General features: G+C 63.8%; 42 protein-coding genes. 15 read left to right on the top strand and 27 right to left on the bottom strand.

The genetic code is table 11. The features are described 5' to 3' along the window. Window positions 1–567: 567 nt before the first annotated feature. The 5 genes from G3574_RS07780 to G3574_RS07800 all read right to left on the bottom strand — a co-directional run bounded on the left by G3574_RS07780 (window position 568) and on the right by G3574_RS07800 (window position 8221). Window positions 568–1296 (bottom strand): sterol desaturase family protein, encoded by a 729-nt coding sequence (locus G3574_RS07780; protein ID WP_163961726.1) that lies wholly within the window; start codon window positions 1294–1296, stop codon window positions 568–570. Window positions 1297–1611: 315 nt separating this feature from the next. Continuing rightward, the gene (gene hmpA / locus G3574_RS07785; protein WP_163961728.1) at window positions 1612–2826 is read right to left on the bottom strand and encodes an NO-inducible flavohemoprotein; all 1215 of its coding nucleotides are present in this window, start codon (window positions 2824–2826) and stop codon (window positions 1612–1614) included. A 247-nt stretch (window positions 2827–3073) separates the two neighbouring features. Beyond that, window positions 3074–5815, bottom strand: coding sequence for an EAL domain-containing protein (locus G3574_RS07790; RefSeq protein WP_163961730.1), 2742 nt, complete (start codon window positions 5813–5815; stop codon window positions 3074–3076). A gap of 353 nt (window positions 5816–6168) precedes the next feature. After that, the gene (locus G3574_RS07795; RefSeq protein WP_163961799.1) at window positions 6169–7224 is read right to left on the bottom strand and encodes an NAD(P)-dependent alcohol dehydrogenase; all 1056 of its coding nucleotides are present in this window, start codon (window positions 7222–7224) and stop codon (window positions 6169–6171) included. Between the two features lie 190 nt (window positions 7225–7414). Next, a complete protein-coding gene (locus G3574_RS07800; protein ID WP_163961732.1) occupies window positions 7415–8221 on the bottom strand; it encodes a helix-turn-helix transcriptional regulator in 807 nt (268 codons plus the stop codon). A 124-nt stretch (window positions 8222–8345) separates the two neighbouring features. Here G3574_RS07800 and G3574_RS07805 point away from each other — a divergent pair, with 124 nt between their 5' ends. Together G3574_RS07805 and G3574_RS07810 are read left to right on the top strand one after the other, a co-directional pair. Continuing rightward, on the top strand, window positions 8346–9110 hold the full coding sequence (locus G3574_RS07805) for a class I SAM-dependent methyltransferase (RefSeq protein WP_163961734.1): 765 nt from the start codon (window positions 8346–8348) through the stop codon (window positions 9108–9110). An 84-nt stretch (window positions 9111–9194) separates the two neighbouring features. Beyond that, the gene (locus G3574_RS07810; protein WP_163961736.1) at window positions 9195–10547 is read left to right on the top strand and encodes an MFS transporter; all 1353 of its coding nucleotides are present in this window, start codon (window positions 9195–9197) and stop codon (window positions 10545–10547) included. Window positions 10548–10580: 33 nt separating this feature from the next. Here the strand turns inward: G3574_RS07810 and G3574_RS07815 are convergent, their stop codons facing one another. Both G3574_RS07815 and G3574_RS07820 read right to left on the bottom strand, forming a co-directional pair. Beyond that, window positions 10581–11075 (bottom strand): TspO/MBR family protein, encoded by a 495-nt coding sequence (locus G3574_RS07815; RefSeq protein ID WP_163961738.1) that lies wholly within the window; start codon window positions 11073–11075, stop codon window positions 10581–10583. A gap of 34 nt (window positions 11076–11109) precedes the next feature. Next, on the bottom strand, window positions 11110–12084 hold the full coding sequence (locus G3574_RS07820) for a MerR family transcriptional regulator (protein WP_163961740.1): 975 nt from the start codon (window positions 12082–12084) through the stop codon (window positions 11110–11112). Window positions 12085–12262: 178 nt separating this feature from the next. On the opposite strand from G3574_RS07820, the gene G3574_RS07825 reads away from it, so the two are divergent. Next, window positions 12263–12718, top strand: coding sequence for a fasciclin domain-containing protein (locus G3574_RS07825; protein ID WP_163961742.1), 456 nt, complete (start codon window positions 12263–12265; stop codon window positions 12716–12718). Between the two features lie 138 nt (window positions 12719–12856). Further along, window positions 12857–13849 (top strand): fasciclin domain-containing protein, encoded by a 993-nt coding sequence (locus tag G3574_RS07830; protein WP_163961744.1) that lies wholly within the window; start codon window positions 12857–12859, stop codon window positions 13847–13849. A gap of 72 nt (window positions 13850–13921) precedes the next feature. Here the strand turns inward: G3574_RS07830 and G3574_RS07835 are convergent, their stop codons facing one another. Then, window positions 13922–16645 carry a hybrid sensor histidine kinase/response regulator gene (locus tag G3574_RS07835; RefSeq protein ID WP_163961746.1) on the bottom strand — a complete coding sequence of 908 codons (2724 nt, stop codon included), beginning with the start codon at window positions 16643–16645 and terminating at the stop codon, window positions 13922–13924. Between the two features lie 273 nt (window positions 16646–16918). On the opposite strand from G3574_RS07835, the gene G3574_RS07840 reads away from it, so the two are divergent. Further along, window positions 16919–17605: a type 1 glutamine amidotransferase domain-containing protein gene (locus G3574_RS07840; RefSeq protein WP_163961748.1), complete on the top strand. Its 687-nt coding sequence runs from the start codon at window positions 16919–16921 to the stop codon at window positions 17603–17605. Here G3574_RS07840 and G3574_RS07845 read toward each other — a convergent pair whose 3' ends face one another. The 5 genes from G3574_RS07845 to G3574_RS07865 form a co-directional block, all read right to left on the bottom strand. Further along, window positions 17606–18058 (bottom strand): cupin domain-containing protein, encoded by a 453-nt coding sequence (locus G3574_RS07845; RefSeq protein ID WP_163961750.1) that lies wholly within the window; start codon window positions 18056–18058, stop codon window positions 17606–17608. 176 nt (window positions 18059–18234) lie between these two features. After that, window positions 18235–19032, bottom strand: coding sequence for a sulfite exporter TauE/SafE family protein (locus tag G3574_RS07850; RefSeq protein ID WP_163961752.1), 798 nt, complete (start codon window positions 19030–19032; stop codon window positions 18235–18237). A gap of 13 nt (window positions 19033–19045) precedes the next feature. After that, window positions 19046–19483: a YeeE/YedE family protein gene (locus G3574_RS07855; protein WP_163961754.1), complete on the bottom strand. Its 438-nt coding sequence runs from the start codon at window positions 19481–19483 to the stop codon at window positions 19046–19048. A gap of 10 nt (window positions 19484–19493) precedes the next feature. Continuing rightward, window positions 19494–19925, bottom strand: a complete 432-nt coding sequence (locus G3574_RS07860; RefSeq protein WP_163961756.1) for a YeeE/YedE family protein — start codon at window positions 19923–19925, stop codon at window positions 19494–19496. Between the two features lie 9 nt (window positions 19926–19934). Next, window positions 19935–20252 carry an ArsR/SmtB family transcription factor gene (locus G3574_RS07865; protein WP_163961759.1) on the bottom strand — a complete coding sequence of 106 codons (318 nt, stop codon included), beginning with the start codon at window positions 20250–20252 and terminating at the stop codon, window positions 19935–19937. A 115-nt stretch (window positions 20253–20367) separates the two neighbouring features. On the opposite strand from G3574_RS07865, the gene G3574_RS07870 reads away from it, so the two are divergent. Continuing rightward, window positions 20368–21117: an MBL fold metallo-hydrolase gene (locus G3574_RS07870; protein WP_163961760.1), complete on the top strand. Its 750-nt coding sequence runs from the start codon at window positions 20368–20370 to the stop codon at window positions 21115–21117. An 87-nt stretch (window positions 21118–21204) separates the two neighbouring features. On the opposite strand, the gene G3574_RS07875 is transcribed toward G3574_RS07870, so the two are convergent. From G3574_RS07875 to G3574_RS07890, 4 genes are all read right to left on the bottom strand, one after another. Next, on the bottom strand, window positions 21205–21969 hold the full coding sequence (locus tag G3574_RS07875) for a molybdopterin-binding protein (protein ID WP_205609699.1): 765 nt from the start codon (window positions 21967–21969) through the stop codon (window positions 21205–21207). Window positions 21970–21977: 8 nt separating this feature from the next. Further along, entirely contained in the window at window positions 21978–22892 is a 915-nt protein-coding gene (locus tag G3574_RS07880; RefSeq protein ID WP_163961764.1) for a cytochrome b/b6 domain-containing protein, read from the bottom strand. 37 nt (window positions 22893–22929) lie between these two features. Beyond that, window positions 22930–23199 carry a hypothetical protein gene (locus G3574_RS07885; protein WP_163961766.1) on the bottom strand — a complete coding sequence of 90 codons (270 nt, stop codon included), beginning with the start codon at window positions 23197–23199 and terminating at the stop codon, window positions 22930–22932. A 117-nt stretch (window positions 23200–23316) separates the two neighbouring features. Then, complete coding sequence (locus G3574_RS07890; RefSeq protein WP_163961768.1) at window positions 23317–24099, bottom strand: DUF1223 domain-containing protein; 783 nt, start codon at window positions 24097–24099, stop codon at window positions 23317–23319. A 90-nt stretch (window positions 24100–24189) separates the two neighbouring features. Here G3574_RS07890 and G3574_RS07895 point away from each other — a divergent pair, with 90 nt between their 5' ends. Beyond that, the gene (locus G3574_RS07895; protein WP_163961770.1) at window positions 24190–24780 is read left to right on the top strand and encodes a sigma-70 family RNA polymerase sigma factor; all 591 of its coding nucleotides are present in this window, start codon (window positions 24190–24192) and stop codon (window positions 24778–24780) included. Further along, window positions 24780–25421: a DUF1109 domain-containing protein gene (locus G3574_RS07900; RefSeq protein WP_163961773.1), complete on the top strand. Its 642-nt coding sequence runs from the start codon at window positions 24780–24782 to the stop codon at window positions 25419–25421. The genes G3574_RS07895 and G3574_RS07900 overlap by 1 nt, the downstream gene beginning before the upstream one ends. 16 nt (window positions 25422–25437) lie before the next feature. Here G3574_RS07900 and G3574_RS07905 read toward each other — a convergent pair whose 3' ends face one another. From G3574_RS07905 to G3574_RS07915, 3 genes are all read right to left on the bottom strand, one after another. Continuing rightward, the gene (locus G3574_RS07905; protein ID WP_163961775.1) at window positions 25438–25746 is read right to left on the bottom strand and encodes a hypothetical protein; all 309 of its coding nucleotides are present in this window, start codon (window positions 25744–25746) and stop codon (window positions 25438–25440) included. A 199-nt stretch (window positions 25747–25945) separates the two neighbouring features. Beyond that, window positions 25946–27031 (bottom strand): extracellular catalytic domain type 2 short-chain-length polyhydroxyalkanoate depolymerase, encoded by a 1086-nt coding sequence (locus G3574_RS07910; protein WP_163961777.1) that lies wholly within the window; start codon window positions 27029–27031, stop codon window positions 25946–25948. Window positions 27032–27252: 221 nt separating this feature from the next. Next, entirely contained in the window at window positions 27253–27627 is a 375-nt protein-coding gene (locus G3574_RS07915) for an HPF/RaiA family ribosome-associated protein (protein ID WP_235953162.1), read from the bottom strand. Window positions 27628–28215: 588 nt separating this feature from the next. Here G3574_RS07915 and G3574_RS07920 point away from each other — a divergent pair. Then, on the top strand, window positions 28216–29970 hold the full coding sequence (locus G3574_RS07920) for an autotransporter assembly complex protein TamA (RefSeq protein WP_163961780.1): 1755 nt from the start codon (window positions 28216–28218) through the stop codon (window positions 29968–29970). 8 nt (window positions 29971–29978) lie between these two features. Continuing rightward, window positions 29979–33914, top strand: a complete 3936-nt coding sequence (locus tag G3574_RS07925) for a translocation/assembly module TamB domain-containing protein (RefSeq protein ID WP_163961782.1) — start codon at window positions 29979–29981, stop codon at window positions 33912–33914. Window positions 33915–33925: 11 nt separating this feature from the next. Here G3574_RS07925 and G3574_RS07930 read toward each other — a convergent pair whose 3' ends face one another. Further along, window positions 33926–34483, bottom strand: a complete 558-nt coding sequence (locus G3574_RS07930) for a MarR family winged helix-turn-helix transcriptional regulator (RefSeq protein ID WP_163961784.1) — start codon at window positions 34481–34483, stop codon at window positions 33926–33928. Between the two features lies 1 nt (window position 34484). After that, window positions 34485–36449, bottom strand: a complete 1965-nt coding sequence (locus G3574_RS07935; RefSeq protein WP_205609700.1) for a glycoside hydrolase family 15 protein — start codon at window positions 36447–36449, stop codon at window positions 34485–34487. 198 nt (window positions 36450–36647) lie between these two features. Between G3574_RS07935 and G3574_RS07940 the strand changes: the two genes are divergently transcribed. Next, window positions 36648–37136, top strand: coding sequence for a hypothetical protein (locus G3574_RS07940; RefSeq protein ID WP_163961785.1), 489 nt, complete (start codon window positions 36648–36650; stop codon window positions 37134–37136). A gap of 37 nt (window positions 37137–37173) precedes the next feature. Then, window positions 37174–37929: a ZIP family metal transporter gene (locus G3574_RS07945; protein ID WP_163961787.1), complete on the top strand. Its 756-nt coding sequence runs from the start codon at window positions 37174–37176 to the stop codon at window positions 37927–37929. A gap of 27 nt (window positions 37930–37956) precedes the next feature. Here G3574_RS07945 and G3574_RS07950 read toward each other — a convergent pair whose 3' ends face one another. The 5 genes from G3574_RS07950 to G3574_RS07970 are packed head-to-tail and all read right to left on the bottom strand — an operon-like array spanning window position 37957 to window position 43825. Beyond that, on the bottom strand, window positions 37957–38283 hold the full coding sequence (locus G3574_RS07950; RefSeq protein WP_163961789.1) for a hypothetical protein: 327 nt from the start codon (window positions 38281–38283) through the stop codon (window positions 37957–37959). 13 nt (window positions 38284–38296) lie between these two features. Next, window positions 38297–39382: an NrfD/PsrC family molybdoenzyme membrane anchor subunit gene (gene nrfD, locus G3574_RS07955; protein ID WP_163961791.1), complete on the bottom strand. Its 1086-nt coding sequence runs from the start codon at window positions 39380–39382 to the stop codon at window positions 38297–38299. Window positions 39383–39418: 36 nt separating this feature from the next. Continuing rightward, window positions 39419–40333: a 4Fe-4S dicluster domain-containing protein gene (locus G3574_RS07960; RefSeq protein WP_205609701.1), complete on the bottom strand. Its 915-nt coding sequence runs from the start codon at window positions 40331–40333 to the stop codon at window positions 39419–39421. Further along, window positions 40330–43533 (bottom strand): formate dehydrogenase, encoded by a 3204-nt coding sequence (fdh, locus tag G3574_RS07965; RefSeq protein WP_163961793.1) that lies wholly within the window; start codon window positions 43531–43533, stop codon window positions 40330–40332. The genes G3574_RS07960 and fdh overlap by 4 nt, the downstream gene beginning before the upstream one ends. Window positions 43534–43588: 55 nt before the next feature. Then, a complete protein-coding gene (locus tag G3574_RS07970) occupies window positions 43589–43825 on the bottom strand; it encodes a hypothetical protein (protein ID WP_163961795.1) in 237 nt (78 codons plus the stop codon). A gap of 298 nt (window positions 43826–44123) precedes the next feature. Between G3574_RS07970 and coxB the strand changes: the two genes are divergently transcribed. From coxB to G3574_RS07985, 3 genes are read left to right on the top strand one after another with little or no spacing between them, the layout of a single operon-like run. Beyond that, entirely contained in the window at window positions 44124–45161 is a 1038-nt protein-coding gene (coxB, locus tag G3574_RS07975; protein ID WP_205609704.1) for a cytochrome c oxidase subunit II, read from the top strand. Between the two features lie 18 nt (window positions 45162–45179). Continuing rightward, window positions 45180–47144, top strand: a complete 1965-nt coding sequence (gene ctaD, locus G3574_RS07980; protein ID WP_205609705.1) for a cytochrome c oxidase subunit I — start codon at window positions 45180–45182, stop codon at window positions 47142–47144. Next, window positions 47137–47742 carry a cytochrome c oxidase subunit 3 gene (locus G3574_RS07985; RefSeq protein ID WP_163961797.1) on the top strand — a complete coding sequence of 202 codons (606 nt, stop codon included), beginning with the start codon at window positions 47137–47139 and terminating at the stop codon, window positions 47740–47742. Before ctaD ends, G3574_RS07985 begins: the two co-directional genes overlap by 8 nt. Window positions 47743–47833 lie beyond the last annotated feature (91 nt).

The following is a 47833-nucleotide window of genomic DNA, read 5'->3' on the forward strand; positions in this document are numbered from 1 at the left end:
CTGGCTTGATGGTATGAATAAAATTCAACCCCTAGCTCGTGGAACACAAGGCGATTGACGCTCAGTCCTTGAATTGTACTCGGAAGAGCATTGCTAATTTGGATCTGCAACACAGCAAAGCCTGTAATGGGAGCGAAAATTTCTTTACGTCATTTGGATATTGATTAGCTAGATCATGGAATTCGTACTTGTATAGTCAGCCTCCAATCGTCTGCTTCTGGCCGGTTTCCGCCTGTCAATCATATTTCCTGAACGTCTGAAAGCGGCGCCAAAGCGGTCATCCGCAGAAACGTCATAGTGGGAGCTTAATTGTGATGTTTTGTGAGCTTAACTATGACGGTGTGCACTGCCATCCATGCGCAATCACGCATGGATGGTTTTTAATGTCCCCTAATTCGTAAGTAACGGCTTCTCGATCTGTTCGGGTCATAGCCGCTTTACGACTCAAAAGTGACGGTCGATATTCTCCGGCGCGGAAGTTTGCATCGCCACTCAGATGGGGCTTTCTCGTCTCCTTGCCCCAATGACGATCCCAATCCCGATTGGATAGTGTTGCTGATACCGTTGTTACCTGCCGACAGTTTCATGCGTGTCCTGCCAGCGCAGCATATCCGTCAGCCGCTCTTCGCGCTCGGGATCGAATCCGCAACGATCTTGGAACATCTCCGGATTCTCGTAGGTGCCGAACAGCCAATCCCACCATACGATGTCGCCATAATTGTTGCGATGGCGTCCATACTGGTGGTGCACGCGGTGCATTTCCGGTCGCTGGAAGAACCAGCCGACCCAGCGCGGCGTCCGCACGCTAGTGTGGTAAAAGAATTCGCCGAGCGCCGTACACAGCGTGTATACGCTTCCCGCTTCCGGCGACAAGCCGAGTAACGTGTAAACCAGGAGGCTGCCGATGATCGAATTCACGACCATCTCAATCGGATGCTTGTAGAACGAGGTGATCACTTCGATGCGCTGCGGGCTATGGTGGATTTGGTGGAATACCCGCCACAGGAAATCCGATTCGTGCCTGGCCCGGTGCCACCAATAGAACACGAAGGTCGCAATAAAGTAGGCTGCGAGCCCTCCTGTCGCCGGTCCCAGGTGACGCGACAGGTGCAGCAGGGAGGCCGACGACAGCCAGCGTTCCCAGGTCCATCCTGCCAACAAGACGACAACTAACTGGATGGCATTAATTGCAATAACTCGCACGGGCCAGGTACGTACTTGCGGCAGTCCCCATCCGGGAACGATCCGCTCCAGTAGGAAGCAGACCGCGAAAACGGCAAAGATCGTTGTCAGCATGGCTTCTCCGTTGCTAAATGATTGGAGAACCCATCATGCGACCATGCCCTCAATGCCGCCAGCAACGATGTCGGCGGGTTTTGAAGACGCGCCCACCGGTAGTGGATTTCGCTACTTCATGGTCAACGCGATCTCAGCGTTACGCCGGTTCTGAGTGGCGGGCAGCGATATGGCAGCAGCCGGATCTTGCCTAGTGAGCAGCGACAGACTCTTGCCGACCCCAAGCTGCCAACACCCTTTCTTGCGGGGAGTAATAAAGGGTGTTGTCGTCAGCGCTTACATCTCAGGGAGTAGAGGTCCGCTGGTTACGGCCGATTACTCGGCAAACAGGTCCGGCCCGAAGACTTCATAGTGGACCCGTGGCTCTTTGATTCCCTTGGCAAGCAGCGCATCATGCTGCATGCGCATGAATGGAATTGGACCGCAGATATAGTAGTCCGCTTCAGGCAACAGCGCCTTTCCCTCAATTAGTTTGAGATCCACCAGGCCAGAGTAATCGTAATCTCTCCCTTGTTGGTCTTCCGGCAAGGGCTCATTGTAGAAAATGAGGGTTTTGAAATGAGGATGCTGTCGTGCGGTCTCGCGCAGATGGTCCTTCATGGCATGGACCGCGCTGTTTCGGGCTCCATGCACAAAAACCACGTCCCGACCCGGTGACTGCAGTATCCGGTTCAGCATGCTGATCATCGGCGTAAGGCCGACTCCGCCGCTAATCAGCACCACCGGCGTGGACGCATTGACGTCTACATAGAATGTGCCATGCGGTGCCGAAACCTTGATGGTATCGCCTACTTGAACTTGCTCGTGCAGAAGCGTTGATACATAGCCTGCGCTGTCAGGGTCCATACCGCCCTCGCGCTTGACGGAGATCCGGTAGGAGCGTCCGTTTGGTGCTTCTGACAAACTGTATTGACGGATCTGCTGCAGGCCAAGTCGCGGGACCTGCAACGCAACGCTGATGTATTGGCCCGGCTCGAAATCCATTACAGGTTTGCCGTCGGCCGGTTCAAGCACGAATGAAGTGATGACGTCGCTCTCCGGTTGTTTGGCGCGCACGACAAAATCGCGCCAGCCAACCCATCCGCCAGGTTTATCGTCCGTTTCTTCCCGCAACTGGCTTTCCACCCCCATCAGGATATCTGCCAGGTTGCCATAGGCCTGTGCCCAGGCGGAAATGATGTCGTCCGTGGCGGCATTTCCGAGCACCGCCTTGATTGCGGCCAGAAGATGTTCGCCAACAATCGGATATTGGTCTGCACGCACATCGAGGCTGACATGCTTGTGCGCAATATTCTTCAGCACGGCTTCTAGCGATTGAGGGTCTTCGATATTGGCTGCGTACGCATACACCGCGCGCGCCAGGGCCTGCTGCTGTTCACCGCGCTCCTGATGGCGCATGTTGAATGTATTCTTCAGCTCCGGATGTGCACTCAACATGCTGCGGTAGAAATGCTTGATGATGTCATAGCCGTGCTCGGCAAGAACCGGCGCTGTCGCTTTGACCGTATCTTTGGTCTTCTGGGTGAGCATAGACAATCCTCTCTAGATCATGGAAAGCTGGTTTAGCCGACGTAGAGAACCTTCGATATCGGTTACAGCGTTCGGTTCTGGCTGCAACCTAAACGTCCGCTCTCGGCCGGTTTTTGCATGTCTTCAACTTAACTCGAACGTCCAAAAGCAGGCAGAACGCGGCCTTACCGCGATCGGCCTCCCTAAACGGCTTGACCATGATGATCTTTGCCCTGCGCTCCCAGATACATCATGGCAGCAGTTGCGTCTAGCTGGCGTGCTGGTTCCGATACCATTGCACGAACTCCGACGGCGGCATGGGATGGCTGACCCAGAACCCCTGGGCCTGGTCGCAGCCTTCGCTGCGCAGGTATTCCAGGGTGTGCTCGGATTCGATGCCTTCCCCGACGATTTCAAGGTTCAATGCGCGCCCGAGGGCTATCATGGCGCGCGCGATGGCACGGCTTGCCGGGTCGCGCTCGATGCGGCGCACGAATGACTGGTCGACCTTGAGCTTGTCCAACGGCAGGCTGGAGAGGCTGCTCAGGCTGGAGTAGCCGGTGCCGAAATCGTCCAGCGCGATCTTGACCCCGAAGGATTTGAGCTGGTTCAGGATCTCGATTGCCTCGTCGACGTTGTCCATGACCGCGCTTTCGGTCAGCTCGACCTGGATACCGTGCGGCTCGACGCCCTGCTCCGCCACGATCGTTCCGAGGCGCTGGGCGAAGTCCCGCTGCCGGAACTGAAGCGGCGATACGTTGATGGCGATCACGACCCGCATTCCCTCGTTCAGCCACGCCGCATGCTGGCGGCACGCTTCCGCTGCCACCCATTCTCCAAGTGCTCCGATGAGGCCGGCGGATTCGGCGACCGGAATGAATCGTGCCGGATTGATGGTCCGGCCATCGTGGCCGATGAGCCGCGCCAGCGCTTCAGCGCCGATGGGCTTGCCGCTCTTGATATCCACTACCGGCTGGTAGTGAAGTTCCAGGCCGCCGCTTTGCAGCGCCTCCTTGAGCATGGCCTCCAGCGCATACGCGGCATCGGCCTGCGCGACCATCTCGGGCGTGTAGAACTGGTAGCTGGCGCGGCCGGACTGCTTCGCCCTGTACATCGCGAGATCGGCGGTGTGGATCAGCGAACTGATGTCGGAGGCGTGCTCCGGGTAGTAGCTGATGCCGATCGAGGGAGAAATCGAGAGTTCGAGATTGTCGACATGGATGGGCAGGCTGATGCTCTCCACGACGTGCTGGGCGACGACCGCGGCAGGGTAGCGGCTGCCGTCGACATGCGGCAGGACGATGACGAATTCGTCGCCCCCCAGGCGTCCGACCACGTCTTCGCCACGGGTGCAGGCAACGAGCCGCCTGCCGACTTCCTGCAAGACAAGGTCGCCAATGTCATGCCCGTACATGTCATTGATCGGCTTGAAGCGGTCGAGATCGATGAACAGGAGCGCTCCACGGCTGTGGTTTCTCCGGGCCGCGGCAATGAGGCGGTTGCCGTACTCGAAGAGGAGCGCACGGTTCGGAAGCCCGGTCAACGAGTCGTGCAGGGCAGCTTCGCGGATGCGTTGCTCGGTCAGCTTGCGCTCGTTGATATCGGTTTGCGTTCCTACCAGGCGGACCGCATTGCCGCGCGCATCGCGCTCCGCGGCCGTGGTCTGCAGGAGTATCCAGTGCCAATGGCCGTCTTTGGCGCGAAGGCGCAGTTCACGCCAGTAGTTGCCGCGCTGGCCCTCGATCACGTCGCGGATCAATTCCGGCATGCCCGGCAGGTCGTCCTCGTGCACGAGAGCCAGCCAATCCGCCAGCATCTTGATGTCGCCGGGCCGGTACCCGAGCATCGTAAAGATCAGGTCGCTGGCGGGAATGATCTCCTGCGTGCCGACATCCATTTCCCAGACGGCCGTGCCGCCCGCCCGCAGGGCCAGCGTCAGCCGCGTCTCGCTCTGCTGCAGCGCCGCCTCGGCGCTCTTGCGCGGCGTGCTGTCGGTGAAGATGACCGTGCATTCGCCGAACTTCGGACTATAGGCGTAGAGCGCGATCCATTTCTTGATGGGCGGGAAGTAATACTCGAAATTGCCGTCTCCGCCATGCAATCCGATTCGTCCGAATTCCCCGACGAAATCAAAATCGAAATCCCGGATTCCCGGAAAGACTTCGGTTGCCGGCTTGCCGATGACATCCTCGCGCTTCATCCCGATCATCTGCAGGCAGGCGTCGTTCATCGCCTCGTAGACATAATCGACGGGCTGTCCCGACTCGTCGGCGATGATGCGCTGGTGGGCGACGCCCATCGTCTTGTTGTCGAACAACGACCTGTAGCGCCTTTCGCTGTCCTGCAGTGCCTCCTGGACGCGCTTTTGCGCGGTAATGTCCCGGAACAGGATGGCAAAGAGGCCCGGGCTGGGGCAATAGACGCGGACGTCATAGTGCCGCTCGGTGTCATTGTTGTAGTTCTCGAAGCGGTCCGGTTTCCCCGTCAGCGCAACGGCGCAGAACCGGTCGATCCAGGTCTGCTCCACCTGCGGCAGCACGTCCCGTATTGGCCGGCCCACGACGCCATGGGGAATGCCTGTTTCCGTATAAAAAGCGTCGTTGACGTCGAGATAGCGGAAATCGACGGCTCTGCCCTGGCCGTCGCGGATCGGTTCGCCGAGGGCGAAGCCTTCCACCATGTTGGTAAACAGGGACCTGTATTTTTCCTCGCTCGCACGGATCTTTTCCTCGGCCTGCTTGCGCTCCGAAATGTCGCTGGCTGCACCAAGCCATTCCACGATGTCGCCGGTCGCATTGCGCACCGGGACCGCACGCGACATGGTCCACCCAAGGCTTCCGTCCGGGCGGCGGATCCGATGTTCGAATTCGAACACCGAACCGGCTCTCGTCGCGTCCTCGATCGCTGCCAGTACCTGCTTCTGGTCGTCAGGGTAAATGTAGTCCTCAAGCCAGTTGCGATTCGGCTGCTGCTTGTCCGCAATAAATGTTCCGCGTTGAAGCTCACGCATCTCGCTCCAGTCGGCACTCATGCGAAAAAGGACCTGAGAACTCGCCCGGATCAAAGCGTGGTAACGCTTTTCACTCTGGCGCAACGCTTCCGCCGCTTGGGTCAGCTCGCTTTTTGTCAATTTCCCGGAAAATGCTTTCTCTGGAGCCAGGCTCCTGTCAGCCGTAGGTTGTTTGCCCATCTTTTTCGCTTAGCGCCTCAGGAAGCAACCGTCCAATTTAAAGATGCGAGTCGCCCGCGACGGCAGGCGCAGTCCAGCCTTCAGTCAGTTGGACGCTCGAGCGGCGCAGCCGTTCTTTTCATTCGCGAAAGTCTTGAACAAAGTGGATGGCATGTCCTGCCGCGCGGAAGCGTTCAGGGCGTAATCGCGACCTTCAGGACACCATCGCGCTGGTTCGCGAACAAGTCGTAGGCCTGCTCGATATCGTCGAGCTTGAACCTGTGCGTGACCAGCGGTTCAAGGTTAACGCGGCGAGAGGCGACGATGTTCATGAGCCGGCGCATCCGCTCCTTGCCGCCGGGGCAGAGCGTCGTCACCAGCTTGTGGTCGCCCAGCCCGGCGGCAAAAGCATCCACCGGCAACGACAGCTTGCCCGAATACACGCCCAGGCTCGACAGCGTGCCGCCCGGCTTGAGAGAGCGCAGGCAACTCTCGAAGGTTTGCTGGGTGCCGAGCGCTTCAATGGACACATCGGCGCCGCGACCGCCCGTGATCTTCAAGATCTCGGCGACCGGGTCAACCCGCTTGTAGTCGAGCGCGATGTCGGCACCCAGCCGCTTTGCGGTTTCCAGCCGTTCGGGAAGCGAATCGACGACGATGATCTGGCTGGCGCCTTTCAGGCGCGCGCCAGCGGTGGCGCAAAGGCCGATCGGACCCTGCGCGAAGATCGCCACGGTATCGCCTATCCTGATTTGCCCTGCTTCCGCGCCGCCGAAACCGGTGCTCATGATGTCGGGGCACATCAGCACCTGCTCATCGCTGAGGCCATCGGGTATGGGCGTGAGGTTCGCCATCGCGAACGGCACGCGCACGTACTCGGCCTGGCAGCCGTCGATCGTGTTGCCGAACCGCCAGCCGCCGATGGCATGCCCGCCGCATTGGGCCTGGTGCCCGTCAAGGCAGGAATGGCACTGGCCGCATGGCGTGATCGCGCCAACGACGACGCGCTGGCCGACCGTGTAACCGGTGACGCCTTCGCCCAGTTCGGCGATGACGCCGACCGGTTCATGGCCAACGATGCGGCCGGGCTCTACCGGATATTCGCCCTTGAGGATGTGGACGTCGGTACCGCAGATCGTGGTGGTCGTGATCTTGACGAGGGCATCGCCGGGGCCGATCCGTGGAATCGGCTTTTCATCGAGAATGATTTTTCCTGGTTCGACGAAGACGGCGGCTTTCATGGTTCGCATGGACACCTCCATGAGGACGACTCGAGGAAGACGGCGCCGTGAAACGGGCAAGCCGCCGGGAGGCATGCTGTTCCCAACGCGGAGCAGCCATGGCCTCATCATGGAGAGACGGTCGCGAAACTTGCATGATCCAGGTCAAAATTGGCGAAAGAGCCGTTCGCGCAGGCCCGCCATCTACTTCAGCATCGATTCATTCAAGACTGTTATTTCCTTCAAGTAGCATCACCAGCTTGAAGCCGCGCCTTGTCGATAGAGAGAGGGTCACTTGTTCAAACGTCAGCCTGCCTTTTGTCGGATGGGAAAACTGGCGAGTTCCTCCGGCTCGGCCTACCACGTGCTGAGAACTCCACCAGCGCTTGAAGTCTTCGCTTTCGCGCTTCAAGGTCTCGATCATTCCTGACAAGGGTTCTTGATCCGCGTATTTACCGCAATCGGCGCGAAACTCCGCCACCAGCCGGTTTGCACGATCATTCCAGCCGGTAATCAATGTGCGCGCCCTCGGCTCGAGGAACATGAAGTTCAGCAGGTTGGGTCGGGTTTCCGCTCCTGGAGATGCCGGCTGATCCAGCCAGCCAGCAAGCAGATCCTGCGCGGGCCGGTTCCATGCCATGGCGTCCCACTGTCCGTTGAGGATATATGCCGGTACCTTGATCGCGTCGACGATGGCATCGAGATCGACCGTCTGGCAGGACGTCCCTTGATCCAGCTGCGTCTCGAGCATCGGATCCAGTTTGTCGGCCAGGCGAAAGAGGTATGCACGCTCGGATGGAGTCAGGCTCATCACTTCCGCCATCTTCCCCAGCACTTTCACGGAAGCCGAAATCGGCCTGCCTTGCTCGAGCCAGGTCAGCCATGTCGGACTGACGGCACAAAGCTGCGCCAGCTCTTCGCGCCTGAGGCCCGGAGTCCGCCGCCGTCCGTGTGCGGGAATGCCGACGTCTTCCGGCTTGATGCGCTCCCGGTGCAAACGGATGAATTCTCCCAGCTTGTTATGCATGGCGTCGTCCCTCGCATATTGAATGTTCTTTGTCTGGCACAAAACATACCAGTATAAATTGTTATCTTGTTATGGGATATGCGATTCACTATCCTAGGCTGACCGATTCGAGAGGAGGTGGAAAATGAAACAGCAAGCCTTGGTGGCGGAGCAATTTGGCAATACGGCGGCAGCGTACCTGACTAGCGCGGTTCATGCCGGCGGCGCGGACCTTGAAGCGGTGAAAGCCGTCGTACAACGATACAAGACACCGGCCGTTCTGGACCTGGGTTGCGGCGCTGGCCACATCAGCTTTGCCGCGGCGCCATTCTCTGCTTCCGTCACGGCCTATGACCTTTCCGAGCAGATGCTTGCCGTGGTTGCCGAATCGGCGAGGCAAAGAAATCTTGGGAACATCCACGTCATGCAGGGACCGGCCGAGAAGCTTCCTTTTCCGGATGCGTCGTTTGATGTGGTCGTGACACGATTTTCCGCCCACCATTGGGGAGACGTGCCGGCTGCGCTGAAGGAAGTCCATCGCGTACTGCATCCGGCCGGTGTGGCAATCGTCATCGACATCATTGCCTCCGAGAACCCATTGCATGACACGACGCTGCAGGCGGTCGAGCTTCTGCGCGATGCATCCCATGTACGCGATTACCGTGTGTCGGAATGGGCTGGCATGTTCGATGCTGCCGGTTTGTCCCATCAACAAATCGATGCCTGGCGATTGAAAATGGTGTTCGGCGAATGGACGGCGCGGATGCGCACGCCGCCCGATCGTGTCACGGCAATCCGTAGCTTGCTCGACACCGCGCCTGAAGAGGCCAGGAGATATTTCTCCGTCGAAAACGATCATTCCTTCTTCATCGATGCGGCATTTTTCGAGGCGAGAAAAGCGGGCGATTGAACGGGGCGTTGAATTGACGCCGTATTGGCACGACGCTTCCTGCATGCGCCACGGGGCGTCCCTTGATATTGGAAAACTGAGCTTATGATGGATGGCTTGCCGAACCCCCAGCGTTTCTATGCCTTCATCGCGATAGCCATCGCGATGACGATGGCCGTGCTGGATAGCGCGATCGTGAATGTCGCTTTACCGACGATCGGTCAGGAACTGGCCATTTCGCCGGCGGAAACGATCTGGATCGTCAACGCGTTCCAGTTGGCCGTCACCGTATCGCTATTGCCGCTCGCCTCGCTCGGCGAGAGCATCGGTTACAAGAAAGTCTACTGGTGGGGCCTGGCGGTCTTTACCGCCGCATCTTTTGCGTGCGCCACTTCCAATTCCCTGCTTGCCTTGTCCGTTGCGCGCATGGTGCAGGGCATGGGCGCGGCGGGAATCATGAGCGTCAACATTGCGCTCGTGCGCTTCATCTTTCCCAGGCAAAAGCTCGGCATCGGGATGGGTTACGCCTCGCTCATCGTGGCGGTGTCGTCCGCCGCGGGGCCGACGGTGGCATCGGCAATCCTGTCGTTCGCACATTGGCAATGGCTGTTCCTTGTCAACCTGCCGCTCGGCCTTGCGGCCCTTGTCGTGGCAGCCCGCACCCTGCCGACGACGCCAGCATCCGGCCATCGGTTCGACATGGCGAGCACCATCCTGAATGCGCTGACGTTTGGTTGCCTGATCACGGGACTCAATGGATTCAGCGACGCGGATGGCCATGCCCGCGCAGCCGTCCTGCTGGCGGGCGCGCTATTGTTCGGCGTTTTCTACGTCCGGCGCGAGCGGCGCCTTGCAATACCGATGCTGCCTTTTGACTTGCTGCGCATGCCGGTATTCGCTTTTTCGATGATGACGTCCGTCACTTCGTTCGCTGCGCAGACGATGGCGTATGTCTCCTTGCCCTTTTATTTTCAACACACGCTGGGCCGCTCCGAAGTGGCAACGGGATTCCTGATGACCCCATGGCCATTGACGACGGCCCTGATCGCGCCGCTCGCGGGGCGCCTGTCGGATCGCTTTGCGCCGGAACGGCTTTGCAGCATTGGCCTGGTCATTCTGTCGCTCGGATTGGCCAGCATTGCGATGCTGGGTTCCGCACCATCCGGTTTCGACCTGAGCTGGCGGCTGGCCGTGTGCGGCTTGGGATTCGGCCTCTTCCAGTCGCCCAATAATCGCGTCATCATCAGCAGCGCGCCGCGGGAACGCAGCGGCGGCGCGAGCGGCTTGCAATCGATGGGACGCCTGCTTGGCCAGTCGATCGGCGCAGCGTTTGTGGCGATCGTGTTCGGCTTCGTACACGGCAGCCAGACCGCATGGGTCATCTGGTGTGGCGCAAGCCTGTCGCTGATCGCCGCCTGCGTCAGCGTCCTGCGCCGTACAAGCATTGCAACAGCGTGAACCAGTGCGACGGACAGTCTGGCAGCTCAATCTTCACAGCAAATGAGGATTGAGCTGCCAGACTGAATAGTTGAGCACGGCGGCAAAACTCACCCACAGCAGATACGGCACGAGCAGGACGCCCGCCAACGGCTTGATGCGCCAGAATGACACGAGGGTTGCAACGATCATTGCCCAAAGCACCATGATGTCGGCGAAGGCCGGGGCACCGAGGTGCCATCCAAAGAACAGCCAGCTCCACAAGGCATTGAGGGCGAGTTGCAGGAGAAACAAGGCAAGGGCCTGCCTGGCCGCACGGTAGCCATCCTCGCGCCATGCCAGCCATGCGGCAATGCCCATCAGGACATAGAGGATCGTCCACACAGGCCCGAACACGGAAGCCGGCGGCGCCCAATCCGGGCGGACGAGTTGGCCATAGAAGGGACGCGCCTGTATCGATGCGGCCGCCCCGACCGCTGCGGCGATGAAGCTGACGAGGAGCCAGCCCATCAGGCCGGCCAGCTGCTTTTGCGTGCTGGAGAGCGCCATGCGGACCTCCTTTTTCTGACAACGGAAAACTTCTTCATGATGCGCCGGGAAGCGGTAGTCCCTCCGCGCGCGCGAGCTGTTCCATCGCGGTTTCCAGGATGGCGCGCGCACGGCCTGCGGCGAGTTGCAGGTCCTGGTGAAGCCGCGCGTCATCGTCGTTGCGCGATGCGCACTGGGCACTGTAGCGCTCGAAGCTGCCAACCATCAGCAACAGTTCCGCCAGGTGGCGCGGGCACTCGCATACCATGCGGTTTCCCGTGGACGTCATTGCGGAAAGGACCTCTTCATCGAAGCGGACGTCCGGTACGTGCGGGCGCTCGGGCGGCGGCAGCCTCTCGCCCGCAAGCGCGGAGCGGCATAGCACGGCCAGTTCGCCCAGTTCCGCCGGGATACGCGCGACGACGCAGTTTTGCGCACGCAAGGCGCGGATGGTCGCGCTCGCGCAGAATCGGTAAAGGACAACGACCGCCGCCGCCGCGCACGCTTCACGTGCCGAGTGGATCAAGGGCAAGGCGCTTTCGTCCAGCTCGGACAACTCGATCAGCAGCACTTCCACGTCGGCATCCTTCGGCAACGATGCGGCGCGGTCAAGCCGCGGACAACTGCATTGGACGGCAAGCTCCGTTCCCTCTTGTCCCGCAGCCCTGATCCGCCGTGCCAGGCTGTCGCCGATGACCGCCACCCTCAGCGGACCCCCCGCCTGCGCGCCGCCAGTGCGCGGCCCTGCCAGCTCCTGCAACTGTTCGATCGTGAGTCTTGCCAGCACCCCGATCGCATGCCCCTGGTCGACCAGCAGCTTGATCAGGCCGAGCCGCCGCACTTGCTCTGCCGTGTACAGGCGCCGACCGTTCGGCGAGCGCCTAGTGTCGGACAAATCATAGCGGCGCTCCCAGACGCGAAGGGTTTCCGGAGAGAGACCCGCCAGCCGCGCTGCTACACCGCTGCGGTAGCCGACGCCATTGTCTCCGCCGGTCGTTTCGGTATTTTCCTGTCCGGAAAATGTCTTCATGGCATGACCCGTTAATGAACCGTTTATGTCTTGAATATAGCAGTTCAATACATGGACATTCAAACCATTTAAACCTAAATTCAGTGCATATCCGGTTCAACGCTCCGGGTTTGACTTAGTCGTTATCGGGTCCGCCGCATCGTGCGGCAATTCACCTTCCATTTCGCAGGAGACTTCAATGAAACAGTACCTTCTGGGCGCCTCGATCGCCTTCGCATTTGCCGGTGCGCAAGCCGCTGACATCGTCGAGACCGCCAAGTCGGCGGGTTCGTTCAACACGCTGATCACCGCGGTGCAGGCCGCGGGATTGACGGACACATTGAAAGGACCGGGCCCTTTCACCGTCTTCGCACCGACCGACGACGCCTTTGCCGCCATTCCGAAAGACAAGCTCGATGCGCTGCTCAAGGACAAGGCTGCCCTGACCAAGATACTGACCTACCACGTCGTGCCGGGCAAGGTCATGGACGCGGATGTCAAGCCAGGCAAGGTCAAGACGGTTGAAGGCAGCCCGCTGTCGGTCAGCATGAAGGGCGGGAAGGTCGAAGTGGACAATGCCAACGTCGTCAAGACCGATGTCGTTGCCGACAACGGCGTCATCCATGTCATCGACAAGGTGGTGATGCCCAAATAAGCCCGAGCCATGGTCGGCGAATTTTTCCAGTCGCCGACCGGCATGACGTCGTCACGAAATCCGGCCTGGAACCCATAGAGAAAAACCATTCCCGTGAACATGACACGACGAGCCTGAACCGCTCGGTTGGAGACCGTAATGAGAACCTTCGCCCAATGCTTCATCGCGCTTCTCGCGAGCATCCTCCTGGCCTCCTGCGGAGGCGGCGATTCATCTATTCCTGACGCCGCGGCAACGACGCCGCAGCAAACCACCGGCACGAGCGGCACCCAGACTGCCGGCAACATCGTCGTGGTCGCGCAGCAGCAAGGCTTCAATGCCCTGCTCGCCGCAGCCACCAAGGCCAACCTGGGCTCCGCATTGACCGACGCGAAGAGCAGCCTGACCGTCTTCGCGCCGACGGACGCGGCCTTCAATCAACTGGCCGGCGCGCTCGGATTCGCCAATGCCGAGGCCATGGTCAATGCCTTGCCCGCCGATACCTTGCAGAGCCTCCTGCTCTATCACGTCCTGCCCGCCGCGAAGGCCGCATCGGTCCTCGTCGCGGAAGGAAGCCGCCAGGAAACGCTGTATCGCAACGCGGGCCGCGCGACAAGCCTGGCGCTCGACACCAGCCAGGGCGTCAGGATCACCGACGCGGCACTGACCACCGCCAATGTCGTTGCCGCGAACGTCGCCGCGAGCAACGGCGTGATCCATGCGGTCGACAAGGTGCTCGTGCCGCCGGGCCTGCTCAACATCGTGCAGATGGCGCAGGTGAATCCTGACCTGTCATCCCTGGTCGCCGCCGTCAAGTCGGCCAACCTTCAGGGCGCGCTCAGCGGCGCGGGACCCCTCACCGTATTTGCCCCGACCAATGCGGCATTCGCGAAGGCGCCTTCCGGGCTCGACGCCGTCAAGCTGGGCACGGTGCTGAAATACCATGTGCTTGCCTCCGCAGTGCGCAAGGCGGACATCCCGTTCGGCACGCCGGTCCCGACGCTCGCGCAGCAGAACATCGTTTTCAGCAACGGCACTGCGGTCACGATCAGGGACACCACCGGCACGGCATCGACGATCCTGGCAGCCGACGTCGAGGCGAGCAACGGCATCATTCATGTCATCGACAAGGTCCTGATCCCGGCGCTGTAAAGTTGAAGTTGAAGGTGGTGCCTAAGCTGGCGCGGGCGGCAACCGTCCGCGCCGGGTTTTGCCGATCACATGTCAATGTGCGAAGTGTGCCTTGAGCAGCATGCTCGCCTTGTTGATGAACGCGCTGATCTCGAATGGTTTCGTCAGCACGTCCATGCCGGGAGCGAGCCGGCCATTGCCGACGGCGGCCGTGTCCGCATAACCGGTGATGAACAAGACCTTGAGGCTGGGTCGCCTTACCCTTGCGGCATCGGCCACCTGGCGGCCGTTCAGTCCGCCGGGCAGCCCCACGTCCGACACCAGCAGGTCGATCCGCACATCCGAATTCAGTATCTGCAGGCCGGTCGTTCCGTCTTGCGCCGTGAGCACCAGATAGCCGGCGTCTCGCAGCACGTCTTCAATGATGTTGCGCAGCGCCTGTTCGTCCTCGATGAGCAGGACCGTTTCTCCCTGGCCCGATTCAATGGGCGGCGTCTCGACGTGTTCGTCGTTTTGCACCACGCCCGCATGGCAGGGCAGGTAAAGGCTCATGGTCGTGCCGGCGCCCACCGCCGAGCGCACGCGGACCTGGCCGTCCGACTGGCGCACGAAGCCATACACCATGGACAGCCCGAGGCCGGTGCCCTCGCCCAGGGGCTTGGTGGTGAAGAACGGATCGAAGATGCGCGCGACCACCTCCGCGGCCATGCCGGCGCCGGTGTCGGAAACGCACAGCAGGATGTAATGGCCCGGCGGGATCTCGCGTTCGTCCGGATCGGAGCCGTCTATCCGCTTGTTGATGGTCTCGAGCCTGAGTTTTCCGCCGCCTGGCATCATCGCGTCGCGTGCATTGATGCAGAGGTTGAGCACCGCGTTCTCGAGCTGGGAGGGATCGACCTTCGTCAGTCCGAGGTCTTTCGCCCTGACTATCTCGAGTTCGACCAATGGTCCGACCGAACGGCGGACAAGTTCTTCCATGCCGGCGATCAGGCGATTGACGTCCGTGGGCTTCGGATCGAGCGTTTGCCGGCGCGAAAAGGCGAGAAGCCGCTGTGTCAGGGAAGCGGCGCGGCGCACGGACGATTCTCCCAAGTCGATGTAGCGTTCCAGGTCGCTGTACAGCCCGCGATCCATCTTGAGCTTGATCACCTGCAGGGCGCCGCTGATGGAAGCCAGCAGGTTGTTGAAATCGTGCGCGAGACCGCCCGTCAACTGGCCGACGGCCTCCATCTTTTGCGCCTGGCGCAAGGCATCCTGCGCATGCTTGAGTTCGGCCTCGCGCGCCTTGCCGAGGCTGACGTCGCGTCCGACCGCGATGAAGTTCTCGCCATCGAGTTCAGGCGTGACGGTCCACTCGATGTGCTTCCATCCGCCCTTGCAAGTGGCGATGCGATTCTCGAACCGGGTCGGCCGGTGCGTCTCGGCCATGCGCGCGATAGCATCCAGGGTCGGCGGCATGTCTTCCGGGTGCATGAAGCTGGCGTAGGGACGCGTGAGAAGCTCGGTCTCGCTCCATCCCAGGACCTGCGTCCAGGCGGGGCTGACGGCCGACATCGTCCCCTGGTAGTTGGCCCGGGCGAGCATGTCTTGCGACAGGTTCCAGAGCCGTTCACGCTCGGCAGTACGACTGGCCAGTTCCGCTTCGCGTTCCTTCTCGGCCGTGATGTCGCGGCCGGTGGCGTAGGTCATGTCGCCCGCGGGCGCCGCGACCCAGGAAATCCAGCGCACCGATCCATCCTTGTGCCGGTAGCGGTTCTCGACCGCCGACAGCCTGCCCGACGCGGCGATCTCGTAGGCATTGACCGTCAAGGTGTGATCGCCGGGCAACACGAATTCATTGACGTGCCGGCCCACGAGCTCGTCGGGCGCGTAACCGAGCAGGGCCGTCCAGGCCGGGTTCACGCGCCGCAGGAAGCCATCGAAGTCGATGACGAGCATGAGCGCGGGCGAGATGTCCCACATGCGGTCGCGCTCCGCCGTGCGTTCGGCGACCTGGCTCTCCAGCGTTTCGTTCAGTTCCCGAAGCTTGCGCTCGGCCTGCTTGCGCGCGCTCACATCCTGGAAAAGGATTGCCACCTGGCGCTTGCCGGCTCGCTCCACGCGGGTGCATGCCACTTCCAGGTGCCGGTCGGTGGCTTCGAGCTCGCGCTCGAAACGCATCGGCTCGCCGGTGTCGAGCACATGGCGAAAGATCGCCACCCAGGCGTCGGCCTCGCCTTGCGTCATTACTTCCCGGCCTGTCTTGCCAACGATGTCGGGAATGCCGGCATGGCGCATGTAGGCCTGGTTTGCTTCAAGGTGCACGTAGTCCGACAGCGGACCTTGCGACCCATCAATGAACTCGATGACGCAGAAGCCCTCGTCGATGGAATCGAACAGGGTGCGATAGCGCGCCTCGCTTTCGCTCAGCCTGTCTTCGGTCCGGCGCTTGTCGCTGATGTCGATCGACACGCCGGCCATCTTGTACGGAAGATCGCCCCCTGCATAGAGTGGCTGTCCGCGAATGGCAATCCAGCGCACGTCTCCGGCCGGCGTCACGATCCGGTATTCGATGTCGTAATCCACTCCGGTGTTGATGCTGCGCTCGACGGCTTCAGCCATGCGCAACTTGTCATCGGGATGAATCGCGTCGCGCAGTTCGGCATAGCTGAAGGGCGCGTCCGGATCGCGTCCGAAATTGAGCCGGCAGATCTCCGACGTCGTCAGTTCACCCGTCGCGAGGTCGAGGCCCCAGGTCCCAAGGCGGCCGGCCTTGATCGCGAAGCGCAGTTCTCGCTCGTTCGCATCGGACAGTGAGGCTTCAGGGACGGTAAGCATGGCAACTCGCTCTGGATGGCTCGGGCGGCCGGGAAGGTTGGTCCGAACGTTTCCGTGACGCCGGCGCGCAGGTTGAAGCGGTGGCGGATAAATGGTTGGCAGGCATGGCACATTCAAGGGTTAGCGCCGTACCTTAGCATAGTTGGCATGCCTGCTCAGCCAGGGCGGGCGGTACGCGGCCCGTTGCCGTAATTCAATCCCGAGGCTCGGCTCAGAACTTTCAATGCCGCCAATGCTCTACCTTGCTCTTTGATCCACTTACCGAGGACAGAAATGAACATACTCATGGTGTTGACCTCGCATGACCGGCTCGGCGACACGGGCAAGAAAACCGGCTTCTGGCTGGAGGAGTTCGCGGCTCCCTACTACGTCTTCAAGGACGCGGGCGCCAGGATCACCGTGGCCACACCTAAGGGCGGCCAGCCGCCGCTCGACCCCAAGAGCGATGCGCCCGACGCGCAGACCGCGTCCACCGAGCGTTTCAAGAAGGACCAGGAAGCACAGCAACTGCTCGCCGGCACCGTGCTGCTGTCGAGCGTGTCGCATGAAGAATTCGACGCCGTGTTTTATCCCGGCGGACATGGCCCCTTGTGGGATCTGGCGGAGGACCAGGATTCGCTCACGATGATCCAGAGCATGCATGCCGCCAACAAGCCGGTTGCCGCGGTCTGCCATGCGCCGGGCGTGCTGCGCAACGCCAAGCTGCACAACGGCCGTCCGCTGGTCGAGGGAAAGCATGTGACCGGTTTTGCCAATACCGAGGAAGAAGCGGTGCAGCTGACCAAGATCGTGCCCTTCCTTGTCGAGGATGCGTTGAAGAAAGCCGGCGGAATCTATTCCAAGGGACCGGACTGGGCATCGTATGTGCAGATCGACGGCATGCTCATCACCGGCCAGAATCCGGCGTCATCTGAAGAAGCCGCAAAGGCGGTATTGAAGCTGCTCGCGGAGCGGCACTAACTAGAACACGCCGGACTTGAACAGCTGCCCATCGGCGTCCAGCAGGCGCCAGGTCTTGCCTTCGGTGTGCAGCGTTCTTCCGGTATCCGGATAGTGGCAAACGTCCCGGTTCATGCGCGTGCCGACGATCAGATAGGAGCATGGGGCAATTGACTGGTTGGATACATGGTGCGCGTTCGGCACGCCGGCCGGCCAGCAGGCCGCATCACCGGCGTGCAGGACCTGGGTTTCCGACCCTTCCGTGACGCTCACTTCGCCGGAAAGCACATACAGGAATTCATCTTCATTCTCGTGCCAGTGATTGTTGGAGGACCGCGCGCCAGGCTGCAGTGTCTGCACGTAGGCTCCATACTGGGAAAGCCCTCCCGCGTCCGACAGCCGCAGGGTATCCGTGATGCCGAACGACTCTCGTTCGGCCCGCTCGGCGGGTATCTGGTTCTTCCTGATGATCATTTCAATTCCTCGGCATCGACATGAAGCAAGTCGCAATATAACCGTTGGACGGGATATGCCGCCAGCCCCGCCTTTCCGCGGGGCGGCCAGGCGATGACGATCCGCCATATGGCAATGCGCGGAGTATCGTCGCCTGGCTGGCCGGGAATATCCGGTGTTCCATCGGCGCATGATCGCTAGAGTGACTTCGCGATCATTCCGGCGGCGACGACAACGCAAATCCCGGCGAAGGCGATCTTCAGATATCTGGTCGGAAGACGCGACGACAGCATGCTCCCTGCCGCCATTCCCGCCAGGGCGCCCGCCGAGAACGGCAAGCCGACCGCCAGGTTGAAATGCCCTGCCGAGATGCTCGTGACGACGCCGGCCAGCGAAATGAGGGCAATCACCGCAAGCGACGTCGCAACGACTGACTGCATGGCCAGGTCGGTGTAGCGCTGTAGCGCAGGCACCATCACGAAGCCCCCGCCCACGCCGAGCAAGCCCGACAGCGCGCCGGCAAGGCTTCCCGACAGGGAGAGTGCGCCGGCGCACTTGCTCGTCCAGATGAAGCGCCCATCCTCCGCATCCCGGATACAGGGGGGTGTTGCCCTGCCTGGGGAACCTGGTTTGGTACCATGCGCCGCCGATTCCCTGAAGGTCTTGTAGGCGACCCAGAGCAGGACGAGCGCAAACACCAGGCTGAGGAAACGTGTATCGACACGTTGCGCAAGCCATGCTCCCAGCGGCGCGACCAGCATGCCGACGCCCGCTATGAGGAGGGCGGCACGGTAGCGCACGACCTTCGCTCTCAGTCCCATCGCCGCACCCATGGCCGCGGCGATGCCGACTGCCATCAAGCCGATCGGTCCGGCCTGCGCCACCGACAGACCCAGCCCGAAGACCAGAAGCGGGACGGCCAGGATGCCGCCGCCTGCGCCGGTCAGCCCCATGATGATGCCCACCAGCGCGCCCAGTACGATGCTCAGGATCATCGTGCCCTTCCTTTCACGGCGCGCCGCTGGCGGAACTCTTCTTCACGCCCTCCAGGAGTTCGAACACCGCCATCCCGGCCAGCATGGCAAGGACGAACAGCACCGGTTCGATTCCACCCCGCCCGAGCGACGCAAGCGCAGGACCCGGACAGTATCCGGCGAGCCCCCACCCGGCTCCGAAGGTCAGCCCGCCCAGCACGAGCCGCCGGTCGATGCGCGTGGCCGTCGGCAAGCGCATCGCTTCACCGAGCAGCGATGCCGGCCTCTTGACGATAAACGGAAATGCCAGCGACCCGACCAGCACGGCGCCGCCCATCACGAAAGCCAGTGACGGATCCCAGCGTCCGGCCAGGTCGAGAAAACCCTGCACCTTCGCCGGATCGGTCATGCCGGACAGGATCAAGCCCAGGCCGAACAGCAGGCCGGCGAACAATGCCATGAATGTCTTCATTTCTTTCCTCCTAGTTCGCCAGATGACGAACGATGTACACCGTGACGAATCCCGCAAGCATGAAGGAAAGCGTTGCAACGGCAGAGCGCGGGGAACGGCGGGACAGCCCGCAGACGCCATGGCCGCTGGTGCAGCCGGAGCCGTAGCGGGTGCCGATGCCAACCAGCAGACCAGCCACCAGCAACGTGGCGTAGCCTGCGTCCACCCTGGCTTCAGGCAGCGGACTTGCCAGCGCGAATACGAATGGCGAAATCACCAGGCCGGCCACGAACGCGATCCGCCAGGCAATGTCTCCCGGCGTGGGATTGAGCAAGCCGCCGAGGATGCCGCTGATGCCCGCGATCCGTCCATTAAAAAGTAGAAACACCACGGCTGCCAGGCCGATGAGCATGCCGCCTGTCAGCGACATCCACGGCGTGAAACTGGTCCAGTCGATCGTCATGGCCTTCTCCTATTCCTTGGGGCAGTAGATTTGATACAGCACCTGCAATACCGCCAGCGCCTCGTCGCTGGCGATGCTGTAGAAGATTTGCTTTCCTTCGCGCCGCGTGGTCACGAGCCTTTCCTCGCGCAGCACGGTCAGCTGCTGGGACAAGGTGGGTTGATGGATGCCGGTCATTTCTTCCAGGTCGCCCACGGAGAACTCGCCCTGGGTCATCTGGCACAGCAGCAGCAGGCGGTCGGGGTTCGAAAGCACCTTCATGAGAGTGCAAGCCTGCCCGGCGGCGGCCTGGAGTCTTGCCGGATCAATGTGTTTGGGTAGAGCCATGGAAACCTTCCTCGAAACGCTTTACATGATCAATATATCGCATCATAATATATTTAACGATATATTGAAAGTGCGGATTCGATCCGCTTCCCCCGTCGAGCAAGGAGCAGCCATCATGATCTTTCGGCAACTATTCGAACCGCTTTCCAGGACCTACACCTATCTTCTGGGCGATGAAGCTACCGGCCAGGCCATACTCATCGACCCAGTCATCGCCAGCATGGATCGGGACCTGGAAGAAGTGCGCCGGCTTGGGCTGAAGCTGGCCTACACCCTGGACACGCACATCCATGCCGACCACATCACCGCGGCGCTGGAAATGAAGAAAGCGGCCGGCAGCAAGATTGCCGCGCCGGCCCATGACCGCCTGCCATGCACCGACGTCGGCGTCGAGGAGGGCAAGCCGTTCCGGCTGGGCGGCATCACCTTGCAACCGCTGCATACGCCGGGTCACACCGATGGCCATTTTTCCTACCTGTTGAACGATCGGGTATTTACCGGCGACGCCTTGCTGATCGAAGGCTGCGGCAGAACCGATTTCCAGAACGGCGACGCCGACGCCCTCTACAAGAGCGTGCGGGAAAAGCTGTTTGTCTTGCCGGGCGAGACGCTGGTCTATCCGGGACATGACTACAAGGAGCGCTTCGTGTCTTCCATCGCGCAGGAGAAGGCGCGCAACCCGCGCCTGGGCGGCGACAAGACGCTGGAAGAGTTCAGGAACATCATGGCGAACCTGAACCTGCCTTACCCCACGTTCATCGACCATGCCGTTCCCGGCAACCGGCAATGCGGGGTATGCCCGTCCCACCTGCCGGAGAACCTCGAAAAATATTGCCGGCAGATGACCCAAAGCCCGCAAGGCTGAAGACGGCCGCAACGAAGGGCATGCTGGCACCGCGCAGGCGATTCCGACCGACATCGGCGCCTGAGCGGACGGCTCCGGGGTGACGCTTCAAATGCCTGCGTACCACTGATATCCGTTGCTGTCTTCCCAATAGCCGCCCTTCCCTCCGTAGATGTTTTCCAAGCTGTCGGCCAGTTCCATCCGCATCAGGTACTTTGCCTGCTTGTATCCCAGCTGCCTTTCCACCCGCAGTCGAAGCGGCGCGCCATTTGCGACAGGCAGCGGGCTGTCGTTGAGATCGTAGGCAAGTATCGTTTGCGGATGGTACGCGTCATCCATGTCGATGCTTTCGTAGTAGGGACTGCTGCCATCGCTTTCCATCGGATCGGCGCAATGAAAGACGACGTATTTTGCCGTCGCCGCCGGCCTCACCGCAGCCAGGATCTCGGCGAGCGGCACGCCGCTCCACTTTCCGATCGCACTCCAGCCCTCGACGCAGTCGTGCCGGGTGATTTGCGTGCGGCCGGGCAAGGCCCTCAGCTGCGCGAGCGAAAAACGCCGGGGACGTTCGACCAGGCCATCGACCTGGAGCGACCATTCCGAAAAATTCTTCGCGGCCAGCGCCTGGTAGACCTCGTTGTCCGGGTTCGCCGTGCCATTGCTGCGGAAGTGCGGCGACAGATCGGCTTCGGTGAATTCCTGCGCCATCGATTTCCGCGGAAGGAGGGCCTTGTGGACCTGCCTGCTCAGCACTTCGCCGGTTCCAAGGACCTTGGGGAACCAGCTGGTTTCATTCAGCCGGTCGCAGCCACCGACCAATAGCGTCGCTGCCGCGCCGAACGCCCGGCGAAGGAAGCGGCGGCGATCTGTCATGTTCGGATTCATGGCGTCTGTCCTTTCTTTGTTTCGGCGTGAATGACGTAATAGCCCGTGATCATCGAGCGCAGATGGTTCCAGAGGCCGCTGACGATGACTTCGAACACGTGAATCAGCACGAACGCCACCAGCAGCCAGGCAACGATGAAGTGAATGGTGCGCGCGGACTGCCGGCCGCCGAACCAGTTGACCCATCCTGTGAACACCGTGTCGAGCATCGGCGACATGGCCATTCCCATCAGGATGATCAAGGGAAGCAGCACGAAGATCACGATGAGGTAGGCAAGCTTTTGCAGGACGTTGTAGCGTCGGGCGGCCTCGCCTTGCGGGTGCTTGAACCGCAGGTGATCGACGATCGATGCGCCGATGCCGCGCATGTCAGCCTTGTCCGGCGCGAGATCGCGCCTGAGATGACCGCTAAGAAGCGAGTAACCGATATAGAAGGCGCCGTTCAGGACGAAGAGCCAGGCAAAGAAGAAATGCCAGAGCCTGGAATCCGCCAGTGAATAGGAGCCGGGAATCGTCAGCCAGGGAGGAAATGCCCTCTCGACCGTCGTTCCCGCGAAAGACGTCGACACGCCCAGTATGCCCGTCGTGTCGAACTCATGTCCGCCCACACGCAGCTTCCCTCGCCTCGTATCGGACGGCGTGGCATCGCTCACTTCGGCACGGGCCGCGCCGGAGACGCCCGGCGACGGTTCCGTCTTCGAAACGATCTCGAGCAGCGCAGGCCGCGCACTGTAGGAAGACGCTCCCCAGTAAAGCGCAGGATGGGCATTGAAGATGCCCAGGCCGCTGAACAACAGGATCGCCAGGCTGACCACGTTGATCCAGTGGCTGATCCGGACTGGCAGGCGATGCCGGTAATATCTCGTACCGCGCGCCCGGTCTGGCGCGGCAGAATTGGTTGAGGCGGACATGGGCGTATTCCTCGAATGCGTTTCAGAAGGCCATGGATTACTTCTTCATTTCGTCCTTGTTCATGGCGCCATCCTTCTGCATGTCGTGCCTTGCCATTGCGTCCTTCGATTTCTGCATGCCTTTCATGTCGTCCTTCTTCATTCCGTCCTTGCCCATGTGGTCCTTCATCTTGCCGTCCTTCATGGCGCCTCCCGACGTCATGTGGTCCTTTGCCATTCCGCCGTCCTTATTCATGGAATCCTGCGCGGCGGCGGCTCCGGAAATCAGCAGGAGACCGGAAAAGATGGCGGTGGAAATGTTGAGCATGGTGTTTTCCTTTAGTGGTTGAGGTGTGATTACCCCGGTTGCTCCGGACAATGCCGCCCGGAGGTGAAACAAAGACGCCGCCCTGTCTTGCCAGGCAACGTCGGATTCATGAAACGCCTAGCTCTTTCCCGGATCGCAAGGACCGATACTGACTGCCTGGTCGATCGTGCCATCCACGTTGTTCTGGACGAATGCCACGGCGCGCAGGTTCGCCCGGTTCCAGTCGGCGGGGAGCCGCAGATCCTGATGCATGCGTGCATTCCCCCCGGCGAGCTTCACCGGGCCAAGCCACATGCGGACCGTGGCGTCATGCATGAGGGTGGTATTGCTGTTCTCGCCCCGCAATACGTTCGACACCAGCTTGCTTTCGCTGACGGCCAGGAAAAGGGATTGATCCGCACCGGGGTTGCGCGCGTTGGCAATCGCATCGAGCCTTACCGCATTCCCCGATGCCTCCGCCCATTTGAGCCGGATGCTTGCCTGTGCCGGTTTCGCATTGATGCGCCGGATGGCATCGGACAGTTCGCGGCCCCAATGCCGCAACTCCTTTCCGTTGACGAAGAATTCCGGCGTGTACACCAATCTGTTGTGCTCAAAGGCGGCAAGCTGCCTTTGGCGCTCATCGAATATCGTTTGCGCGAACCTGTCTTTCCAGCCAATGTAGTCCCAATAGCTCACGTGCAGGGCGATCGGAATGACGAGCGGATCGGCGGCGAAGCTGCGTTGCAGCTTGCCGAGCTCCCGATCGGCCGGCGGGCAGCTCGAACATCCTTCGCTCGTGTACAGTTCGATCAGGGCCGCGGTGGCCGGCCCGCTGTTGACCTCGCATGACTCGCTGGCAAACGACGGCGCTCCAAGGCAAAATGCAATGCCGGAAATGATCGGTGCAAGGGGATTCATTCGGGTGCCTCGTTTTCCGTGACGTGTTGTGCAGATAATTCGCGCTGCCGGGTGGTTCGGTTACAAGGGAGGGGAAAAAATAAATTTTCCATGGCCTGTAACCATCCTGATGAAAATAACGAATGCAAAGGAGTGGGCGTGATCGCAAGCGAATCACGGTTGCGTGAACTGTTTCTGCGCGGCCTTGAAGGGGAAGCCGGACCCTATCAGCTTTTTCTGAAGGAAATCAGCGCGCACTTCCGCGCCTATCTCAGGAAGCGCTTGACCGGATTACCGGATGACATCGAGGACGTCCTTCAGGAAACGCTGCTGGCGGTGCACAACCAGCGCCATACCTACGATCCGGGCCAGCCGCTGACCGCATGGGCCTATGCGATCGCCCGCTACAAGATGGTGGACCTGCTGCGCCGGCGCGGCGGGCATGATGCCTTGAACGTGCCGCTTGATGACGAAACCGAGTTGTTCGCGCATTCCGAGCAGGAGGCCGGGGAAGCCAGGCGCGATGTGATGAAGCTGCTGGATCAATTGCCTGACCGGCAGCGCCTGCCGATCCAGCATTTGAAGCTCGAGGGCTTGTCGGTATCCGAGACGGCACGCCTGACCGGAATGTCGGAGTCCGCCGTCAAGGTGGGCATTCACCGCGGCCTGAAGGCGCTCGCAGCATTGATTAGGGACCAATAATGAAAACGGAAGAATTCATCGGCATGCTGGCCGCCGGCGTGTCGCCGGTGGAACCAGGCAAGGCAAGGCGCCGCATCGGAAAGGCGCTGGCCCTCGGAGCGGCCGTGTCGGCAATGATGATGTTGCTGGGATACGGTGCGCGCGCCGACATGATGCAGGCGGCTGCGCGCCCCATGTTCTGGATGAAACTGATCATCCCGTTCATCGTCGCCGTCACCGCCTTGCAACTTACCAGGCGCCTGTCATGCCCGGGATCGCGTCCGGGACGCGCCCCGCTCCTGCTGGCGGCCCTTCTGCTGCTCTCCTGCGGCAGCGCGGCGGCAATGCTGCTCATGGCGCCGCCGGCAGCCAGGCCGGAAATGATTTATGGCGCCACCTGGAAGACTTGCACGCTCAGCATCATGCTGCTTGCGGCGCCGGTTTTTTTCGCCGTCTTCTGGGCGATCAGGGATCTGGCACCAACCCGGCCCTCATCGGCGGGCGCCGCCGCCGGCCTGCTCGGGGGAGCTACCGCGGCCACGGTATATGCGTTGCACTGTCCGGAGATGGCTGCGCCCTTCCTGGGCATCTGGTACGTGCTGGGCGTCCTGGCCCCGGCAGCGCTTGGCGCGCTGCTGGGACCGCGGCTGTTGCGCTGGTAGAGCGCTTCCGGACTGGTCAGTGCACCAGCGCCTGCTCCGCGAAATGAACGACGACCGAACCCTCGGCAACGTCGGGCGCACTGGCATTGACGGAGGATGCATTGTTCTTGATCCAGTCGCGCGCTACCCTCAGGCTCTCGTCGGCGCCTGCCTTGTCGTTGCAAACGGTGATCGATACCCCGCCTTCGCCGGTCCTGATCAAGGTATAGCTGACGATGCCAGACACTTTCTGCAAGGTGGACTGGACGTCGGACTTGCGGCTTTCAAGGATATCGAAAAGCTGGGGTGCGCCGGCACCCGAATAGGTCCTAATGACGGCATGCATGTTGATCTCCTTTTCGGACGGATCGCCCGGTGGAACATCGTTACCGCTGATGGCCAGACCGTTTGCTCGCCATGCTTGCGGTGTCCGAACCGGCAGGAGCGCGCGACCCGCCGACCGGCCCGGAGGCTTGGCGGCCGCGGCAAGGTGAACCCGGTTCGCCTATTGAGCATAGCGTCCCGGGGCAGGGATGCAAGCGCTTCTACGGCCGTCCCGTCACGCGCTGCACCATCCCGTAGAGCACCGACATCTGCGCGCCGCTCTTCAGCGCATAGTTGGGATCGACCTGGTTCGAGTAGCCCCACCAGTCATAGCAGCCGTTCGGGTTGGTCGGTCCCGGCGCGGACGATGCGATGGTATCCGGATAGACGACCACGAGGTTGTTGGTGTCGGCCCATTCATTGATGCCGGCCTCGGTCATCCAGCGGTTGCCGATGAGTCCCGTGTACTGCTTGCAGCCATGCAGCGCGAGCACCATGCCGCAAGTCTTTCCTTGCGCGCAGGATTTCGGCACGAAGACGTTGCCCGTGGAATTCAGCGATACGTTGGTCCCGGCGCCGAATTCGGTCTGGTCGAAGGTCGACAGCGTGCCTTGCAGCTTGCCATTGTTGCGCGGGTTCAGTCGTCCCAGGAAAAGCTTGAGCCAGGTCTGCACGGAATCGTAGGGCGCGCCATTGAGGGAGCATTTCACCATGTAGGGGCTGCCCGCGGTTCCGCAGTCGAGTTCGCCGTCCGGAGATTCCCAGCCGTGCGCGGCGGGAAAGCCATTATCGAACACCACGCTTGCGCCGTAGTGCAGGTACTCCGCATTGAGGTCGGCCATCTCGCGCGGATTGACGGTGGCATCCTTGGTGCCGGACCACAGGTAAACCGGCTTGCCGCTGAGGTTTACCGAAGAGTCGATCGTTCCCAGGGAAGACTGGGTGTCCAGGTAAGCGATCGACTCGGCAAGCATGCTGTTGTACGAGGCTTCATTCGTGGGCAGGGTCTGGCCGCCGCAGTTGGCGAGCGCAGTCGCGGCGCCGCCGGTGCCCGCGCACCAGTAGACGCCGCCCGCATAGATGGCCGCACCCTTGAAGGTCGCGGAATGGGCCACGTGCATCTGCACCGCGGTGAAGCCGCCGGAGGAAATGCCTGCGACGAACACCTTCGCCGGGTCGATCTGGTAGCGCTGGAGCTTGGCGATGGGCGGCGCGGCCGCCGTCGTCTGTGCGCCGGCCCCGGCGGTCATGACCAGTCCGATGGCGAACATGGCGGGCCATGCCCGCCGAACGTCAAGCTTCTTCATGATGGACGTCTCCTCTTTGTTTTCCGAAAAGTAAGCCTGCTTCGGCACCCGCTGGTTGATCTGCCGCAGAATTGTTTCCGATAAGATGGAAAGCGGCTGCTCAGGACGCGTGCGAAACCGAATGTTGTTGAGACTCACCTTTTTCTTCCGCGTTCATCCGCGGGCCGGTTCGGGAGAGAGTTGATGCGCTGCCCATCAGAGGATGAAGCCGGCCAGGCAGATCAAGGCTGCCCGGCATCCTTCTCGTCATCGTCGATGCGAAGCTGCCGGTCATCCCTTCCCCGGCGGGCCAGGCGGGATTTGCGGTCCACCATGCGCATGGCGCGATAGGCGGCGCGCTTGACCGCATTGTCGATCGCCCCGTACATGTTTTCCTGCACTTCCCGGATCACGACTTCGGGCTGGCCAGGCAACTCCACGCTGATCTGGCAAGCCTTGTCGCGCCCGCCGCGCGGACCATTCAAATCGCGCAGGCGAACGATAATGCGACCGACCCGATGCTGCGTACGGGCAAAGGCGCTGCGCAGGCGCCGCAAGACATGCTCTTGCAGAGAGGGCGAAAGCGAGAATTCCTTTGCAACCATTTGCACGTTCATGAGCTTCTCCTGGATGAGATAGGGGAGCACCCAGTATCGACGGACTCACGCTTCATTCAAACAGAGGTTTGATGGACACTTACTTCGAAAAACCGGAACGATCGACCATGCATTCCAGCTCGCGGCAAAGGCTGCATGCATAAAAAAATGCCCCGGCCAATCTGGCCGGGGCAAGCTCATGCCTTGAACATGAATGTCTTCCGAGAAGGAACGCTATCCTGGCACCGGCTTCCAGTCATTCATACATCGCCCGGCCGCACAAGACATCTTTAATCTACACCCCGACACTTAAGCAGGTCTTAAACGCGACGCCTGGAACCCCGGGTCATGCGCAAGGAAACGTCATCCTCAATGGCATCGGGGATGCCGCATCACAAGTAGCGCATCCGCAAGCATTACCTTTTTACACTTATTTTCTTTTTTGCTTAGGCAAAGCTTAAGCTTCCTGCCTTTTCCTCCGGGATGTCGGGCAGGCATGGTCCGTGCAACGCGAACGGTATTTCATCCTGTCATCGATACAAGCAATTCTGGAACCAAGTGCGCCATCCAGCCTTTCGCTTCCCTTCCGCATGCCGGCGTTCCCGCCGCATGAACCGGCTTCTTGCCGGCATGATCGCCTGCATGTTCGCGACCTGCGCCCATGCGCGCTATGCCGTGGAACTGGACGCCCCCAGGTCGGTGCGCAAGCTGCTCCAGGAGAACCTTGACCTGATGCGTTACCAGGACCGCGACGACCTCAACGCGGACCAGCTTGATTACCTGCTGGCAACCACGGAAGAACAGGTCAGGAAGCTCACATCGACGATCGGCTTCTTCGCGCCGAAGACGCGGCTCGACGTCGACCGCGCCGGAGCAACGCCGCGAATACGCATAGGCGTCGACCCCGGCAAGCAGACCAGGGTGGCGAACCTGGACATCGGCATCAAGGGCGACGTCGTGTCCGCGCATCCGGAGCAGGCCGCGGAAGTGCGCACCCGCTGGCAGGAAGAAAGGGGAAAGCCCTTCACCCAGGAAGGCTGGGAATCGGCCAAGCAGGAAGGACTCGCCCGGCTGCAGAGCCGGCGCTACGCGGCGGCTTCCATCACGAACAGCGAAGCGCGCGCCTACCCGGACCTCGGAGAAGCCGACCTGCAGGCGGATTACGATAGCGGCCCTGCGTTTCACCTGGGCGGCATCAGCGTGTCCGGCCTGCGACGCTATCCGGAGGGCATCATCCGCAACGTGAATCCGCTTGAGCCGGGCGAGGAGTACAGCGCCGGCAGGCTGGTGGAACTGCAGCGCCAGATCCAGCGGCTTCCCTATTTCAGCAATGCGGAAGTCAGCCTCGAACGCGATCCGGCGAAGGCGGCAGCGGCGCCGGTCAACGTGCGCATCAGCGAATACCCCGAGCACCGCGTGCGCGCCGGCTTCGGCTATGGCACCGACACCGGAGCCCATCTCGAAGGCCGCTACTCGTACAACAATCTTTTCGGGCGCGCCTGGGTGTTCGACAGCCAGGTCCGCATCGAACAGCGGCGCCAGACCATGGCCGCGGAAGTGTCCATGCCGCCTTCGCCCGGCGCCTGGGTCAATTCGGCGCGCGTGTCCGCGGAGCGCACCACGCTGGAGGGCGTGGACCTGCGGACGCGGCGCGCCGGCCTGCGCCGCGCGCGCAGCAGCGACAAGCGCGACTTCGCCTATACCCTCGACTACTACAGCGACCAGCTGTCGCAGGAAAGCGGCGCTGTGCTGCCGGAGGGCACGGTGGTGCTGCCGGGCACCCACCAGGCCGTCGTTGCCGGCCTGGCGATGACGCGCCGGCAGGTCGATGATCCGCGCTATCCGCGGCGCGGGTACATCGCATCGGTCGAGGCAGGCGTGGCGATCAAGGGCCTGCTGACCGACCAGACCTTCGCACGCGTCTACGGCCAGGCGCGGCAATATTTTCCGGTCGGACGCACCGATGCCGTCATCGTGCGCGGCGAGCTTGGCGCCGTCATTTCCAGCCAGGGCAATGCCGCCATTCCGGCGTCGCTGCTGTTCCGCACGGGCGGCACCGAGTCGGTGCGCGGCTACCGCTTCCAGAGCATCGGCAACACGCAGGGCGGCGTGGTATATCCCACCCGCTACGTCGCGAGCGGCGGCGCGGAATACCAGCACTGGTTCACCGCGCAATGGGGCGCGGCGGCGTTCTACGACGTCGGGACGGCAACCGACCAGTGGAGCGGCAAGCGCTTCTTCCATGGCGTGGGCGCAGGCGCGCGCTGGCGCAGTCCCGTCGGCGTGATCAACGCGGACCTAGCCTACGGCTTGCAGGAGGGCGGCGGCATCCGGCCGCACCTGTCGCTGGGCATCGTGTTCTGAGGCACGGCATGGGCAAACCCGCGCGCCGCCATCCCCTGCTCAAGGCAACCCTGCTGGTCCTGATCGCGTTGCCGCTGCTGCTGGCCTTGCTGGCCTGGTCCGCGCTGCACAGCGAGGCGGGCGGCCGCATCCTGCTGCGCACGGCGCGGCAGGTGCTGCCGGGCCATCTCGAGGCGACGATCGCGGGCGGCACCGTCGCCGATGGCCTGGCCTTGCGCGACGTGGTGTGGCGCGACGCCGCGCGCGAGATACGCATCGACCGCCTGGACGGGCGCTGGCATGCGGACCTGACCGCCTCGCCGCCGGCGCTTCGCATCTCGACGCTGGACGTCGGCCGCCTGCAGCTCACGCTTCTGCCGCAGCCGGACAAGCCCCCGTCCCTGCCCGACAGCCTGCGCCTGCCCGCGCAGCTGCAAGCATCGAGCATCCGCATCGGCGAACTCGACATCCGCAAGGACAAGACCGACATCAGCATCAAGGACATCCGCCTCGCGCTCGCTTCCGACGGCAACAGCCACCGCATCGATCTTGCGCACGCATCCACGCCATACGGCGTCGCGAGCGCGGCCTTGACGCTCGGCGGGCAGCGGCCCTTTCCGGTGGACGGCAAGCTTGCCCTCGACGCCGCCCTGGCCGAGCATCGCTACCGGCTGGACGGCCTGCTTTCCGGCGACCTGAGCGCGCTGGGGGTGCAGCTGGACGCCAACGGCGACGGCCTGCAGGGCCGCGCGCGCATCACGGCCACGCCCTTCGACGCGGTGCCTTTCAAGGAGGCGCATGTCGACCTGCAGCGCCTCGATCCGCGCGTGGCGCTGCCTTCCCTGCCGCCGGCCGCGCTGTCGGCGAAGGCGGACCTGCGCCCCCGGCAAGGCACTGCGGGACTCGAGGTTGCCGGCCCGGTCTCGGTCAGCAATGCCAGCCCCGGTCCATGGGATGAGCCCGCCTTGCCGTTCGCGAGCGTGTCGGGCGACCTGACCTTGCGCGCGGACGGCCAGTCGCTGGAGGCGATGCGCATCGCCCTGCCCGGCGGCGGCGCCCTGGCCGGCACCGCCCGCTTGAGCCAGGGCCGCGCAACGCTCGAGGCGCGGGCGGAAAACGTCGATCCGCATGCGCTGCACACCAAGCTCAAGCCGGAATCGCTGTCCGGGCCGATCACCGCGAGTTCCGAGGGCAAGGAACAGCAACTTGCCATGGCGCTGCAGGGGAAGGCGCTCGAACTCGATGCCCGGGCCCGGGCGACGCCGCAATCCATCACGCTCGACCAGGGAGAGCTCAGGGTCGGCAAGGGCCGCCTCGTCCTCACGGGCAACATGGCGCGCGACGGCTCGAGCGAGGTCGCGGCCCACGGCGCGCTTCACGACTTCAATCCCGCCGCCCTGCTTTCCGTGCGCGGCAAGGCGACCCAGGCCAGCATCAACGCCACCTTCGATGCCGCCGGCAAGCTCGAGCCGGACTTGTCGGCACGGCTGCGCTTCGCCGTCGGCGAGAGCAGCTATGCGGGCTTGCCCATGACGGGACAGGGCACGCTCGAGATCGACGGCAAGACGATCGGGCCGAGCGATGCCCGCCTGCTGGTGGCCGGCAACAGCATCGCCCTGAAGGGCGCATTCGGGCGTCCCGGCGACGTTCTTTCCTTCAACCTCGATGCGCCCGCGCTGGGACGGCTGGGCTACGGCCTGTCGGGCGCCGCGCGGGCGAACGGCACGGTCTCCGGCACGCTGGAGCGGCCTTCCGTGGCCGCCTCGGCAAGCGCGGCGGGCCTCGGCTGGCAGGCATGGCGCGTGGCGAACCTCGACGTCGTGGCGAACACCCAGGGCGTGCCCGGCCGCGACCCCGCCGCGCGGGTCCGCGCCAGCGTGGAAGCGAAGAACCTGGTGGGGCCGCCCGGCCGCCTCGATACCCTGCACGCCGACGTCAACGGCACCTATGCCCGCCACGAGGCAAGCATGGCGGCGCAGGGCCGGCTGCGCGGACAGGCGCTGGATCTGCGCGCCCGGGCGCAAGGGCGGCTGGAAGAACGCTCCCCGGGATATGCCTGGTCCGGCATCGTGCAATCGCTGGAGAGCCGCGGCACACCCCGGGTCGTGCTGGATGAACCGGTGGCCTTGCAGGCGGCATCGGGCCGGATTTCGCTGGGAAAGACGAGCCTGACGGTGCAGCGGGCCGGCATCGCTCTCGACCACCTGCGCTATGGCGACGACGGGCTCAGCACCGCAGGCCGCCTTTCTTCGCTCGCGGTGGCGGACCTGCTCGCCTTGCAGCGGCAGTTCACCGGCGAAACGCCGCCGGTGGCCACCGACCTGGTGCTGGACGGCTCCTGGGACGTCACGCTCGGCAGCACCGCATCGGGCCGCTTCGAACTGCGCAGGCGCGGCGGCGACGTACGCCTGCGCGAAGGCCCGCAGGCGGTGGCGCTGGGCTTGCAGGAACTGGCGCTGCAGGGCGTGCTGGCGGGCCGGGAAGCGCGGGTCGATACCCGGCTCGCGGCAAGCCGCATCGGGCGCGCCGAGGGAAGCGCCCGCATCGGTCTGCTTGGCGGCGCCGGCCAGCGCATGGTGATGCCGGGCGCGGATTCGGCGGTGTCCGCCAGCGTCGGCATCGACCTGCCGCGCCTGCAGCAGATCGCCTCGCTTGCCGGTCCGCGCATCGGCATCGACGGCGGCCTGCAGGGACGGTTCTCGGTCGGCGGAACGCTATCCTCGCCGGTGCTGGCCGGCGACGTCACGGGCGACGGCCTCGCCTTCACCCTGTACGACCAGGGCATACGGCTGAGCGACGGCGTCGTGCGCATCCACGTGGCGGACAACATCGCGGAACTGCGCCAGGTGGAATTCCGCGGAGGCGAGGGCACCCTGCGCGCGGTCGGCCGCATTCCGCTGGATGCCGCCCACCCGACGGTGCAGGCGAACATCATCGCCGACCGCCTGCAATTGCTCGCCAATCCTTCCGGCAACCTGACCGTGTCGGGGCGCGCGGCGGCCGCGAACACCAATGGGCAACTCGACATCACCGGCCGCTTTACCGTGGACCGCGCGCTGTTCACGCAACCCCAGCATGCCGCGCCCTCGCTGGGCGATGACGTCGTGGTCATCCGCGGCGACCGGCGCGCGGCAACGCCCGCGCAGACGGCCGGGCCCGCGTCCGACAAGACGCAGCCGGCGCGCGCGGGCGCCTTTTCCCCGCACGTGAACGTCGAGATCGACCTCGGCGAGCATTTCCGCTTCCAGGGCTCGGGTGCCGACCTGCGGCTGGCGGGCCTGCTGCGCGTCACGAGCGCGCCCCGCGAGACGCCGCAGGCGAGCGGCACGGTACGCGTGTTCGACGGCACCTTCGAGGCATTCGGCACGAAGCTGGCGATCGAGCGCGGCGTGCTCAACTTCAACGGACCGGCGACCAACCCCGGCCTGCATATCGTTGCCATGCGGCGCGAACAGGAAGTGGCCGCCGGGGTCGACATCACCGGCACCGTCAGGCAACCCATCGTGAAGCTCATCTCGGAACCGCAGCTCGCGGACGAGGAAGTGCTGTCGTGGCTGGTGTTCGGCCATGGCACCGGCTCGGGCAGCGGCAGCGAACTCGGCGCGCAGGCGGCGGCCAGGGGCGCGGCGCTCGGCTTGCTCAACTCCTTCGGCGGAAAACGCCTCGCCAAGGGATTCGGCCTCGACAAGCTCAGCGTCGGCACGAGCGATTTCGGCTCGGGTTCGCAGCAGGTGATCGCCTTGGGCAAGGAAATCTCCGACCGCCTCTACGTCGGCTACGAGCAAAGCCTGGCAGGCGCCTCGGGCTTGCTCAAGCTGACCTACGAGCTGTCCCGCAACTGGTCGGTGGTGCTGCGCGGCGGGGCGATCGCGGGAATCGACCTTTTCTTCAACCGGCGCTTCGATACCCGCAACCGCCAGGAAACATCTGGCAAGCTCGCAAGCCAGGAAGGCACGCCGCCCTGACCGGGCGGGGTTCACATCATGAAGGGCAGGGGCAGGCCGGCGGAGCTGTCTTCGGGCAGCTCGATGGCGTTGAGCAAGGCATGCAGGCCGGTGGTGAGCGCCTTGAGGTCGTCCGGCTGCATGCGCAGCAAGGCTTCCGGCAGGAGGCCCCGGGCCGGCTTGGGCGCGCGCCTGATCACCGCCTTTCCTTCCTTGGAAAGCAGTACCTTGACGATGCGCTGGTCGGAGGCGTCGCGCACCTTGTCGGCGAGGCCCTTCCTGACGATGGCATCCAGCAGGTTGCTCGCCGTGGTCTGGTGGATCGCCATGCGCTCGGCAAGCTCGCCCACGCGCAGGCCTGGCGCCTCGTGGAGTTCCTGCATCATCCACAACTGGGCGCCCGTGACGCCGCATTGGCGTTCCACCCAGCTGGAATGGCGCTGGGCGGCGCGGATCAGCACGCGGAACATCTTCAGGGCGTCGATATCGAGCGCGTCCGCGCCGCCGGCATCGCCGACCTCGGTCGGGGCTGCAGCCTTGGTGGCGGCCCCGGCGGCTCCATCCGCTTCGTTGCGCTTCTTACCCTTCATGTCAGTCATCCTGTTCCAGCCGGCGACGCGATGAGTCCCCGGGCAATTCATGCGGACCGCCGGCACCCGGGCCGGGGACGGGTTCCGGGTCTCGCCGCAGCGGCCTTGCCGCCATCATCGCCAGCCATGCCATGATCTGCGACACGTGGGTCAGGCCTTGCGGAAAGTTGCCCAGCATGAGTCCCGCATCGGGATCGTACTCCTCGGAGAACAATCCGAGATCGTTGCGGCACGCGAGTCCACGGTCATAATACGCGCGCGCCAAGTCGGGCCTTTGCTGTTCAGCAAGGCAAGCGGCGAGCCAGAAGGTGCAGGGCAGGAAAGCGCCTTCCGGACCGGGTATGCCATCGGGCATGTCATACCGGCGCAGCAGGCCGCCATGATCGAGCGCGTCGATCACCGCATCGACCGTGCGCACCATGCGCGGATCGCCGGCCGCCACGAAACCGATGCGCGGCAGGAGCAGCAGCGATGCATCCATGCCGGGCCGGCCAAATGCCTGCACGAAGATGCCGCGCCGCCGGTCGTAGCCGTGTTCCTCGATCGCGCGGCGGATGCGGTCGCGCTCGCCTTCCCATCTTTCCAGTGGCGCGTCGAAGCCGCCGTCCCTGGCCAGCCGGATGCCAAAATCGACCGCGGCCCAGCACATCGCTTTCGAATGCACGTGATGCGCCGCTTCGCCGCGGAACTCCCAGATGCCTGAATCGGGATCCTGCCAGCGCCGGCAGGCGGCATCGACGACGTCGCGCAGGAAAGCCCAGTACGCCGCGTCGATGGGATGCCCGCTTGCATGCCAGGTCCAGGCGAGTTCCATGATTTCGCCGAAGAGGTCGAGCTGGCTCTGCTCGGATGCCTTGTTTCCGATCCTGACCGGTTTCGAACCGCGGTAGCCCTCCAGCCAGGGAAGCTCGACCTCGGTGAGGCGCCGCTTGCCGTCGAGGCCATACATGATCTGGAGCTCGTCGGCGCTTCCCGCGGAACTGCGCTGGATGAAGCGCATGAAGGCTTCGGCTTCGGAAGGACATCCCAGCCGGTACAGTGCCCGCACCGCGAATACCGAATCCCGCGCCCAGCTATAGCGGTAGTCCCAGTTTCGCGTGCCGCCCGGCCATTCCGGCAAGGAAGTGGTGGGGGCGGCCGCGATCGCGCCGGTGCGCGAGAAAGTCAGCGCCTTGAGCACGAGCGCCGAGCGCCGGGTGGCGGCATCCATCGCGCCGCCGTCGATGGGCGCCAGGCGCGCGGCCCAGGCGTGCCATGCTTCCAGGGTCTGCTCCCGCCGCGCGAAGTCGCAATCCGGGGAGCCCGGCGTGACCGACCGGTTGGCGGCCACGTCGTCGATGCATTCGGGCGCATGGAATTCCATGCTCAGGCAGAAGCGTGCGCCCTTGCCGACCCGGAAGGACGCGCGCAGGCCATTACGGCCATCCACCTGCACGGGCATGTCCGTGCGGAATACGAAGCCGTTGTTTCCGCCCACCGCCACGAACAGCCCGGGCCCGCGCTCGCTCATATGCGGAACGACGCTGCCATAGTCGAAGCGGGGCTGGAGTTCAAGCTGGAATTCGATGTCTCCGCGCATGCCGTCGAGAATCCGTACCAGCCGGCAAGGGCCGCGCCCGCCGGACGGCATCGCGAAGAAGTCGGTCAGCTTCGCTTCCGCTTCCCCGGCGCGAAAGCTTGTCTCCAGCACCATCGAATCGCCGACGTAACGACGGCTGGCAACGCAGGGGACGGCCGGAGCAAGCTGGCAATGCCCGCCGTTGCGGCGATCGAGCAAGCGGCTGAAACAGCCATCCGCGTCCATCGACGGCATGCAGCACCAATCGATGGAACCGTCGCGCGACACCAGCGCGGTGGAACAGCCGTCGCTCAGGAGCGCATAGTCGGCGATCGGCGGATAGCGTGCATCCATGTCATCCTGGGCTTTCAGGTTGGTGGCCGCGTCCATCGGGCAGATGAATGTCATCGGGGGAGCCTGTAAGAATTTCAGCGCCGTGGAAAAGTTTCGCCGCAATGAGCAGGACGGCGGCATTTCGCAATTTATATTTGGCCAAAAATACTTGGCATGCAATTTGCGACTTCGCAAGGAAGCGCCGCCGTGTCCACCGTGCTGCCAAGGCGCCCGCAGACTGGCGCACCTGATCGTTGATGAAGGAGAAAAAGAATGCGTACCCCCGTGCATCCCCTCGCTTTCGCCAAGGCGGCTGCGGCTGCCGCCTGCATCCTGGCCACGCCCGCAGGGGTTCTTGCGCAGACCGTGAATGGCCCTGCCCCATCCGCCAACCCGCACCTGACCGACCCGGTGATTCCGCCGCTGATCATCATCGCGCCAACGGAGGTCCGCACCGATCCGACGCTTGCCCGGGGCTGCTGGGTCCGCCTCTTCGCCGAGCCGGACTTCCAGGGCCGCGACGACCTGACGGTTGCCGGTCCGATCTCGGTGCCGTCCCTGCATACGCCCGAGGGCGTGGACTGGCATGCCCGCACCGAAAGCATCCTGGTCGGACCGAAGGCAACCCTGACGGTCTACGAGAACAAGGACTACCGCGACAAGACCATGACCTTCAAGCCGGGCGAGCAGGTTCCCAGGTTGCGCGAGATCTTGAAGTTTACCCAATCGATCGACTCGCTCAAGATCGCGTGCGGCAAGTGACGAAAAACGGGTAGGCAACGGCAAGAAAGGAAGGTCCATGAGCACCGCGCTGCAATCCTTGTTCTGGGGGCTGGTGTCCGGCTCGGCGCTGGTCGTCGGCGCGGCGATCGGCTATTACACGAATCTCTCCCGTCGGCTGGTAGCGGGAATCATGGCCTTCGGCAGCGGCGTCCTGATTTCCGCCTTGTCGCTCGAACTGATGGAAGAAGCGTTCCGGCGCGGCGGCTTCGATTCGACCGCGATCGGCTTCATCGGCGGCGCGGCCGTCTACACGCTGGCCAACGTGGCGCTGGCGCGTTACGGCGCGAAGCACAGGAAGCGTTCGGGCACGCAGCAGAAGAACGATGGCGGCGACGATGGGGGCGGCGGGATGGCGATCGCCGTGGGGTCGCTGCTCGACGGCATTCCCGAGTCGATCGTCATCGGCGTCAGCATGATCGCCGGCGGCACCGTCAGCATGGTCGCGGTGGCGGCGGTCTTCCTGTCGAACGTGCCCGAAGGCCTGTCCAGCGCCGCCGGCATGAAGAAGGCGGGCCGCTCCGCGCACTACGTGTTCGTGATGTGGACCATCATCGCCATCGTCTGCGGCCTCGCGTCGCTGTCGGGCTATGCCATCTTCAGCCGGTTTTCCGACGAGGTCATCGCCGCCACCAACGCCGTGGCGGCCGGCGCGATCCTGACCATGCTGGCCGACACCATGATCCCTGAGGCATTCGAGTCGGCCCATGACTACACCGGCCTGATCACGGTTGCCGGCTTCCTCGCCTCGTTCGTGCTGAGCAAGGCCGGCTGATCTCGCCGCACCCGACGGCCTTTCCGGTCAGGCGGCCAGGCGCTGCAGTTCCTGGCGCACCGTCTGCATGCGCTGCAGATGCAGGCCTTCCAGGGGATATTCGATGCTGCTCATCATGCTGAGCAAGGCATTCACCGCAGGCAGGCAGGCCGCCGCCTTTTCGTCTCCATCAACGTCCCGCGCGAGCGCGATCAGGCGGTTGCGCGCGGCGATCGCGGCATCCAGGGCGTCGCCGAAACGGCTCTTCACTTGCTCTCCCGGAGCGAGCCGGATCGCTTCATCGACCTTCTTCGCCACGTCGCGCAACATCTCGCGCACTGCGTCGGGCATCGACACCGGTGTCGCCGTCTGCATGTCGGATCTCCTTTCAGCCAAGTTTACCGGGGGCGCGCCCGGCAATTTCCTTCCTTCCCTTGCGGGTGAGGCTGAAGTACACGTCTGGCCGCTGCGCCGAGCGGTTTCCGGCATGGAAGACGGTGGCGCGCATGAGCAGCCCGCCCGCCAGCGCGCCAACAGAGCCGGCCACCGCGAGCGAGCGCGAGCGGCGCGGCAGCACGGCATTCACCGCCATGCACGCCAGCGGCAGGACGGTGCCGATCTGGTGCGCCAGGCGATGCTGCGCCGCCAGCCGCGGCTCTTCGAGGACCGCGTCCACGCCGGCCTCCCGGTAATGCCGTTCCGACAAGCGGGTGGCCACATGCTCGCCGAGCGTGGCCAGTGCGGTCATGCGGTCAAGCACTTGCGCCTGGCGGGTTTGTCCGCGCAGCGTCTGCACCAGGGACAAGCCCGCGGCGGCGGTCGCGAACGCCGAGCAGGCGAAGCGCGCGGCGAGCAGGCGCGGCGCGGCCGCCCAGTATGGCGTGCTGGTCGCCGACAGCAGGCCGGCGGTGTACACCGACATGCCCGCCCCGGCAGCCGCCGCGGGCGCCTGCGCAAGAAGGGTCAGCCAGCGCCAGCCGGCGAGGTCGCCGAGCGCGGCCAGGCCGCTGGATGAACCGAAGGCGAGCAGCAGATAGGAACCGATCGACATCGGCGAGGATGCGCGGAAGATGCGCACCATGTTGTACCAGCGTTGCGGCGTGTGCAGGTCGGCGATCAGCAGGCCCGCGCCGACGACCGGCCCCAGCGCGGCGATCATGCGGCCGGTCCGGATGGCCGACCGCCAGCCTTCGCCCTTGCCCGCCAGGTCGGCCAGCGTGGCGATAACCTGCGACGATCCCGCAAGGCCGGCGAGATAGGTGTAAAGCCAGACCAGCGCGCCATAGTTGCTTGCCTTGACCGCCGGCAGACCATAGTAGTCCGGGCCGTCATGGCGCGCGGCCGTCCGGTCCGGGCGTGTTTGCGCGACACCGGCGGAAGCCTTCGCTGGCAAGGCATCCGGCAACGGCCGGCTTGCCGGCACGCCCGGCCGTTGATGCCGCGGGCTTGCGGCGATGGCTTCGATCTGTCTCATGATGTTCTCCCCTGGCTGCATGCGCATTTTTCCCATTCACTCCCCGCCGGAAGCCATGAGCAGGCCGGCCGCCGCCGCGGCCAGCCCTGCCATCATCGCCAGTCCCGACAGCAGGGACGGTTTCACGCGGGTCGATGGCAGGTCGGGCTCGGCCGGCAGGTTGTAGACCTCCGGCCTGTCGGTCAGCAAGAAGAAGGCGTTGAGCTCGCCGATGCCCCCGGTCGCGCCGGGATCGCCCGGCGTGCCGTAGAGGTAGGCGTCGGACCTTCCCATCTGCTGCAGTTGATCGAGCCGGCTGGCGGCGCGTCGGTGCAGTTCGTCGAGTTCGCCGAACTGGATGGAATCGGTCGGGCAGGACTTGGCGCAGGCGGGTTCCAGCCCGCCTTTCAGCCTGTCGTAGCACAGGGTGCATTTGTGCGCCTTGCCATCGATCTCGCTCAGCGCCACCACGCCGAACGGGCAGGCGGGCACGCAGTAGCCGCAGCCGTTGCAGATGTCCTGCTGCACCACCACGGTGTCGAACTCGGTGCGGAACAGGGCGCCCGTCGGACAGGCTTGCAGGCAGGCGGCATTGGCGCAATGCTTGCACACGTCGCTCATCATCAGCCAGTTGCTCTGGTAGGCCGGCATGCTGGTGGGACGCTCGCCGTCGCGCGGCATCTTCTCGATGAAGGCGACGTGCCGCCAGGTATGCGCCGACAGCGCCTGCGTGTTGTCGTAGCTCATGCCGCTGAGCCTGACCTGGTCCGCCGGCAGGCCGTTCCATTCCTTGCAGGCGACTTCGCACGCCTTGCAGCCGATGCAGCGCGTGGTATCGGTGAAGAAGCCGTAGCGCCTTCCGGGCCGGATGCGAACCCCGGCCGTCAGTTCCGATTCATCGGGAATCGGGCCCGGCAATTCGGATGAAGCGTGTTCGCGCATGCGCGCCATCGGTTTCATCGGTTCCATCATGTTCCTCCGTCTTCCGCCGCGCCGCGGCCGGGCAGGCGGCCCTTGCGCATGCCGCAGGTCAAGGCCTTGCCTTCGTGGATGCTGGTATTCGGATCGCCGACCACGCTGGTCAGCAGGTTGGCGATGTCGCCGGTGGCATGGCCTTGCCAGCCGAAGTGGAAAGGCATACCGATCTGGTACACCCGCTTGCCGTCGAGCTGCAGCGGACGCAGGCGTGCCGTGACCATCGCCCGGGTTTCGACTTCGCCGCGCGCGGTGGTCAGCACCACCCAGTCGAGGTTGCCGATGCCGAGCTCTTCCGCCAGCTCGGGCGGAATCTCGGCGAAGCCTTCCGGCTGCAGCTCGGCGGTGGACCAGACCGACCGCGTCGGCGTGCCGCCCGAATGATGCTCGGTCAAGCGGTAGGTGGTCAGCACGTGCGGATAGCGCGGATCGCCGACCGCGTGGTAGCGGTTGAAGTCGCGTTCCCATTTCTTCGCCACCGGGTTGTCCTGCTGGGCGTACAGCGGGTTCTTCACCGGCGAGTCGACCGGCTCGTAGTGCGTCGGCAGGGGCGCGTCCTTGAGCCCGGACGGCACGAACAGCGAGGCGCGGCCATCGGCGATCATGATGAACGGATCGCTGCCCGACAACGCATCCATGCCTTGCGGCGACTTGCTCCAGTCGGGCTCGTAGCCGGGCGGCTTGGATTCCTCGAAATCGATCGCGTCCGGGCTTTGCCACTTGCCCTTGCTCCCGTCCCACCAGACCAGCTTCTTGCGCTCGGACCAGGGCTTGCCTTCGGGATCGGCCGAGGCGCGGTTGTACATGGTGCGGCGGTTAGATGGCCAGGCGAACCCCCAGCCGAGGTGGGTGCCGGGACCATCGGCCGCGTCGGGTTTGCGGGAACGGGCGAGGTTCTTGCCCTCTTCGGGGAACACGCCGGAATAGATCCATGCCCCGCAGGCTGTGCTGCCATCGTCCTTCAATTCCTTGAAGCCGGAGACCTGCTTGCGCTGCGGCCAGGTATAGCCGTTGATTTCCTTGAGCACCGCCTCGGAGGACGGATCCTGGCGCTCGCCGGTCACGGGATAATCCCAGGTCAGGTTGCGGATCGGCGCGTCGCGTTGCTCCTTGCTGTCCGCGTACAGGGCCTGCAGGCGCCGGCCGAGGTGATACACGAACCACAAGTCGGAACGGTTGTCTCCCGGCGCGTCGATCACCTTGTCGTGCCACTGCAGCAGCCGGTGGGTATTGGTGAAGCTGCCTTCCTTCTCGCCGGAGGCCAGCGCGCTCGGCATCAGGAAGATCTCGGTCTTGATGTCTTCCGGGGCGAGGTCGCCCGCCTTCACCGGATTCCCGGCGTACCAGAACGAGGCGGTCTCGGTCTCGGTGAAGTCGCGCACGACCAGCCAGTCGAGATTGGCCAGTCCGCGCTGCACCACCTGGCCGGAATTGCTGCCGCCCACGGCCGGGTTCTGACCGATCACGAACATGCCGCGGATGAGGCCGTCGCGCATCGCAAGCGTCATCGGCAACTGCGAATGATCGCCCACGTTCTTCGGCAGCCAGCCGTAGCCCCAGCCGTTTTCCCTGGTGGCCGCGTCGCCGTACCAGGCCCGCAGCAGGCTGACCGCGTACTTGGGGAAGTTGTGCCACCAGCCGGTGGGCGTCGTCTCCGCTTCCAGGTATTCCTCGAAGGTCTGCTGCTTCTTGAAGGCTTTAGGCTGCGGCAAGTAGCCTGGCAGCATGTTGTATAGCGTGGGAATGTCGGTGCTGCCCTGGATGCTGCAATGGCCGCGCAGGGCCAGTATGCCCGCGCCCGGCCGGCCAATGTTGCCCAGCAGGCCCTGGATGATCGCCGCCGCCCGGATGATCTGCACGCCGGTGGTGTGATGGGTCCAGCCCACCGCATAGCAGATGGCGCTCGTGCGGTCGCGCCCCGAGTTGCGCGCCAGCGCGTCGGCAATCTGGATGAATGTGTCGCGCGGGCAACCGGTCGCCTCCTCGACCTTTTCCGGCGTATAGGCGGCGTAGTGGCGCTTGAGGATCTGGTAGACGCAGTGCTGATGCTGCAGGGTCGGATCGCGACGCGGCGGCCCTTCCGTCATGCGCTTGGTCTGCTCGCTGAACGACTCGGTGGTATTGACGTGATGTTCGGCGAGCGAGGACGGCACGACCATGCCGTCGTACTGCCAGCTGTCATAGGCGTACTTCCGCTCCTTGTCGTTCCAGCCGGAAAACAGGCCGTCGAGCTCGCTCGCATCCTGGAAGCGGCCGTCGATGATCGTCGACAGGTTGGTATAGGCGAGCGCATATTCCTTGAACCACAGGTCGTTTTCCAGCAGGTGGCGGATGATGCCGCCAAGGAAAGCAATGTCGCTGCCCGCGCGCACCGGCGCATAGATGTCCGCCAGCGCTGACGTGCGCGTGAAACGCGGGTCGGCATGGATCAGCGTCGCGCCCTTGTCCTTCGCCTGCAGGGCGAAGCGGAAGGCGATCGGATGGTTCTCGGCGATGTTGGACCCCATCACCAGGATGCAGTCCGCATTCGCGAGTTCCCATTGCGGCATGGTGGCGGCGCCGCGGCCGAAGGAGGCACCCAAACTGGGCACCGAGGAGCTATGTCATATTCGGGCCTGGTTTTCGATCCAGACCATGCCGAGCCCGCCGCCGAACAGCTTCTTGATGAGGTAGTTTTCCTCGTTGTCCAGCGTCGCGCCGCCGAGGGAGCCGATGCCCAGGGTGTGGTTGACGGTTTCGCCGTCGGGCAAGGTCTCGACGAAGGTCTCGTCGCGCGTCTGCTTCACCAGCCGGGCGATGCGGTCCATGGCCCAGTCGAGAGGCCGCGTCTCCCAGCACAGGGAATGCGGGGCGCGGTACAGCACCTCGTTGAGGCGGTTTTCGCTGGTCATCCAGCCGAAGCTGGCGGCGCCCTTCGGGCACAGCGTTCCCTGGTTGATGGGGCTGCGCGGGTCGCCCTCGACATGGATCGCCTTGCCGTCCTTCACGTAGACGAGCTGGGCGCAGCCGACGGCGCAGTAGCCGCAGATCGCGGTGCCGACCTTGTCGGCGTCCTCCAGGCGCGGACGCAGCGTTTCCGACATGCGGCTTTTCGCTGCATCGGAGGCCGCGTCCTCGCCGCGGAATTGCCTCGGCAAGGCCCAGTTGTTCAGGAAGCCGTCCAGGTTCCTGCGCAGCGAACGTCGTATCGGTTTCATGCTTTCTCCCGTGATTCAGCGCCGGACGATGCGTATCCGCCCGGCAAATGCATGGCTAGTCCAGCAACATGACGGCGTGCGCCACGTCGATGCGCGTCCCGCCCGGCGCCGCATCGTGGCGCACCGCGACCGCGCAGGCCCGCCGTTGCAGGACATGCAGTTCCTCCCATCCCAGCGGCGCGTCGTGCGCGAGCTCGAAGCGGCGATGACGGCCATCCTGCATGCGCAGCTGGAAGCGGTGTTCCTGAACGACGGTGATCACTCCCTGGCTTTCCTGCATGACGCGCTCCATGGCACCAATCCTCGGCGTCGTGCTTGCAAGATGCATACCGTGCGCCATCCCGCGCCGCCTTGCCCCGCGCCGGGCGCGAAGGCAAAGACGCCACCCGCCCGCTTTGTAATTTTTATTTGGTCAAATGTAGTTTTTATGATGGCCGCCGCCGCGCACGCTGGCCGGTCCGGCGCTTGGCCCTCTCGTAGCCGGACCCGGCCGGTTCACGCAAGTCTTGTTCAATCACAAGGCACGGCGATTGCAATGTCCAGGCAATCGCAGCGTTCTTTCCAACCCATCATCTCTCCGGCGGGAAAACTTGAAACACGCAAGCCTGCTCCTGGCAACAGCATCGGCAGCGCCGCCTGCCATGGCGGCGCTGCCGATGCATTACCTGCAGACCTTCGGGCCGGCCGGCGATCCGGTGACGCGGCTGACCTGGGGCTTGCTCGCGCTGTCGCTGCTGGTATGCGCCGTCATCGGCGGCCTCGTGCTGCTCGGCGTGTTTCGCAGGCGCCCGCCGCTGGCGCCCCTGCCCGACGGCAGGCAGCCGCTGGTGAAGGGCGGCCATGGCATGCGCTGGATCGCCATCGGCACGGGCATCTCCGGCATTGCGCTCTTCGCCAGCGCGGTGTGGACCATCATGGTGCTGGCCGCCATCGCCGCGCCGCCGCGCCCGCCCGCGCTGGACGTCGAAGTCACCGGCAAGCAATGGTGGTGGGAAGTGAGATACCCGGGCGCGACGCCGGACCAGGATGTGGTCACGGCCAACGAGATCCATATTCCGGTCGGCGAGCCGGTGCGCATCCGCCTCGTCGGCGGAGACGTGATCCATTCCTTCTGGATTCCGCAGCTCGGCGGCAAGACCGACATGATCCCCGGCCAGGTCAACGTCACCTGGCTGCAGGCGGACAAGCCGGGACGCTATCGCGGCCAGTGCGCGGAATACTGCGGCCTGCAGCATGCGCACATGGCCTTGACCGTCGTTGCCGACGAGCGCGATGCCTTCGCGGCCTGGCGCCGCGCACAGCAGGCGCCGGCCGGCACGCCCGCCGACGGGTTCGCGTTGCAGGGCAAGGAGGTGTTCGCCGCCCGCTGCGCCCGGTGCCACGCGGTGCGGGGCATGCCGCCGCCCAGGAAAGATGACGCCGGGGAAGACGGCGAGCCTGGCCCCGACCTTACCCACCTGATGAGCCGCCGCACCCTCGCCGGCGGGACGCTGCCGAACGGCATCGGCGCGCTGGGCGGATGGATCGCCGATCCGCAAGCCCTCAAGCCGGGTGCGCGCATGCCCGCCGTGAAGCTGGCGCCCGAAGACTTGCGGGCGCTGCTGGCCTACCTGCAAACCCTGGACTGACCGGCACAGGAGCGAACCTTGATCACCGACCCCGCCAGCCCTGCCGATACCCGCGTGCCGCAGATCATCACCGGCACCTATGGCTCGCCGATCGCCGAGCGGCTGGAAACCATCTGGAAGACGGAACCGGGCATCCTCGGCTGGATCGGGAGCGTGGACCACAAGGAAATCGGCAAGCGCTACCTCGTGACCGCGATGTTCTTCCTGCTCGTCGGCGGCCTGGAGGCGCTGGCGCTGCGCGTCCAGCTGGCCGCCGCCAACCTGCAAGTCCTGAACCCCAGGCTTTACAACGAGCTGTTCACGATGCACGGCATGACCATGGTTTTCCTGTACGCGCTGCCCATCCTGTCCGGCTTCAGCAATTACCTGTGGCCGCTGCTGCTGGGCTCGCGCGACATGGCGTTCCCGCGCCTGAACGCGTTTTCCTACTGGGTCTACCTCGCCGCCGGCCTGTTCATGTATGCAGGCATGTTCTTCGGCCAGATGCCCGACGCCGGTTGGTTCAACTACACGCCCTACAGCAACCGCCATTTCAATCCCGGCCTGGGCATCGACATCTACGCGCTGGGCATGGTGTTCCTGGGCATCTCCACCACCGTGGGCGCCATCAACTTCGTCGTGACCCTGCTGCGGACCAAGGCGCCGGGGATGTCGATCAACCGCGTGCCCATCATCATCTGGGGCACGCTGACCGCGTCGGTGGGCAACCTGCTCGCGGTGCCGGCGGTCAGCCTGGCCTTCCTGCTGCTGTGGGCGCAGCGCCAGTTCGGCGCGCACTACTTCGACCCCGCGGGCGGCGGCCAGCCGCTGCTCTGGCAGCACCTGTTCTGGATGTTCGGCCATCCCTGGGTCTACGCCATCGTGCTGCCCGCCATGGGCATCGTGTCCGACGCGCTGCCGGTCTTCTGCCGCCGTCCCCTGGTCGGCTACACGCCGGTGGCGTTGTCCACGGTGGCCACCATGTTCATCGGCTTCGGCGTCTGGGTGCACCACATGTTCGCCACCGGCCTGTCGACGATGTCGCTGTCTTTCTTCAGCGCGTCCAGCATCGTCATCGTGATTCCCAGCGCCGTCGCCGTCTTCGCCTGGCTCGCCACCATCTTCACCGGCCGCCCGGTGTTCAAGACGCCCTTCTATTACTTCGCCGGCTTCGTGTTCCTGTTCACTTTGGGCGGCGTGTCGGGCTTCATGACCGCCTCGGTGCCGGCCGACCTGCAACTGACCGATACCTACTTCGTGGTGGCGCACCTGCACTACGTGCTGCTCGGCATCAATGTATTTCCGGTGCTTGGCGGCATCGTCTACTGGTTTCCGAAGATGACGGGCAAGCTGATGGACGAGCGGCTCGGCAAGTGGAGCTTCTGGATCCTGTTTGCCGGCTTCAACATCGCCTTCTTCCCGATGCACGTGTCCGGCCTGCTCGGCATGCCGCGCCGCGTCTACACCTACCCGTCAGGCATGGGCTGGGAATTGCCCAACCTGATCACCAGCGCCGGCAGCTTCCTGTTCGCGCTGGGCGTGCTGCTGTTCCTCGTCAACCTCGCGCTCAGCCTCAAGCGGGGCGCGCCGGCCGGCAACAACCCGTGGGACGCGAACACCCTCGAATGGTCGATGCCCTCGCCCCCGCCGCCCTACAACTTCGTCTGCATCCCGGAGCTCGTGAGCCGGCACCCGCTCTGGGAAGACCGACTCCAGGAAAGCGAGGCGCGCTCCAGCCTGCACCAGGGCATGCTGCTCGACCACGGCCGGGAAACCATCGGCACCACGGCGCTCGACAGCGAAGCCGAGGTGATCCTCAAGATGCCGGGAGATTCCGTCCTGCCCTTCCTGTGCACGCTTGCGCTGTCCTGGCTCTTCGTCGCCGCGCTGCTGCACCAATGGTGGCTTGCGGGAGCCGGGGCGGTGTGCACGCTGGCCGCCGGCGTGGCGTGGCTCTGGCCGCGCGCGGCGCTGGGCCAGACCGCGGAGGCTGGCCATGGATAGGACCAGCCTGCCTCCCGCCTCCGGCCGTCCGCTGCCGGTATCGGGCGAGTCCGCCCAAACCTCGGGATGGTGGGGCATGTGGTGCCTGATCGTCACCGAGGCGGCGCTGTTCGCCTACCTCCTGTTCAGCTATTTCTACCTTGGCTCGCAAGCCCATGGCACATGGGTGCCGGAACTGCCCAAGCTCAAGCTCGCGCTGCCGAACACCATCCTGCTGGTCGCGAGCAGCCTCGTGCTGTGGTGGGGAGAGCGTGGCATGCGCAGCGGCAAGACCAGGCGTCTCGCGCTGGCGCTCGGGGCGAGCGTGCTCATGGGCGCGGTCTTCGTCGGCGTGCAGGTCAAGGAATGGCAGGACAAGCCGTTCTCGTTCACCGACAACGCCTACGCGACGAGTTATTACACCACCACGGGCTTCCACATGCTGCACGTGGCGGCTGGCCTGGTCATGCTTTCCGTCCTCCTCCTCTGGACCGTGCTGGGCAAGTTCAGCGCGAAGCGCCATGCGGCGGTATCGGTCGGCGCGCTTTACTGGCATTTCGTGGACGTCGTGTGGCTGGCGGTGTTCTTTTCCTACTATCTTCTCCCGCACCTGGGCTGATGCCATGAACGTCCACCGGTCCCTCCTCGCAGCCTGTTGCCTGTACGGCGCGGCAACGCGGGTTCACGCGCATGCGGGCCACGTGCACGAG

It is taken from the genome of Noviherbaspirillum galbum (assembly GCF_010974945.1).
Taxonomy (GTDB): domain Bacteria; phylum Pseudomonadota; class Gammaproteobacteria; order Burkholderiales; family Burkholderiaceae_D; genus Noviherbaspirillum; species Noviherbaspirillum galbum.

Excerpts from the sequence above, each read along its gene's own strand:
- G3574_RS07780 (WP_163961726.1), bottom strand. The coding sequence starts at position 1,296 with ATGCTGACAACGATCTTTGCCGTTTTCGCGGTCTGCTTCCTACTGGAG.
- hmpA (WP_163961728.1), bottom strand. The coding sequence starts at position 2,826 with ATGCTCACCCAGAAGACCAAAGATACGGTCAAAGCGACAGCGCCGGTT.
- G3574_RS07790 (WP_163961730.1), bottom strand. The coding sequence starts at position 5,815 with ATGCGTGAGCTTCAACGCGGAACATTTATTGCGGACAAGCAGCAGCCG.
- G3574_RS07795 (WP_163961799.1), bottom strand. The coding sequence starts at position 7,224 with ATGCGAACCATGAAAGCCGCCGTCTTCGTCGAACCAGGAAAAATCATT.
- G3574_RS07800 (WP_163961732.1), bottom strand. The coding sequence starts at position 8,221 with ATGCATAACAAGCTGGGAGAATTCATCCGTTTGCACCGGGAGCGCATC.
- G3574_RS07805 (WP_163961734.1), top strand. The coding sequence starts at position 8,346 with ATGAAACAGCAAGCCTTGGTGGCGGAGCAATTTGGCAATACGGCGGCA.
- G3574_RS07810 (WP_163961736.1), top strand. The coding sequence starts at position 9,195 with ATGATGGATGGCTTGCCGAACCCCCAGCGTTTCTATGCCTTCATCGCG.
- G3574_RS07815 (WP_163961738.1), bottom strand. The coding sequence starts at position 11,075 with ATGGCGCTCTCCAGCACGCAAAAGCAGCTGGCCGGCCTGATGGGCTGG.
- G3574_RS07820 (WP_163961740.1), bottom strand. The coding sequence starts at position 12,084 with ATGAAGACATTTTCCGGACAGGAAAATACCGAAACGACCGGCGGAGAC.
- G3574_RS07825 (WP_163961742.1), top strand. The coding sequence starts at position 12,263 with ATGAAACAGTACCTTCTGGGCGCCTCGATCGCCTTCGCATTTGCCGGT.
- G3574_RS07830 (WP_163961744.1), top strand. The coding sequence starts at position 12,857 with ATGAGAACCTTCGCCCAATGCTTCATCGCGCTTCTCGCGAGCATCCTC.
- G3574_RS07835 (WP_163961746.1), bottom strand. The coding sequence starts at position 16,645 with ATGCTTACCGTCCCTGAAGCCTCACTGTCCGATGCGAACGAGCGAGAA.
- G3574_RS07840 (WP_163961748.1), top strand. The coding sequence starts at position 16,919 with ATGAACATACTCATGGTGTTGACCTCGCATGACCGGCTCGGCGACACG.
- G3574_RS07845 (WP_163961750.1), bottom strand. The coding sequence starts at position 18,058 with ATGATCATCAGGAAGAACCAGATACCCGCCGAGCGGGCCGAACGAGAG.
- G3574_RS07850 (WP_163961752.1), bottom strand. The coding sequence starts at position 19,032 with ATGATCCTGAGCATCGTACTGGGCGCGCTGGTGGGCATCATCATGGGG.
- G3574_RS07855 (WP_163961754.1), bottom strand. The coding sequence starts at position 19,483 with ATGAAGACATTCATGGCATTGTTCGCCGGCCTGCTGTTCGGCCTGGGC.
- G3574_RS07860 (WP_163961756.1), bottom strand. The coding sequence starts at position 19,925 with ATGACGATCGACTGGACCAGTTTCACGCCGTGGATGTCGCTGACAGGC.
- G3574_RS07865 (WP_163961759.1), bottom strand. The coding sequence starts at position 20,252 with ATGGCTCTACCCAAACACATTGATCCGGCAAGACTCCAGGCCGCCGCC.
- G3574_RS07870 (WP_163961760.1), top strand. The coding sequence starts at position 20,368 with ATGATCTTTCGGCAACTATTCGAACCGCTTTCCAGGACCTACACCTAT.
- G3574_RS07875 (WP_205609699.1), bottom strand. The coding sequence starts at position 21,969 with ATGACAGATCGCCGCCGCTTCCTTCGCCGGGCGTTCGGCGCGGCAGCG.
- G3574_RS07880 (WP_163961764.1), bottom strand. The coding sequence starts at position 22,892 with ATGTCCGCCTCAACCAATTCTGCCGCGCCAGACCGGGCGCGCGGTACG.
- G3574_RS07885 (WP_163961766.1), bottom strand. The coding sequence starts at position 23,199 with ATGCTCAACATTTCCACCGCCATCTTTTCCGGTCTCCTGCTGATTTCC.
- G3574_RS07890 (WP_163961768.1), bottom strand. The coding sequence starts at position 24,099 with ATGAATCCCCTTGCACCGATCATTTCCGGCATTGCATTTTGCCTTGGA.
- G3574_RS07895 (WP_163961770.1), top strand. The coding sequence starts at position 24,190 with ATGGCCTGTAACCATCCTGATGAAAATAACGAATGCAAAGGAGTGGGC.
- G3574_RS07900 (WP_163961773.1), top strand. The coding sequence starts at position 24,780 with ATGAAAACGGAAGAATTCATCGGCATGCTGGCCGCCGGCGTGTCGCCG.
- G3574_RS07905 (WP_163961775.1), bottom strand. The coding sequence starts at position 25,746 with ATGCATGCCGTCATTAGGACCTATTCGGGTGCCGGCGCACCCCAGCTT.
- G3574_RS07910 (WP_163961777.1), bottom strand. The coding sequence starts at position 27,031 with ATGAAGAAGCTTGACGTTCGGCGGGCATGGCCCGCCATGTTCGCCATC.
- G3574_RS07915 (WP_235953162.1), bottom strand. The coding sequence starts at position 27,627 with ATGAACGTGCAAATGGTTGCAAAGGAATTCTCGCTTTCGCCCTCTCTG.
- G3574_RS07920 (WP_163961780.1), top strand. The coding sequence starts at position 28,216 with ATGAACCGGCTTCTTGCCGGCATGATCGCCTGCATGTTCGCGACCTGC.
- G3574_RS07925 (WP_163961782.1), top strand. The coding sequence starts at position 29,979 with ATGGGCAAACCCGCGCGCCGCCATCCCCTGCTCAAGGCAACCCTGCTG.
- G3574_RS07930 (WP_163961784.1), bottom strand. The coding sequence starts at position 34,483 with ATGAAGGGTAAGAAGCGCAACGAAGCGGATGGAGCCGCCGGGGCCGCC.
- G3574_RS07935 (WP_205609700.1), bottom strand. The coding sequence starts at position 36,449 with ATGACATTCATCTGCCCGATGGACGCGGCCACCAACCTGAAAGCCCAG.
- G3574_RS07940 (WP_163961785.1), top strand. The coding sequence starts at position 36,648 with ATGCGTACCCCCGTGCATCCCCTCGCTTTCGCCAAGGCGGCTGCGGCT.
- G3574_RS07945 (WP_163961787.1), top strand. The coding sequence starts at position 37,174 with ATGAGCACCGCGCTGCAATCCTTGTTCTGGGGGCTGGTGTCCGGCTCG.
- G3574_RS07950 (WP_163961789.1), bottom strand. The coding sequence starts at position 38,283 with ATGCAGACGGCGACACCGGTGTCGATGCCCGACGCAGTGCGCGAGATG.
- nrfD (WP_163961791.1), bottom strand. The coding sequence starts at position 39,382 with ATGAGACAGATCGAAGCCATCGCCGCAAGCCCGCGGCATCAACGGCCG.
- G3574_RS07960 (WP_205609701.1), bottom strand. The coding sequence starts at position 40,333 with ATGATGGAACCGATGAAACCGATGGCGCGCATGCGCGAACACGCTTCA.
- G3574_RS07970 (WP_163961795.1), bottom strand. The coding sequence starts at position 43,825 with ATGGAGCGCGTCATGCAGGAAAGCCAGGGAGTGATCACCGTCGTTCAG.
- G3574_RS07985 (WP_163961797.1), top strand. The coding sequence starts at position 47,137 with ATGGATAGGACCAGCCTGCCTCCCGCCTCCGGCCGTCCGCTGCCGGTA.